The sequence below is a fragment of the Streptomyces sp. NPDC006372 genome (assembly GCF_040612515.1).
GTDB lineage: Bacteria > Actinomycetota > Actinomycetes > Streptomycetales > Streptomycetaceae > Streptomyces.
In genome coordinates this window covers 1-56651 of record NZ_JBEXQJ010000026.1, presented here as the reverse complement: position 1 = coordinate 56651, position 56651 = coordinate 1, and the positions used below count along the sequence as shown (strand labels likewise).

At 73.3% G+C, this 56651-nt stretch carries 54 protein-coding genes and 1 riboswitch; of the genes, 24 read left to right on the top strand and 30 right to left on the bottom strand.

Features of this window, described 5'->3' with window-relative positions; translation table 11 throughout:
* Positions 1-15 precede the first annotated feature (15 nt).
* Positions 16-588 (top strand): XRE family transcriptional regulator, encoded by a 573-nt coding sequence (locus ABZ016_RS30420; RefSeq protein WP_356919907.1) that lies wholly within the window; start codon positions 16-18, stop codon positions 586-588.
* 41 nt (positions 589-629) lie between these two features.
* Complete coding sequence (locus ABZ016_RS30415; protein ID WP_356919906.1) at positions 630-1187, top strand: YbaK/EbsC family protein; 558 nt, start codon at positions 630-632, stop codon at positions 1185-1187.
* Between the two features lie 17 nt (positions 1188-1204).
* Here ABZ016_RS30415 and ABZ016_RS30410 read toward each other — a convergent pair whose 3' ends face one another.
* Positions 1205-2380 (bottom strand): cation diffusion facilitator family transporter, encoded by a 1176-nt coding sequence (locus ABZ016_RS30410; protein WP_356919905.1) that lies wholly within the window; start codon positions 2378-2380, stop codon positions 1205-1207.
* Positions 2381-2440: 60 nt separating this feature from the next.
* On the opposite strand from ABZ016_RS30410, the gene ABZ016_RS30405 reads away from it, so the two are divergent.
* Positions 2441-2800 (top strand): metalloregulator ArsR/SmtB family transcription factor, encoded by a 360-nt coding sequence (locus tag ABZ016_RS30405; protein WP_356919904.1) that lies wholly within the window; start codon positions 2441-2443, stop codon positions 2798-2800.
* A gap of 20 nt (positions 2801-2820) precedes the next feature.
* On the opposite strand, the gene ABZ016_RS30400 is transcribed toward ABZ016_RS30405, so the two are convergent.
* Complete coding sequence (locus ABZ016_RS30400) at positions 2821-4044, bottom strand: 4-hydroxybenzoate 3-monooxygenase (protein ID WP_356919903.1); 1224 nt, start codon at positions 4042-4044, stop codon at positions 2821-2823.
* 70 nt (positions 4045-4114) lie between these two features.
* A complete protein-coding gene (locus ABZ016_RS30395) occupies positions 4115-4522 on the bottom strand; it encodes a CoA-binding protein (protein WP_356919902.1) in 408 nt (135 codons plus the stop codon).
* Between the two features lie 83 nt (positions 4523-4605).
* Positions 4606-4796, top strand: a riboswitch (cobalamin riboswitch).
* A gap of 67 nt (positions 4797-4863) precedes the next feature.
* Between ABZ016_RS30395 and ABZ016_RS30390 the strand changes: the two genes are divergently transcribed.
* The 7 genes from ABZ016_RS30390 to ABZ016_RS30360 all read left to right on the top strand — a co-directional run bounded on the left by ABZ016_RS30390 (position 4864) and on the right by ABZ016_RS30360 (position 10189).
* A complete protein-coding gene (locus tag ABZ016_RS30390) occupies positions 4864-5880 on the top strand; it encodes an ABC transporter substrate-binding protein (protein ID WP_356919901.1) in 1017 nt (338 codons plus the stop codon).
* Complete coding sequence (locus ABZ016_RS30385; RefSeq protein ID WP_356919900.1) at positions 5877-6890, top strand: iron chelate uptake ABC transporter family permease subunit; 1014 nt, start codon at positions 5877-5879, stop codon at positions 6888-6890. Before ABZ016_RS30390 ends, ABZ016_RS30385 begins: the two co-directional genes overlap by 4 nt.
* On the top strand, positions 6887-7690 hold the full coding sequence (locus ABZ016_RS30380) for an ABC transporter ATP-binding protein (protein WP_356919899.1): 804 nt from the start codon (positions 6887-6889) through the stop codon (positions 7688-7690). The genes ABZ016_RS30385 and ABZ016_RS30380 overlap by 4 nt, the downstream gene beginning before the upstream one ends.
* 58 nt (positions 7691-7748) lie before the next feature.
* On the top strand, positions 7749-8513 hold the full coding sequence (locus tag ABZ016_RS30375; protein ID WP_356919898.1) for a hypothetical protein: 765 nt from the start codon (positions 7749-7751) through the stop codon (positions 8511-8513).
* Complete coding sequence (locus tag ABZ016_RS30370; RefSeq protein WP_356919897.1) at positions 8510-9052, top strand: histidine phosphatase family protein; 543 nt, start codon at positions 8510-8512, stop codon at positions 9050-9052. Before ABZ016_RS30375 ends, ABZ016_RS30370 begins: the two co-directional genes overlap by 4 nt.
* Before the next feature lie 147 nt (positions 9053-9199).
* Complete coding sequence (locus ABZ016_RS30365; protein WP_356919896.1) at positions 9200-9484, top strand: hypothetical protein; 285 nt, start codon at positions 9200-9202, stop codon at positions 9482-9484.
* A 78-nt stretch (positions 9485-9562) separates the two neighbouring features.
* On the top strand, positions 9563-10189 hold the full coding sequence (locus tag ABZ016_RS30360; protein WP_356919895.1) for a YigZ family protein: 627 nt from the start codon (positions 9563-9565) through the stop codon (positions 10187-10189).
* Positions 10190-10327: 138 nt separating this feature from the next.
* Here ABZ016_RS30360 and ABZ016_RS30355 read toward each other — a convergent pair whose 3' ends face one another.
* The gene (locus tag ABZ016_RS30355) at positions 10328-11893 is read right to left on the bottom strand and encodes an MFS transporter (protein WP_356919894.1); all 1566 of its coding nucleotides are present in this window, start codon (positions 11891-11893) and stop codon (positions 10328-10330) included.
* A 112-nt stretch (positions 11894-12005) separates the two neighbouring features.
* On the opposite strand from ABZ016_RS30355, the gene ABZ016_RS30350 reads away from it, so the two are divergent.
* Positions 12006-12593 carry a MarR family winged helix-turn-helix transcriptional regulator gene (locus ABZ016_RS30350; RefSeq protein ID WP_356919893.1) on the top strand — a complete coding sequence of 196 codons (588 nt, stop codon included), beginning with the start codon at positions 12006-12008 and terminating at the stop codon, positions 12591-12593.
* 55 nt (positions 12594-12648) lie between these two features.
* Here the strand turns inward: ABZ016_RS30350 and ABZ016_RS30345 are convergent, their stop codons facing one another.
* The 10 genes from ABZ016_RS30345 to ABZ016_RS30300 form a co-directional block, all read right to left on the bottom strand.
* Positions 12649-13464 (bottom strand): SDR family oxidoreductase, encoded by an 816-nt coding sequence (locus ABZ016_RS30345; protein ID WP_356919892.1) that lies wholly within the window; start codon positions 13462-13464, stop codon positions 12649-12651.
* 48 nt (positions 13465-13512) lie between these two features.
* Positions 13513-14505, bottom strand: coding sequence for an aldo/keto reductase family protein (locus ABZ016_RS30340; protein ID WP_356919891.1), 993 nt, complete (start codon positions 14503-14505; stop codon positions 13513-13515).
* Positions 14506-14615: 110 nt separating this feature from the next.
* Positions 14616-15803 (bottom strand): 3-deoxy-7-phosphoheptulonate synthase, encoded by a 1188-nt coding sequence (locus ABZ016_RS30335; protein ID WP_356919890.1) that lies wholly within the window; start codon positions 15801-15803, stop codon positions 14616-14618.
* Positions 15804-15863: 60 nt separating this feature from the next.
* Entirely contained in the window at positions 15864-17489 is a 1626-nt protein-coding gene (locus ABZ016_RS30330) for an aromatic amino acid ammonia-lyase (protein WP_356919889.1), read from the bottom strand.
* A gap of 48 nt (positions 17490-17537) precedes the next feature.
* Positions 17538-19058 (bottom strand): amidase family protein, encoded by a 1521-nt coding sequence (locus ABZ016_RS30325; protein ID WP_356919888.1) that lies wholly within the window; start codon positions 19056-19058, stop codon positions 17538-17540.
* Positions 19051-20070, bottom strand: a complete 1020-nt coding sequence (locus ABZ016_RS30320; protein WP_356919887.1) for an acyl-CoA synthetase — start codon at positions 20068-20070, stop codon at positions 19051-19053. The genes ABZ016_RS30325 and ABZ016_RS30320 overlap by 8 nt, the downstream gene beginning before the upstream one ends.
* 2 nt (positions 20071-20072) lie before the next feature.
* Positions 20073-20372, bottom strand: a complete 300-nt coding sequence (locus ABZ016_RS30315) for an acyl carrier protein (protein ID WP_356919886.1) — start codon at positions 20370-20372, stop codon at positions 20073-20075.
* Positions 20373-20446: 74 nt separating this feature from the next.
* Positions 20447-20875 (bottom strand): hypothetical protein, encoded by a 429-nt coding sequence (locus tag ABZ016_RS30310; RefSeq protein WP_356919885.1) that lies wholly within the window; start codon positions 20873-20875, stop codon positions 20447-20449.
* A 61-nt stretch (positions 20876-20936) separates the two neighbouring features.
* The gene (locus ABZ016_RS30305) at positions 20937-22709 is read right to left on the bottom strand and encodes a prenyltransferase/squalene oxidase repeat-containing protein (protein ID WP_356919884.1); all 1773 of its coding nucleotides are present in this window, start codon (positions 22707-22709) and stop codon (positions 20937-20939) included.
* Positions 22706-23836, bottom strand: a complete 1131-nt coding sequence (locus tag ABZ016_RS30300) for a phenylacetate--CoA ligase family protein (RefSeq protein ID WP_356919883.1) — start codon at positions 23834-23836, stop codon at positions 22706-22708. Before ABZ016_RS30300 ends, ABZ016_RS30305 begins: the two co-directional genes overlap by 4 nt.
* A gap of 682 nt (positions 23837-24518) precedes the next feature.
* Between ABZ016_RS30300 and asnB the strand changes: the two genes are divergently transcribed.
* The 5 genes from asnB to ABZ016_RS30275 all read left to right on the top strand — a co-directional run bounded on the left by asnB (position 24519) and on the right by ABZ016_RS30275 (position 32219).
* Positions 24519-26372 (top strand): asparagine synthase (glutamine-hydrolyzing), encoded by a 1854-nt coding sequence (gene asnB, locus ABZ016_RS30295; protein WP_356919882.1) that lies wholly within the window; start codon positions 24519-24521, stop codon positions 26370-26372.
* 184 nt (positions 26373-26556) lie between these two features.
* Positions 26557-27720 (top strand): exonuclease SbcCD subunit D, encoded by a 1164-nt coding sequence (locus ABZ016_RS30290; protein ID WP_356919881.1) that lies wholly within the window; start codon positions 26557-26559, stop codon positions 27718-27720.
* On the top strand, positions 27717-30710 hold the full coding sequence (locus tag ABZ016_RS30285; protein ID WP_356919880.1) for an SMC family ATPase: 2994 nt from the start codon (positions 27717-27719) through the stop codon (positions 30708-30710). Before ABZ016_RS30290 ends, ABZ016_RS30285 begins: the two co-directional genes overlap by 4 nt.
* Positions 30711-30774: 64 nt before the next feature.
* Positions 30775-31293 (top strand): immunity 21 family protein, encoded by a 519-nt coding sequence (locus ABZ016_RS30280; RefSeq protein ID WP_356919879.1) that lies wholly within the window; start codon positions 30775-30777, stop codon positions 31291-31293.
* Between the two features lie 80 nt (positions 31294-31373).
* Entirely contained in the window at positions 31374-32219 is an 846-nt protein-coding gene (locus ABZ016_RS30275) for an SDR family oxidoreductase (protein WP_356919878.1), read from the top strand.
* A gap of 4 nt (positions 32220-32223) precedes the next feature.
* Here ABZ016_RS30275 and ABZ016_RS30270 read toward each other — a convergent pair whose 3' ends face one another.
* Together ABZ016_RS30270 and ABZ016_RS30265 are read right to left on the bottom strand one after the other, a co-directional pair.
* Positions 32224-33915, bottom strand: a complete 1692-nt coding sequence (locus tag ABZ016_RS30270; protein WP_356919877.1) for a DUF885 domain-containing protein — start codon at positions 33913-33915, stop codon at positions 32224-32226.
* Positions 33916-33947: 32 nt separating this feature from the next.
* Positions 33948-34439, bottom strand: coding sequence for an Lrp/AsnC family transcriptional regulator (locus ABZ016_RS30265; protein ID WP_356919876.1), 492 nt, complete (start codon positions 34437-34439; stop codon positions 33948-33950).
* Positions 34440-34498: 59 nt separating this feature from the next.
* On the opposite strand from ABZ016_RS30265, the gene ABZ016_RS30260 reads away from it, so the two are divergent.
* Complete coding sequence (locus ABZ016_RS30260) at positions 34499-35719, top strand: PLP-dependent transferase (RefSeq protein ID WP_356919875.1); 1221 nt, start codon at positions 34499-34501, stop codon at positions 35717-35719.
* Between the two features lie 9 nt (positions 35720-35728).
* On the opposite strand, the gene ABZ016_RS30255 is transcribed toward ABZ016_RS30260, so the two are convergent.
* From ABZ016_RS30255 to ABZ016_RS30235, 5 genes are all read right to left on the bottom strand, one after another.
* Entirely contained in the window at positions 35729-36985 is a 1257-nt protein-coding gene (locus ABZ016_RS30255) for a GNAT family N-acetyltransferase (protein ID WP_356919874.1), read from the bottom strand.
* 122 nt (positions 36986-37107) lie between these two features.
* Positions 37108-38670, bottom strand: coding sequence for an alkaline phosphatase D family protein (locus tag ABZ016_RS30250; RefSeq protein ID WP_356919873.1), 1563 nt, complete (start codon positions 38668-38670; stop codon positions 37108-37110).
* 138 nt (positions 38671-38808) lie between these two features.
* On the bottom strand, positions 38809-40230 hold the full coding sequence (locus tag ABZ016_RS30245) for a PLP-dependent aminotransferase family protein (RefSeq protein WP_356919872.1): 1422 nt from the start codon (positions 40228-40230) through the stop codon (positions 38809-38811).
* Between the two features lie 62 nt (positions 40231-40292).
* Positions 40293-41123: an alpha/beta fold hydrolase gene (locus tag ABZ016_RS30240; RefSeq protein ID WP_356919871.1), complete on the bottom strand. Its 831-nt coding sequence runs from the start codon at positions 41121-41123 to the stop codon at positions 40293-40295.
* 109 nt (positions 41124-41232) lie between these two features.
* On the bottom strand, positions 41233-41886 hold the full coding sequence (locus tag ABZ016_RS30235; RefSeq protein WP_356919971.1) for an NAD(P)-binding domain-containing protein: 654 nt from the start codon (positions 41884-41886) through the stop codon (positions 41233-41235).
* Between the two features lie 110 nt (positions 41887-41996).
* Here ABZ016_RS30235 and ABZ016_RS30230 point away from each other — a divergent pair, with 110 nt between their 5' ends.
* Complete coding sequence (locus ABZ016_RS30230) at positions 41997-42881, top strand: RNA polymerase sigma-70 factor (protein WP_356919870.1); 885 nt, start codon at positions 41997-41999, stop codon at positions 42879-42881.
* A 181-nt stretch (positions 42882-43062) separates the two neighbouring features.
* Positions 43063-43824, top strand: coding sequence for a GntR family transcriptional regulator (locus ABZ016_RS30225; RefSeq protein WP_356919869.1), 762 nt, complete (start codon positions 43063-43065; stop codon positions 43822-43824).
* A gap of 93 nt (positions 43825-43917) precedes the next feature.
* Here ABZ016_RS30225 and ABZ016_RS30220 read toward each other — a convergent pair whose 3' ends face one another.
* The 3 genes from ABZ016_RS30220 to ABZ016_RS30210 form a co-directional block, all read right to left on the bottom strand.
* On the bottom strand, positions 43918-45060 hold the full coding sequence (locus ABZ016_RS30220; protein WP_356919868.1) for an ROK family transcriptional regulator: 1143 nt from the start codon (positions 45058-45060) through the stop codon (positions 43918-43920).
* An 88-nt stretch (positions 45061-45148) separates the two neighbouring features.
* On the bottom strand, positions 45149-45811 hold the full coding sequence (locus ABZ016_RS30215; RefSeq protein WP_345665845.1) for a response regulator transcription factor: 663 nt from the start codon (positions 45809-45811) through the stop codon (positions 45149-45151).
* A 14-nt stretch (positions 45812-45825) separates the two neighbouring features.
* Positions 45826-46995: a histidine kinase gene (locus ABZ016_RS30210; RefSeq protein ID WP_356919867.1), complete on the bottom strand. Its 1170-nt coding sequence runs from the start codon at positions 46993-46995 to the stop codon at positions 45826-45828.
* A gap of 108 nt (positions 46996-47103) precedes the next feature.
* On the opposite strand from ABZ016_RS30210, the gene ABZ016_RS30205 reads away from it, so the two are divergent.
* From ABZ016_RS30205 to ABZ016_RS30195, 3 genes are read left to right on the top strand one after another with little or no spacing between them, the layout of a single operon-like run.
* Positions 47104-48024: an ATP-binding cassette domain-containing protein gene (locus tag ABZ016_RS30205; RefSeq protein WP_356919866.1), complete on the top strand. Its 921-nt coding sequence runs from the start codon at positions 47104-47106 to the stop codon at positions 48022-48024.
* 2 nt (positions 48025-48026) lie between these two features.
* Positions 48027-48755 (top strand): ABC transporter permease, encoded by a 729-nt coding sequence (locus ABZ016_RS30200; protein WP_356919865.1) that lies wholly within the window; start codon positions 48027-48029, stop codon positions 48753-48755.
* 57 nt (positions 48756-48812) lie between these two features.
* Entirely contained in the window at positions 48813-49244 is a 432-nt protein-coding gene (locus ABZ016_RS30195) for a hypothetical protein (protein WP_356919864.1), read from the top strand.
* Between the two features lie 4 nt (positions 49245-49248).
* Here ABZ016_RS30195 and mug read toward each other — a convergent pair whose 3' ends face one another.
* The 6 genes from mug to ABZ016_RS30165 form a co-directional block, all read right to left on the bottom strand.
* Positions 49249-49794, bottom strand: coding sequence for a G/U mismatch-specific DNA glycosylase (mug, locus tag ABZ016_RS30190; protein WP_356919863.1), 546 nt, complete (start codon positions 49792-49794; stop codon positions 49249-49251).
* Between the two features lie 13 nt (positions 49795-49807).
* Positions 49808-51250, bottom strand: coding sequence for an adenylosuccinate lyase (gene purB, locus ABZ016_RS30185; protein ID WP_356919862.1), 1443 nt, complete (start codon positions 51248-51250; stop codon positions 49808-49810).
* 95 nt (positions 51251-51345) lie between these two features.
* Entirely contained in the window at positions 51346-52119 is a 774-nt protein-coding gene (locus tag ABZ016_RS30180) for an SGNH/GDSL hydrolase family protein (RefSeq protein WP_356919861.1), read from the bottom strand.
* A 63-nt stretch (positions 52120-52182) separates the two neighbouring features.
* A complete protein-coding gene (locus ABZ016_RS30175) occupies positions 52183-53196 on the bottom strand; it encodes a hemolysin family protein (protein ID WP_356919860.1) in 1014 nt (337 codons plus the stop codon).
* A complete protein-coding gene (locus ABZ016_RS30170; protein WP_356919859.1) occupies positions 53193-54533 on the bottom strand; it encodes a hemolysin family protein in 1341 nt (446 codons plus the stop codon). The genes ABZ016_RS30175 and ABZ016_RS30170 overlap by 4 nt, the downstream gene beginning before the upstream one ends.
* Before the next feature lie 155 nt (positions 54534-54688).
* Positions 54689-55579, bottom strand: a complete 891-nt coding sequence (locus ABZ016_RS30165) for an MBL fold metallo-hydrolase (protein WP_356919858.1) — start codon at positions 55577-55579, stop codon at positions 54689-54691.
* Between the two features lie 98 nt (positions 55580-55677).
* Between ABZ016_RS30165 and ABZ016_RS30160 the strand changes: the two genes are divergently transcribed.
* Entirely contained in the window at positions 55678-55893 is a 216-nt protein-coding gene (locus ABZ016_RS30160; protein ID WP_356919857.1) for a hypothetical protein, read from the top strand.
* Positions 55880-56651, top strand: a 772-nt coding sequence (locus ABZ016_RS30155; RefSeq protein ID WP_356919856.1) for an amidase, incomplete at its 3' end; no start/stop codon positions are given. The genes ABZ016_RS30160 and ABZ016_RS30155, both read left to right, overlap by 14 nt.

Here is a 56651-nt window from a genome sequence, read left to right as displayed (position 1 = left end):
AATATTGGACGGAATGTGTCGGACCTCGACCTGCTGACCCAGTCCCTGGCGCGCAGTGTCAAGCACTGGCGCGCGGTGCGCGGCTTCACCCTGGACGTGCTCGCCGCCCGGGCAGGTGTCAGCCGCGGCATGCTCATCCAGATCGAGCAGGCCCGCACCAACCCCAGCCTCGGCACCGTCGTCAAGATCGGCGACGCGCTCGGCGTCAGCATCACCACGCTCCTCGACTACGAGCAGGGCCCGAAGGTCCGCATCGTCCCCGCCGAGCAGGCCGTACGGCTCTGGCACACGGAGTCCGGCAGCTACAACCGGCTGCTCGCGGGCACCGAGGCGCCCGGACCGCTGGAGATGTGGGACTGGCGCCTCATGCCCGGCGAGAGCAGCCCGTCGGACCCGCACCCCTCCGGCACCGTCGAACTCCTCCATGTCACGGCCGGGGAGCTGACGCTCACCGTCGACGGCGTGGAGCACCGCGTGCCCGCGGGCGCCAGCGTCTCGTTCGAGGCCAACATCCCGCACACGTACGGCAACGCCGGGGGCGTGCCGATGGAGATGATGATGGCCGTCTCGGTGCCGCCCGTGTCCTGAGACGCCAGGCCCGGGGCGGTCGGTGTTGTTAGCGTGCTGGCATGCGCGCACCCATCGGGCACTTCGACGACGCCCGCCCGGCTCCCGCCTGCCTCGACGAGCTCACCGGCCCGGTCGCCGACGCGGTACGCCACTGGCGGGGCAGCGTCCCCGCGGGACAGATCCTCTACGTCGACACCGACCCGGAGTGGGCAGACACCGCCGTGTTCGTGGAGCACTACGGCCGTGACCTGCTGGAGCGGTCGGCGAACTGCGTGGTCGTCGCGGGCAAGCGGGGCGGCGAGAGCACACGGGCGGCGTGCGTGGTCCTGTCCACGACCCGGGTCGACGTGAACGGAGCCGTGCGCCGCCAACTCGGCGCCCGGAAGGCCTCGTTCGCCGCGATGAACACGGCGACGGAGGAGACCGGCATGGAGTACGGCGGCATCACTCCGCTCGGGCTGCCCGGCGACTGGCCCGTGCTGGTGGACGCGGCCGTCGTCGACCTGCCGTACGTCCTGGTCGGCAGCGGCCGTCGGCGCGGCAAGCTGCTGGTCCCCGGCAAGGCGTTCGCGGAGCTGCCGGGCGCGGTGGTACTGCAAGGGCTCGGGCTCGCCTGACCCGCACCGCTCCCGGCCTACGCCACCGCGTGGTGGGCCAGCGGCAGATGCGGGTCGGCCTCGCCCGGGGCCGGTTCCGGGTCGGCGTGGACCAGCGCCGCGGTCAGGCGCGGCACGGCGTGCAGCAGGGCGTGCTCGGCGTCGACGGCGATGCGGTGGGCCTCGCGCACCGTCACGTCGCCGTCCACCACGACCGCCACCTCGGCCCGCAGCCGGTGACCGATCCAGCGCAGCCGCAGCTCCCCCACGCCGCGTACGCCCGTGACCTCGGCCAGCGCCCGCTCCGCCCGGTCCACCAGGGCCGGGTCGACCGCGTCCATCACCCGCCGGAACACCTCCCGCGCCGCGTCCCGCAGCACCAGCGCGATCGCCGCCGTGATCACCAACCCGACGATCGGGTCCGCCAGTTGCCAGCCGAGGGCCGAACCCCCGGCGCCCAGCAACACGGCCAGTGAGGTGAATCCGTCCGTGCGGGCGTGCAGTCCGTCGGCGACCAGCGCGGCCGAGCCGATCGCCCGGCCGACGCGGATGCGGTAGCGGGCCACCCACTCGTTGCCCGCGAACCCGACGAGGGCGGCCACGGCGACCGCCGGGACATGGTCGACTGGTCGTGGGTCGAGGAGGCGGTCGACCGCCGTCCAGCCCGCGAAGGCCGCGGACGCGGCGATCGTCAGCACGATCACCAGCCCCGCCAGGTCCTCGGCCCGCCCGTAGCCGTAGGTGAAGCGGCGCGTGGCCGCACGCCGGCCCAGCACGAAGGCGATCCCGAGGGGTACGGCGGTCAGCGCGTCCGCGGCGTTGTGCACGGTGTCCCCGAGCAGCGCCACTGAGCCGGAGACGACCACCACGACCGCCTGCGCGAGCGCCGTCACGCCGAGCACCGCGAGCGAGACCCAGAGCGCCCGCATGCCGCGGGCCGAGGACTCCAGCGCGGGATCCACCTTGTCGGCCGTCTCGTGGGAGTGCGGGGTGAGGAGGTGGGAGAGGCGGTGGGAGAGACGGCGGCGGAGACCGGTGGGGGAGTGGCCGTGCTCGTGTCCCCCGTGCCGGTGACCGCCGTGGTCGTACCCGTGGTCGCCGGGCCCGTGTCCGTGGCCCGCGTGCTCGTGGCCATGGCCCTCGCGCCCGTACCCGTGATGCCCGTGCCCGTGTCCGTGTCCGTCTCCGTGCGGGTGGTCGTGCCGGTCGCTCACGTGGATCCCCTTCCGGTGCCGGAGTGGACGTGCTCACGCCCATGGCGCCATTATGTGCGTATGAGCGCACGCATGCACCTGTCACCTGCGGACGATGCGCATCCGCGCACCCCGGGCGAGGAGCAGTTCGCGCTCGCCGCCGAACTCCTCGCCCTGCTCGGCGACCGCACCCGCCTCACCCTGCTGCATGCTCTGACCAGGGCGGAGGCCGATGTCACGACACTCACGGAGGTGTGCGGCGCGGCGCGGCCGGCCGTCAGCCAGCACCTGGCGCGCCTGCGCCTCGCGGGTCTGGTGAACACGCGGAAGGAGGGCCGCCGGGTGATCTACTCACTCCGCGACGGCCATCTGCGCCGGCTCGTGGACGAGGCCCTGAACGTGGCCGACCACCGGCTCACCGACCGGCCCGTCCACGACTGAGCCGGTACGGTGCGGCCGAGTCAGTACCGCGCGGCCGTCCCGAGGTACTTCTCGGCGAAGGCGGCGGCCGCCACCGGCGATGAGAACAGACGGCGCAGCCGGGCGAGCGACGTGCCCGCGCGGAACGGGTCGCCCGACGCCGCACCGTGGAACACCTCGGACAGCCACTGCGAGAACTCCTGGTAGTCCCACACCCGGCGCAGGCACGCCTGCGCATAGCCGCCGAGGCCGCTGTCGTCCCCGCCCGTGAGGCGGGCCACCAGGGCGTCGCCGAGCAGGAAGGCGTCGTGCAGGGCCAGGTTCATCCCCTTGGCGGCGATGGGCGCGACCAGATGGGCCGCGTCACCGGCCAGGTACAGCCGGCCGTGCACCATCGGCTCGACCACGTAGTCGTGCATGTCCAGCACGCGCTTCTCGATCAGCCGGCCCTCCGCCAGCGGCGGCACACCGGTCGCTCCGAGTCGCTCCTGGAGCTCGGCCCAGACGCGCTCGTGCGGCCAGTTCTCCGGGTCGTCGCCCGGCGGGCACTGAAGGTAGTAGCGGGTCACCTCCGGGCTGCGCGGCATCTGCCCGGCGAACCCGTTGGCGTGGCAGCCGAACAGCACGCAGTCGGCGGACGGCGGTGCCTCGGCGAGCAGGGCCAGCCAGCCGATCCCGTAGTCGTGCCGTGCGACACGGATCCGCTCCGGCGGCAGCGAGGCCCGGGTCACCCCACGGGCCCCGTCGCAGCCCGCCACGAAGTCGCAGTGCACGACCTGCCGTTCACCCGACTCCGGGCAGGTGTACGACACCGAGGGCCGGTCGCTGTCGATGTCGTGCACGCGCACGTCCCGGACCCCGAACCGGACCTGCCCGTCCCGCACGTCGGCGTACTCACGCACCAGGTCGGTCACCAGCAACGGCTGCGGGTAGACGAAGTGATGACTGCCCGTCAACTCGCCGAAGGGAAACCGGAACCGCTCGTTCTCGAACCGGAACTCGCACGCGGTGTGCAGCTCCGCGCGGTCCAGCAGGTTCCGGGCCAGGCCCCGCTTCTCCAGGCCGCGCACGGCCCACTCCTCGATGACACCGGCCCGGGGCCGCTGTTCGACGAACTCCCGGGTCTCGGTCTCCAGCACCAGGCAGTCCACCGAAGCGGCCCGCAGGATGTTGCCGACGGTCAGACCGGCGGGCCCCGCACCCACGACAACGACGGGGAAACATTGCGGGGCACCGGAGTTCGGAGGTGGGGAGGCGTGGATCATGCGCTCATTATGGAGGCACGCCCCGCACGCCACCCGGGGCGGTGGGCCGGCGCCCCGGGGACGGCCACGGTCACCCGAGTCGCGGGATCTCGATCGCCGGGCAGCGGTCCATCACCATCTCCAGGCCCGCCGCGCGGGTCCGGTCGTACGCCTCCGCGTCGACGACACCGAGCTGGAACCACACCGCCCGCGCGCCCTTGGCGACCGCCTCGTCCGCGACCGCACCGGCGAGGTCGCTGTTCACGAACACGTCCACGACGTCCACGTCGAAGGGGATGTCCGCGAGACTCGCGTACCCCCGCTCGCCGTGCACCGTCTCCGCCTTGGGGTGCACGGGCACGACCCGCTTGCCGAACCGCTGGAGCACGGCGGCGACGCCGTACGCCGCGCGTGCCTGGTTCGAGGACAGGCCCACCACGGCCCAGGTGTCGCCGAGATCGGTGAGGATCCTGCGGACCGTTGCCTCGTCGCCGTACATCGGCGGCCTCCTGAGAACGTCACGTATGAGCTGCTCTGTCGGCACAACGACCCAGGGGTGCCGGTGATTCCCCGGCACCCCCGTGATAGCTTGCCGAGGCCAGTCGAACCCATGTACGTGGGTCAGGGAATCCGGTGCGAATCCGGAACTGACGCGCAGCGGTGAGGGGGACGGGCGGGGCCTCGGCCACTGGACGGCGTGCGAGTCGTCCGGGAAGGCGTTCCGCACCGGGTGAACCCGAGTCCGAAGACCTGCTGGCGGCCCCCGCGGCCGCACGCGGCGGGGGAGCACCGTACGACCGGGCTCCGCGATCGGGCCCTCGACGACTGAGGACTGGTTCCGTGCCCCTCGCCCGACCTGCCCGTGCCGCCGTCCTGCTCGCGGCGGGCTCCCTCCTCCTGACCGGCTGCGGCGACGCGAAGCCGACCACCGAGAAGGCCGCCGTCACCCTCGGCAACTGCGGCCACGAGGTCCGCGTCCCGGCCGCGCCCGAGCATGCCGTCTCCCTCAACCAGGGCACCACCGAGATCATGCTCTCCCTCGGCCTCGCCGACCGCATGGCGGGCACGGCCACCTGGACCGACCCGGTGATGAAGGGCCTGGCGAAGGCGAACGCGAAGGTGCCGCGCATCGCCGACGACAACCCGTCGTTCGAACGGGTGCTGGACGCCGATCCCGACTTCGTCGCCGCGTCCTTCGTCTCCACCCTCGGCAAGGGCGGCGTCGCCACCCGTGAGCAGTTCGAGAAGCTCGGCGTGCCCACCTACGTCTCCCCGTCCGACTGCGCCGGGAAGGACAACTCGGCCGGCGGCGACGGCGCGCGCGGCAAGGCGCTGGGCATCGACACGATCTACCGCGAAGTACGGGACCTGGCGACCGTGTTCGGGGTGAGAGAACGCGGCGACGAACTCGTGGCCTCCCTCCAGCGGCGGATGCGGAAGGCCACCCAGGGCGTCGACGCCTCCGGCGTCACCCTCCTGTACTGGTTCGCCAACTCCGAGTCGCCCTACATGGCGGGCTGCTGCGGAGCCCCCGGCATCATCACCCGTGCCCTCGGTGCGAAGAACGTCTTCGACGACACGCACGAGGAGTGGCCGCAGATCAACTGGGAGACGGTCGCCGACCGCGATCCGGACGTCCTCGTCATCGGCGACCTCACGCGCAAGTCGCAGACCGCGGAGTCGGCCGCGAAGAAGATCGCCTTCCTGGAGTCCAACCCCGTCACCAGGAACATGGACGCGGTCCGGCACAAGCGGTACGTGCTGCTCAGCGGGCAGGCCATGAACCCGGCCATCCGCACGGTCGAGGGCGTGGAACAGGTCTCCGCCGGACTGCGTGAGTTCGGGCTCGTGAAGTGACCGTTCGCGCACTGTCCCTCGGCGCCGGCGGGATCTTCCTGCTGGCCGTCTCCCTGGCCCTGGCGATCACCGTCGGCCCGGCCGACATCCGGGTCGCCGACGTGTGGTCCGTGGTCGCCGCCCACCTGGGGCTCGGCGGCTCCGACCTGACACCGATCCGGGACGGCATCGTCTGGCAACTGCGGCTGCCGCGCACCCTGCTCGCGGCCGTGTGCGGCGCGGGGCTGGCCGTGTGCGGGGCGGTGATGCAGTCGCTGCTGCGCAACCCGCTGGCCGACCCGTTCGTGCTCGGCGTGTCCTCGGGCGCCTCCACCGGCGCGGTCCTGGTCGTCGTCCTGGGCGTGGGCGGCGGTGCCGTCTCGCTGTCCGCGGGCGCGTTCCTCGGCGCCCTGGTCTCCTTCGCGCTGGTGCTGCTGCTCAGCCACTCCCTGGGCGGCACCACCGACCGGGTCGTCCTGGCGGGTGTCGCCGCCATGCAGCTCTTCTCCGCGCTCACCTCCTTCGTCGTGCTGACCTCCGCCGACGCCGAGACGACCCGCGGGGTGCTGTTCTGGCTGCTCGGATCGCTCAGCGGCGCGGGCTGGACCGACGTGTGGCTGTGCCTGGCCGTGCTGGCCGTGACGCTGGTGGTGTGCCTGTCCTACGCCCGTACCCTCGACGCCTTCGCCTTCGGGCAGGACGCGGCGGCCGCCCTCGGGGTGTCCGTGGCCCGCACCCGGCTGGTCCTGCTGTGCGTCACGGCCCTGCTCACGGCCGCGCTGGTCAGCTCGGCGGGGGCGATCGGCTTCGTCGGACTGGTCCTGCCGCACGCCGCCCGCGCCCTGGCCGGCCCCGGCCACGCGCGGCTGCTCCCGGTCACCGCCCTCGCCGGCGCGGTGTTCCTGGTGTGGGTGGACACCCTGGCCCGCACGGCCCTCGATCCGCAGGAGGTACCGGTGGGAGTCGTGACGTCGCTGATCGGGGTGCCGGCGTTCGTGGCGGTGCTCTACCGGACGCGGAGGGTGCGATGAGCGACACGGTCCAGCGGGCCTCCTCGACGACCGGGCTCCGGGCCGACCGGGTCAGCCGTCGCGCCGACGGGCGCCTCATCCTCGACGGCGTCGTCCTCGCTCCGGACACCGGCTCCACCGTCGGCGTCCTCGGCCCGAACGGCTCCGGCAAGTCCACGCTGCTGCGGCTGCTGGCCGGGCTGCTCACGCCGACCGCCGGGGTCGTCACCCTCGACGGCACCCCGCTGGGCGAGCTGCCCCGCCGTACCGTCGCCCGCCGCCTCGCGGTGGTCGAGCAACAGGTCGACACGCAGGTCGAGTTGACGGTCGTGGACGTGGTCCGGCTGGGCCGGGTGCCGCACCGCCGCGCCTGGACGCCCGGCACGGCGGACGACGAGCGGGCGGTGCGCGCCGCCCTGGAGCGCACCGGCCTCGCCGACCGGGCCGGCCAGCCCTGGCACACCCTCTCGGGCGGTGAACGCCAGCGGGTCCAGATCGCCCGCGCGCTCGCCCAGGAGCCGTGCGAACTCCTCCTCGACGAGCCCACCAACCACCTCGACATCCACCACCAGCTCGACCTGCTCGCGCTGGTCACCGGCCTGCCGGTCACCACCGTCGTCGCCCTGCACGACCTCAACCTCGCGGCGATGTACTGCGACCGGGTCGTCGTCCTGAGCGCGGGCCGGGTCGTGGCGTCCGGCGCCCCCGGTGACGTCCTCACGGAGGAGCTCCTCGCCGAGGTGTACGGCGTCCGGGCCGCCGTCAGCCGTGAAGGCCCCGAACACCGGCCCCACGTACGCTTCCTGGGCACACTGACATGAGTGGAGGGCGTGTCATCGGTGCGGAGAATCTCGCCACGGTGGCCGGAAAGTGCCGGACATGCCTGCATGTGCGCGCCCACCCGCCTACGCTCGCCTCGTGCTGCGCATCACCGACGCCCGTACCGGCGAGCCCGTCGACGCCGCCCCCGCCCGCCGGGGCCTGACCCGTGTCGAGGTGCACGCGTCCGGCTTCGACACGACGAACCTGCGGGTGCTGCTCGTCGCGGACGTGCTCGTCCGGACCCTGGAACTCGGCGGCACACCCGTGTGGGCCCTGCTGACCGGCGGCCGGCGACAGGCGGAGCTGCGAGCGGGCGCCACGGCGCTCGGCATCCGGCCGTTCGAGGACAGTCCCGACGTGAGCGCCGGGCTGGGCGAGGCCCAGGTGATCCATGTGGCCGGCGAGGGCGACGCGACGACCGACGGGGTGCGGATCGACGTCGCCCCGGCTCACCCCGAGAACCCGGGCACATCGGACGGCACCGACCCCGCGGTCCTGCGCCTCGCCCTGCTCACCCGTCACCACGACACACCCGTCCGGCTGGAGGAGGCCGTCCTCGACGAGGCCCGCGGCACCCTCGCCCGCTGGCGCGGTGCGGTCGCCCGCTGGGCGCGGCAGCCCTCGCGACCCGTCCCCGACGAGGTGCGCGGGCGGCTGCGGGACGCCTGGGAGGACGACCTGGACGTCCCGCGCGTGCTGGACGTGCTGCGCCGGGTGGAGACCGAGCCGGACCTGCCGGACGGCGCGCGTTTCGAGACGTTCGCCTACGCCGACCGGCTCCTCGGCCTCGACCTCACCCGCGACCTGGGAGCCCCGTCGTGATCGACCGCACCGCGGCGCGCCCGCTGCGCCGCCTGGCCGTGCTGCGGCACGCCAAGTCCGCCTGGCCCGTGGACGTCGCCGACCACGAGCGCCCACTGGCCCCGCGTGGCCGCCGGGACGCCCCCGCCGCCGGGCGGGCCCTGGCCGAGGCCGACTGCCTGCCGGACCTCGCCCTGTGCTCCACCGCCGAACGCGCCCGCCGGACCTGGGACCTGGCCGCCGCCCAGTGGGGCACACCGCCGCCGGTCCGGTACGACCGGCGCCTGTACGCCGCGAACCCCGCCGGTCTGCTGGCCGTCGTGCACGAGGTGTCCGCCGAGGTGGAGACCTTGCTGCTGATCGGCCACAACCCCGGAGTGGAGGAGCTGGTCCTGGCACTCGCCGGTGACGGTCTCGACGACACCCTGGAACGGGTCCGCACGAAGTTCCCCACCTCGGCGATCGCCGTCCTGTCCTGGCACGGCCCGACCTGGCGCGACCTCGTCCCGGGCAGTGCGCTGCTCACGTCCGTGACCGTGGCCCGGGGCGCGAAGATGTAGCCCGGTTCAGCTCACGGGTGGGGGCCTTTCCGGTGATTTGCGCCGGGCTCGCGCTGGGCGCGGGTGCCGTGGCGGGTACGCCGTCTGCGAAGAACGGCCTTCAACGAGGCCTTCAGGACCGGCCTTGCGATCCATGAGGAGCGAGCCATGCACGCAGTGATTCGGCGGTACGAAGGGGTGACCGACCCGGCTGAGGCGGGACGCCGGGTGAACGAGGGGTTCGTGCCGCTCCTCCAGCAGGTCCCGGGCTTCGTGGCCTACTACTGGGTCGACGCCGGTGGCGGGGTGATGGTGTCGACCAGCGTCTTCCAGGACCGGGCCGGCGCCGAGGAGTCGACCCAGCGGGCAGGGGGATTCGTACGGGACCGTCTCGCCGAGCTGCTGCCCAATCCGCCCCAGGTCACCGCCGGTGAGGTCGTGGCCCAGGCGTAGCGGAGGTCTCGTCGGAGCCGGCTGACCGGGGGGCGACGCGGGGGCGGACCCCCTCGACCACCGGATTAGGCTGGCCGGATGCAGGACGAATACCGCACGGTCGCCGGCGCGGGCGTGCACGAGACCGAGGTCAACCGCTCCCGCTTCCTGTGCACCCTCGCCCCGGCGGCGACCGAGCGGGAGGCGCAGGACTTCATCGCCGCGGTCCGCAAGGAACACGCGGACGCCAACCACAACTGCTGGGCCTACGTCATCGGTGCCGACGCCTCCGTCCAGAAGGCGAGCGACGACGGCGAACCCGGCGGCACCGCCGGCGTCCCCATGCTCCAGATGCTGCTGCGCCGCGACATGCGGTACGTCGTCGCCGTCGTCACCCGCTACTTCGGCGGGGTCAAACTCGGGGCCGGCGGACTCATCCGGGCATACGGCGGAGCGGTCGGCGAGGCGCTGGACACCCTCGGTACCCGCACGCGCCGCAGGTTCCGGCTCGCCACGGTCACCGTCGACCACCAGCGGGCCGGCAAGCTCGAGAACGACCTGCGCACCACCGGCCGAGAGGTGCGGGATGTGCGCTACGGGGAGGCGGTCACCCTCGAGATCGCCCTCCCGGACACCGACGTGCCCGCGTTCCGGACGTGGCTCGCCGACGCGACGGCAGGAACGGCCGCCTTCGAGCCGGGCGGGGAGACCTACGGCGACGCCTGACACACGGTCATGGCCGGTGCGCAGCCCGCCCGTGCTGGGGCGGGCCATCGAGTCGTCACCCGCAAGGACGCGAGGCTCTGCCCCTCGGCAGGATCAGGCCGAGGGGCAGAGGCAGGGGACTCCCGGTGTGCGCGGCGGTTATCGGGCCGTGCCGACGTCGGCGGGCTCGGGCCGCTCTTCGGTGCCCGGGGCGGGCGCACCCGTCGCGGGGTCCGGGGTCGCGGGGGCGCGGCCCAGGCGGAGGGCGAGCAGTGCGGTGCCCACGGCGAGGGCCGCGAGGACGTACGCGGTGAGGTCGAAGGCGTCGGCGAACTCGGACATGCCGGTGCCCGGACCGGGCTCCTGGGGATTGGTCCCCAGGAACGCGCGGTACAAGGCCCCGATGATCGCCACGCCGAACGCCATGCCCGCCTGGGTGACGGTGTTGAGCACACCCGATCCGGCGCCCGCGTCGTCCGGGTGCACCCGGGACAGGACGGTGTCCACCAGGGGGGCGACGACCAGACCCTGCCCGAATCCGGAGACGCCCATCACCGCCGCGAGCCCGATCGCCTGGCTCGTGCCGGTCAGCCCGGTGACCGCGGGCACCGCGACCAGCCCGGCCGCCATGACCAGGCCGCCCGCCACCGACACCCCGATGCCGAACCGCGCGGCGAGCCCGCGGCAGGCCGCCGAGGCGGCGATGAACCCGAGGCCGAGCGGCACGAAGACCATGCTCGCCGCCAGCGGTGTCAGCCGGAGGCCCGACTGGAGGTGGTAGGTGAGCACCAGGAACAGCCCGGCGTTGCCGGAGAAGAACAGCAGCACCGTGCCCATGCTGAGCGGGAAGCCCTTGGCCCGCAGCAGCCGGCTCGGCAGCAGCGGGTCGTTGCCCCGGGACTCCGTCCGCCGCTCCCAGCGCAGGAAGGCCCAGGTGCCGGCCGCGCTCAGGGCGAAACAGCCGTACGTCCACCACGGCCAGCCGTGCTCACCGCCGAGGATCAGCGGGATGAGCACCAGCGGCAGCAGCACGGCCGTGAAGACGACACCGAGGAGGTCCAGGCGCGGCACGTCCGCGCTGCGGCTCTCCGTGACGGCGGGCACGGCCGCGCACAGGATCGCCGCGCCGATCGGCACGTTGATCAGGAAGATCATGCGCCACCCGAGACCGGCCACGTCGAGGTCGAGCAGCAGACCGCCGCCGACGAGACCGGCGATGACCCCCGCACCGATGGAGGCACCGTAGGCGCCGACGGCCCGGGCCCGGTCGCGTTCGTGCACGAAGACGGCCCGGATGAGGGAGAGCACCTGCGGGGTCATCACCGCGGCCGACAGGCCCTGCAGCACCCGGGCCGCGATCAGCGTCGCCGGGCTGGGCGCGAGCGCGCACAGCAGGGAGGTCAGGGTGAAGGTGGCCACCCCGTACTGGAAGGTGCGCCTGCGGCCGATCCGGTCGCCGAGCCGCCCGCCGGTTACCATGCCCGCTGCGTAGGCGATCACGTAACCGTCGATCACGAACTGGAGTTGGCCGAACCCGGCGTTCAGGTCCGCCTGGATGCCCGGAGCCGCGACGTTCACGATGAACATGTCGATCTGGCTCATGAACATCGCGAGCAGGACCACGGTGAGACCCGCCCAGTCCCGCCCGGTGGCGCGGGTGGGGCCGGTAGTGGTGGAGGCCCCGGCTCCGGCCTTCGGACTCGCTTTCGTTGTCACTGTGCGCATATCACCACTCGTTGTCGAACGTGCGCTGGTCGAGGGGGTGCGCCGAAGCACCGATGTTTGTTTAGCGCTAAATTCAGATCTAAATGTATCAGGCGAGTGGAGGGCAGGCCTCATGAGGTCATCGGAACGAAGCGATCGCCGGCCGGCACAGGACGACCCGGCGGACGCCATCGCGGCCGCCTGGAGCCGTGAGCGGCCCCAGACTCCGGTGGGCTCCATCGGCGTGGTCACGAGGATCTGGCAACTCGCCAAGCACTTCGGCGACGACCGCCGGCGGGTGCTCGCCGAGGCCGGGGTCGACCCCGCCACCCTGGACCTGCTCAGCGTGCTGCGGCGCAGCGGGCCCCCCTACACCATGAGCACCCGGGACCTCGCCGGGCACTCCCTGGTCACCGCGGGCGCCATCTCACAGCGGGTCGCACGCGCCGAGCGCGACAACCTCGTCACCCGCCGCCCCGCCCCCGGGCGCAGCCGCGCGGTCCTCGTCGAACTGACCCCGGCCGGGCACGAGTTGGTGGAACGCACCGTGGACCGGGTGCTGGCCCGCGAGGCGCAGCTGCTGGAGCGCCTCGGGCCGGAGCGGCGTGAAGCGCTCGCCGAGCTGCTGCGCGAACTGCTCGACGACGTACAGGACGAGCTGAAGGTGCAGGGGGTCTCCCACGTGGGGCACGAGGGCCTGGACCAGCCCGGCCACGGCTGAGCCCGGCCGGTGATCCGGCCGGGCTCTCCCCCCGGGGAACGGAACCGGCTCCGGCTCAGTAGCCGTACGCGCTCGGCGCGTTCTGCCCGCCGTCCACCGGGACGTTCGCGCCGTTGACGGCCCGTGCCCGGTCCGAGAGCAGGAAGGCGATCACCTCGGCGACGTCCCGCGGGTCGACCAGGCGGCCGCCGGGGAACTCCTTCTCGAACTCGCGGTAGGCCCGCGGGTCCTCGTCCCGGAGCCTCGCCCAGCCCTTGCCCTCGATGAGCATGGAGCCGGGCGAGACACTGTTGACCCGGACCCCGCGCGGCCCCAGCTCACGGGCCAGGGACGCGGCCATGTGAATCTGCGCCGCCTTGGCCGCCGCGTACTGCGCGGGCGGGGCCGGCTTCCAGCCGGAGATCGAGGAGACCAGCACGGCGCCGCCCCCCGTCGCGGCCAGGTGATCGGCGGCCTCGCGCAGCGCGATCGCCGGGTGTGTGACGTTGAGCCGGTACGTCTGGTCCCAGTCGTACGGTTCCGTGGCGCGCAGGTCGGCGCCCCGTACCCCGCCGGCGACCGTCACGAGGCCGTCCACCCGGCCGAGCCGGGCGGCCGACTCGTGCACGAACGCCGCGAGGGCCAAGTCGTCGAGCACGTCCAGCCGCCGGATGTGCGGGGTGCGCCCGTGCCGGGCGCGCACCTCCTCGGCCACCGCGTCCAGCGAGGCGGGGTCGCGACCGCACACGGCGAGATCGCACCCCTGTGCGGCGAGCCGGAGCGTGGTCGCCCGGCCCAGCCCGCGGCTGCCGCCGGTGACGATCACCGCCCGCCCGGCCGGGCCGGGCGCGCCGGACTCCCGTACGCCGTCCCTGCCGTCCGTGTCGTCCACGCCGTCATGCTCCTCTCCTCGTCCGTTTCCCCGTTCCCCCTGAGGTGCTCAGCCCGTCCTCGCCGGGTCCCGCACGACGTACGCCGAGAGGATCTCGTCGATGCGGTCGAGCACGGACTGCTCCAGACGCACGCCGGAGGCCGCCGCGTTCTCCTTGACCTGCTCGGGGCGGCTCGCGCCGATGATGGCCGCCGAGACGGACGGGTTCTGCAGGACCCATGCGACCGCCAGCTGGCTCATCGTCAGTCCGAGGTCGGAGGCGACCGGGCCCAGCTCCTGGACGGCCCGCAGGGCCCCCTCGTCGTTCATCCAGTGGCCGACGAGCATGTCGACGAAGCCCTTGCCGGCCTCGGCGCTCGCCCGGGAGCCCGCGGGCGCCGCAGCGCCGGGCAGGTACTTGCCGCTCAGGATGCCCTGCGCCAGGGGCGACCAGACGACCTGGCCGAGCCCCTCCCGCTCGCACGCGGGCACGACCTGCGACTCGATGACCCGCCACAGCATGGAGTACTGCGGCTGACTGGCGACCAGCGGGACGCGCAGCTCCCGGGCCAGGCCCGCGGCGCGGCTGATCTGCTCGGAGGTCCACTCGCTCACCCCGACGTACAGGACCTTGCCCGAGCGGACCAGGTCCGCGAAGGCGAGCATGGTCTCCTCGAGCGGCACGTCCGGGTCGGGACGGTGGGCGTAGTAGATGTCGACATAGTCGGTGCCCAGGCGGCGCAGCGAGCCCTCGCAGCCCTCGATGACGTGCTTGCGGGACAGGCCACGGTCGTTGGGGCCCGGGCCCACCGGGTGGCAGACCTTGGTGGCGAGCACCAGGCCCTCGCGGCGCTGACCGGCGAGCGCCTTGCCGAGCACGGTCTCGGCCCGGGTCTCGGCATACACGTCGGCGGTGTCGAAGGTGGTGATGCCCGCGTCGAGCGCGGCCCGCACGCAGGCGTGGGCCGCCTCCTCGTCGATCTGGGCACCGTGGGTGATCCAGTTGCCGTAGGCGATCTCGCTGATCACGAGGCCGCTCCGGCCGAGCCGGCGGAACTCCATGTGCTGTGTCCCCTTCTCTGTTCAGCTTCTCGTACATTCGTTTTCGGGTGTCGTGGGGCATCCCGGCGGCGCGCGTGCGGGCGTCGTGCCGGGCCGGCCGGGCCGCCGCCTCACAGCAGGGCCGCCGTGCGGGTCACCACCTCGCGGGCCTGGCGCGGACTGAGCCGCGGGTCGCAGGCCGACTCGTAGCGGGGAAGCGGGGTGGCCGACGCCAGTTCCTCGGCCGTGTCGACGCACTCGGTGACCGGGCCGTGGGCCGTCTCCAGCATCAGACCGGCCGGACGCAGGCCGTGCGCGTGCAGCGTCGACACGAATCCCTCGATCTCCGCCATCACGTCGGCGACCGCCCGGCTCTTCTGCCCGGCGCCGTTGACCCGGGTGTTGCCGTGCATCGGGTCGCAGATCCAGGCCACACCGGCGGCCTCGTCGCCGAGCGCCCTCAGCACGGCGGTCAGGCCCGGGGCGATGTGATCCCGCCCCATGCGCACGATCAGGGAGAGCCTGCCGGGACGGCTCCGGTCGCCGAGCAGCCGCACCAGGGTGCGCACCTCCTCGGGCGGCGCCCCGGGGCCGATCTTCACGCCGACGGGGTTGCTGATCGCGGCGGCGAACTGCACGTGCTGGTGGTCGGGTTGACGGGTCCGGTCGCCGACCCACAGGAAGTGCCCGGAGGAGCCGTAGCGGCCCCCGTCCGCGTCGGGGCGCACCAGGGCCTGCTCGTACTCCAGGAGCAGCGCCTCGTGCCCGGCGTACGTGCGCTGCGGCGCCGACCGCCCGGCCAGGCCCATGTCCCTCTCCAGCAGGGTGCTCAGGGTGATGCCGGCGTTCCGGTGGGCCAGCAGCAGCCGGGAGGGGAGCGCGATCCGTGCGGCCAGGGTGGGCTCCGGGGCGTTGACCGCGTCCCCGCGGTAGACGGGCAGCACCGTGCCGTCGGACAGCGTCTCGGTCGGCTTCGAGCGCGGCTTCGCGTACTGCCCGGCGATCCGCCCCATCCGGACGGCGGGCAGACCACTGGCGTCGGTGAACTCGTCGGCGAGCGCGTGCAGTTCGTCCGCCTTGGCAAGGACGGTCTCGGGGTTGGCGTCGGCGAACCGCTCGGCGCACTCACCGGCCTGGAGTACGAAGGCCTCGCCGCGGGCGGCCTGTCCGAGTTCGGCGGTGAGGTCGGCGCAGGCCGTGGCGTCGACCAGCGGAGGCTTGGCCTCCAGCGAGAGCAGGACCTCCTTGAGCTCGTCGAGCGAGGCCCATTCGGGCTGTTGCAGGGCACGGGCCGGCAACAGCAGGCGCGTGGCGGTCATGGTCTTCCTCCATGGGCGGGGCGGGTTCGGGCACTTGAGCCGGATTCGGCGGGCGCCGCGTCACACGACGGCAGCGGCGTCGGCTTCTGTGCGGATGTCATCGAGGCCCGCACCGGCGTCACGGTGTGGGCCGGGGCTGGTGACGGAGGCCGGCAGATGGCGGGCCCGGGCCAGTTCGGCCGCCCGGGCGATCTCTCCGGCGAGCGGACGGTCCTGGTCCAGGGGCGGGAACTCCTCCCGCAGGCGCCGCCACAGCGGCCGCTCCTCCGGGTCCTGGTGCGCGTTCAGGTGCGCGAGCTGGTTGACCGCGAGGAGCAGCGAGCCGAGGATCCACCAGGCCCGTTCGGTCATCTCGGCGACGGCGTTGGCGCTGTTGAGGGCGAGCGGCACCTGGTCCTGGTTGTGCAGATTGGTCGGTACGGCGGTGAACGACGCCGGATGACCCAGCTGGCGCAGCCGGCCCAGATGCGAACTCGCCGCGATCTGCACACCGGCGAAGCCGCTCCCGGCACCCGGCCGTGGCGTCAGCAGCGGGGGCAGGCCGCCGTTGGCCGCCGGGTCCAGCACCAGGGCGAGCTGTCGCTCCAGCAGATAGGCCACCTGGTGCACGCAGGAGGCGTGTGTCTCGCTGCCGAACATCACTGGCGCGGCGTGGAAGTTGCCGCCGTGCAGCAGGGTGCCGTCCACCAGGACGGGGTTGTCGCTGCACCCCTCGGCCTCGTCGACCAGGACCGAACCCTGGAGGTCCAGCTGGTCCAGCACGGCTCCCAGGACCTGCGGGGCGCACCGCAGCGAATAGCGTTCCTGGAGCGGGCGGTCCGGGCCGGGGGCCGTGCCCGTACCGGCGCCCGAGGCGGCGCGTTCCGCCCGGATCCACGCGGCGGCCGTCCGCTGCCCGGGCTGGTTGCGGACCCCCTGAAGGGCGTCCTCGTAGGGCTCGCCCGAGGCACCGAGCAGCGCGGCCGTTCGGCCGGTGACCTCAGCGGCGGCCCGGGTGAGCGCACCGAGGTCCCGGTGCGTGTGCAGAGCGCGGGCCAGACACGCGCTGCTGCCGTTGACGAAGGCGAGCGCCGACCGCGCCTCCCAGAGGACGGGCGGCAGTCCCAGGGCGGCCAGCACGGCCGACGCGTCCTCGCGCCGCCAACCACCCTCGGCGTCCCGGCGCCAGGCCTGGCCGCCGCCCGCGCTCTGCGCGGCGAACGCCAGGGCGGCGTGCGCCAGCGGCACCAGGTCACCGCTGGCGCTCAGGCTGCCCTCGCTCGGCACCACGGGGACGAAGCCCGCGTTCAGCAGACCGGCGAGCCGCCGCCACGTCTCCGGTGCGACACCGGAGTGGCCGAGCGCCATGCCGCGCAGCCGGAGCCGGACCATGGTGCGGGTCACGTCCGGCGGCAGTGGTTCGCCCTGCCCGGTCGCCAGGTGCGAGATGAGGCCGAGCCCCTGACGGGCCGGGTCGGGGTCCGCGGGATGGTCGACCAGCGGGCCGAAGCCATGGGTGACCCCGTAGACCCGCCGGGAGCCGTCCAGGCCGGTCAGGGTGCGGCGGGCCGCCGCCATACGGGCCTCCTCGGCGGCCGTCAGTTCCAGTGGCGCGGTACCGCGGTCCAGCAGGTCCGCCACCAGCGTGTCGGGTGAACGGCTGTCGTCGGGAGAACGGCTGTCGTCGGATGAGCGGGGGAGGGACATCGGTACCTTCCGTCGTCCTGGCGTCGGCGGGTGTGCTGGCGCACCGCTCTAGCCGGGCGCGAAGCCGAGCGGACCGACCGCCTCCTCCAGCAGACCGGCCAGCCGGATCAGCAGCGGTTCGTGGTCGCGGCGGGCGATGAGCTGCACGCACAGCGGCGCGCCGCGCTCGTCCCGGTCGACCGGCATGGTGAGCGCGGGCAGCCCGGCGAAGCTGGCGAGCGGCGTGTAGGCCACGCGCAGGTCGTAGTCGGGGTCCCCCGGCGCCGGGATGGTCGACACCCGGGCGCCGGCGGTGGCGAGGTCCGGCGGCGCGGCCGGGTCCAGGGGCAGCAGCCAGGCGTCCACGCCCGCGGCGTCGAAGTCGCCCTCGACCGTGGCGCGGGTGTGCGCCAGGCGCTCCAGGATCCAGGCGTAGCGGTCGTCCTGGACCTTCGCCCCGACCTCCAGGGCCCCTCGGGTGGTCTCGTGCAGATCGGCGGGCACCCAGGGCCGCCACAGCTGGTAGGCGTCCCAGGCCTGACGCGCGCACAGCTCCCAGGCGGGTCCGCGCAGTGCCCACAGGTCGTCGACCCGTACCTGGCCCAGCCGCTGGCCGCTCACCTCCAGGAACCCGCAGGCCGCGTCCAGGGCCCGGCGCATGACGGGGCCGCAGGTGCCCTCGGGCCCGTCCACGTTCGCGACGACGCCGATCCGGTACGGACCTTCGCCGGCCGGACGCTGTGCGCCGAGCCGGTCCAGCCCGAGGAGCGGCCACAGGTACGCCAGGTCCGCCGCGCTGCGGGTGGCCCAGCCGAGGGCGTCCATGGGCGGGGAGAGCGGGAAGACACCCTCCAGCAGCGAGGTCCGCTGGGTCATCCGCAGGCCCACCGTCCCGCACTGCCCTGCGGGCCAGCGCACCGAGCCGAGCACGTCGGTGCCGAGGCCGAGGTCGCAGATGCCGGCGGCGACGGAGACGGCCGTGCCGGTGCTGGACCCGCCCGGGTCGATCCGCGGCGCGTACGGGTTGACGCACTCCGACCCCACCCCGATGTTGAGCTCGGTGGTGACGACCTTGGCGGTCACGGCCGCGAGAGCGCCCGGCAGGGCGGCGATCGCGGGGTTCGAGACCCGGGCGTGGTGGCGGTGGCCGCGCAGACCCAGCCTGGTGGGGAAACCGGCCACGTCCACGGTGTCCTTCACGCCCACGCGCACCGGCGGGGCGTCCGGGCCGAGCGGGGCGCGCTGGACGCAGGCCCGGTAGCGGGCGTCCGCCAGGTCGGACCAGGCGGCCTCCGCGGTACGCCACTCCTCGGCGTCCAGCGTGCCCCGGGTCCGGGCCGCCACCCGCTCCGGCAACGGCAACGCCATCGGTGCGCCGGGCACCGGCGCCTCGGGCGCGACGGTCCAGCGGGCCTGCCGCGCGTAGCCGGTGATGGCCTCCTGCGGGGTGGGGGCGTCCTGCGGTGCGGGAGCGGTGGTGGCGCCGGGCACCGTGGCGGTGGTGGAGCCGCCCCGCGATGGGGCGGTGGTGGTGGCGTCCTGCGATGGGGCGGTGGTGGTGGCGTCCTGCGGTGTGAGGGCGTCAGACATGCTCGGCCTCCTGGGCGGGGCGGGCGGCGGCGATGAGCTCGGTGGTGAGGACCTTGCCGGTGGCGCTGCGCGGGATACGGGGGACGCGGTGCACGGCCCGCGGCGCGGGCAGCCCGGAGGGCAGCCGGCCCAGCCGCCGGCGCAGGGCCACCGGGTCGACCGTTTCGGGCCCGGCGTAGAACACCTCGTAGTGCTCGCCGCGGACCGGGTCGCTGACGGGCGCGCAGACGAGGTCCAGGCCCGGGCAGCGGTCGCGGGCCATGTCCTCCACGTGGGCCAGGTCGCAGCGCACGCCGTTCACCTTCACCAGCCGGGACGCGCGCCCCAGGTGGTGAAAGGTGCGCGGGCCCACCGGGGCCACGAGGTCCGGCATCTCCCAGTCGTCCGGGGGCGCTTCGGCGCCGGAGGGGCGGGCCAGCCGCGGACTGCCGACCCGCAGTCGCCGGGCCGCTCCGTCGGCGTCGGCACGGGTGCCGGGCAGCACCTCCACGTCGGGCAGCAGACGCCAGGGCACAGCGTCGGTGTGCTCGCCGGCGATCGGGCGGTGGGCGACGGCCCCGGTCTCGGTGGAGCCGAGGAGTTCGTGCGCCCGGAACCCGGTGTCGGCGAGGCGTCCGGCGACCAGGTGGGCCGCCGGTGTGGCCGGGCCCGTGCTGTGCAGGGCCGTGACCCTGCCGTGTCGTGCCAGGGCCGGGGCGTGCCGGGCGAGGAGCTGCCAGGTGGAGGGCAGGCAGACCAGGAGAGTGGGAACCCCGTCCTCGAGCCGCGGCACGCTGAGCGGCTGGTCCCAGAGGCCGGTCACCGGGATGTCCCGGAGCCGGGGCAGCTCGTGTCCGTACAGCCGGCCGTAGAGGTGGCCCGGGGGAGCGTAGGACACGATGCGGCCGAACCGGGCGGAACCCAGCACCGCGTCGTGCACCAGCTCCGCCTCTGCCCGCAACTGGGCCTCGGTGCGCAGCCAGGTCACCGGCGGGCCGGTGCTGCCGGAGGTGGCGAAGGCGATGTCGGGCATGGTCAGGTCCCGAGCCCGAGGGCCGCCGAGTCCTCCAGGCGCTCGTGGGTGAAGCGCACCATCCGCTCCACGCTGGAGAACCAGAAGCGGACGTCGTCGGCGACGAAGTCCACCTCGATCCCGAACTCGCCCTCGACGGCGGAGATGCACTCCATGGCGGTGAGGCTGTCGTAACGCTCGCCGAGCGCCTTCTGGAGATCGGCGTCGGAGGGCACGTCGGTGAAGGCGTCGCCGATGCGGGTGGCGAGGACGGACCGGGTGCGGTCGTGGATCTCTTCGGTGGAGGGCACGCTCGTGGTCATGGTCGTACTCCTTGCCGGTGAAAACAGGGGGAACAGGTGGAACAGGTGGCCCGATGAGGGGCGGGGGGATGCGCTCAGCCGGCCGTGGCCGGTGCCGGTCCCACGGCCGTGCCGTCGGCCCGGCTCAGACCGTCGCCCGCGCCGAGGTAGACATCGGCGGGGGACGTGGGGCGGAACTCCAGGTAGCAGAACGGAGTCCGGGCGTCGGCGCCCAGCGCCTCGGTGATGCAGCGGGCGAGCCCGTCGCGGAAGGCGTCGTCACGGTCGGGACCCACACAGCACGTCACCGACGCGTGGCGCGGGCCGCTGCCGTCGGTCTCGTACGGCAGGGCCTCGACGGGCATCCCGCCCGAGAAGACGGTGCTCTCCTCGGTGGGTTCGAATCGGACGACGACGTGACCGGCCTGGACGCCCTGGGCGGTGAGCCAGCGGGTGACGCGCAGCGCGACGGCGCGGCGCCGGGGCACGGGGAGTTCGGGGGTACGGATGGTGATGGTGGGCACGAGGCCTCCGGTACGGCGGTTCGGGACTCGGCGGTTCAGTTCGGCGGTCCGGCGCGGCGATTCAGGACAGGGCGAGGGCCGGGAGCTCGCCCGGGCCCGTGGCCAGGCGGCGGGCGAGGAGGGTGCCGAGGCTGTCGGCGAGCGGCCCTCCGCCGCCGGGGGCCAGCGGGCTCCACGCGGTGCCGTCGGCGCCGCGCACCCGGTCGACGAAGGCGGAGACGTGCCCGGTGTCGAGGGCGAGTCCGGCCCGGTCGGCCGCCAGCACCGCCTCGTAGGTGGAGAGCAGGTCGGGGACCCGGTTGCCTTCGCCCGCGTGGCCGCCGCCGCGTACGCGATGGCGGGCGAGCAGGACGTCGACGGCCTCGCGGGCCTCGGCCGGGGAGGCGAGCTCCGGGCCGAGGAGCAGCCGGACGCGCTGGGCCTGGAGCGCGGGGCGCAGACCCGGCCCCGCGCCGGGCACGTTGCCGTGCGCGAACGGCTCCCCGTCGGGGATGCGGCAGGACTCGACGAACGAGAGGACGCCGGCGAGGTCCAGACCGAGTCCGTCCGGTCCGCCGAGCAGGGCCGCCGTCTCCACCGCCGCGGCCGTGGACACCAGGTCGGACCCGCGTCCTTCCCAGTAGCCGAATCCGCCGTCGGCGTTCTGGAGGCCGGCCAGCCAGTCGGCGATCCGGCGCCGGGCCGCCGGGTCCTCGGCGAACGCCCCGGCCGCCAGCGCCCACAGGGTGCAGCGCACCTCGCTGCCCCGGCCCGGCATGTACATCACGCCGCCCTCGTTGGGCAGTTGGCAGCCCTCCAGCCAGCGCACCTCGTCCGGCCGCGGGGACGCCGGGCCTGCGGAGAGGACGGCGGCGGCGGTGGACAGGGCGTCCGCCGCGTCCCCGGGTTCCCGGTAGGTGTAGCCGCCGCCCGGGCTGGCCAGTTCGGCGATACGGGCGGTGACGGCGTCGGCGACGGGGGCGAGCGGCGCGCCGAGCGCCCTGAGCGTGCCGACGGCGCAGAAGGAGGCCCACACGTCCTCGACGTCGTACCCCTCCCAGCGCACGAAGGCGCCGGAGGGGCCGCGCAGGCCCATGACCCAGTCGTGGCAGCCTCCGGGATCACGCGGAGCCCGGCCGAGCGCCGCGAGCGCGCCCACGGCCCGGTACGTGGCCCACAGGCAGGGCACCTCGGCGGCGGGCGCGAAACGGAAGCCGCCCTCCTCGCCCTGGCGGGCGCGCAGCCAGGAGACGATTGCCTCCTCGTCCCAGGGCGGGGCGCCCGCGGCACCGTTGCCGGTGGCGGCCCGCCAGGCCATCACCCCGTAGTAGCAGGCCCGTACGTCGGCCTTGCCGCGCCGGGCGTCCTCGGGGGACCAGCTCAGGCCGCCCCCGGCGCACTGGAGTCCGCTCAGCCAGTCCAGCAGGCGGGCGCGGTCGGGCACCGGGCCGCCGCACAGCTCGACGGCCGTGCGGGCGGAGAAGTGGGTGGCCCACACGTCCGGTGCCTGACCCGGGAGCATCGCGTAGGCGTCGCCCGACCAGGTGCGCTCCAGCCAGCGGGCCGTGTCCTCGGTGCCGGGCACCGGGCGGCCCATGTCGCGCAGCCCCTGGGTGCAGTAGAAGGTGGCCCAGGCGTCGGAGAGCATGCCCCGGCTCCAGGCGTAGCCGCCGTCGGCGTTGCGCCGGCCGGACAGGTAGGCGGCGGTGCCGTCCGGGTCGGTGACGCTGTCCGTGCGGTCCAGCCAGGCCAGGGTTCGCACGGCGGCGTAGGTGCACCACAGGTCGGGTTCGCCGCCGGACACGCCCCGGCCCTGCGGCGCGCGGGGGGCCGTCTTCGGCACGGTGGTGGTCATCGCGCGACCTCCACTTCCCGGATGTTGGACCGTTTCCAGCTCTTCTGCGAGGCACCGCTCTTGGTGTTGGCGGGCAGGGAGTTGACGAACACCACGCCGTCCCAGCGCAGCCCGAGCAGTTCCTCGGACCGGGCCTGGACGCGCCGGCACTCCTCGGGCTCGCCGTCCCGCCCGGTGCCGATTCCGCGCTCCAGGAGCAGCCGGGCGTAGGTGCCCTCGCTGTCGACCTCCAGCAGATAGCCGGTGGCGTCGGTCACGCCGTAGACGACCTCCTCCACGGCACGCACGGACAGCGGGGTGCCGCGCACCCGCAGCCCGTCGCTCGCCCGGCCGTGGACGGTGATCCGGGGCGCGGCGCTGCCGCACGGGCAGTCCGTCCCGACGGTCACCTCGTCGCCCGTGTCGAGCCGCAGCAGGGGCCGGGCGTGTGCGTTGAGGGGGGTGACGACGAGCCGCCCCTGGTCGTGCCCGCCCCGGTCGTGCAGCGGGACGACTCCCTCGGGAGTGGCCAGTTCGAAGTAGGTGGCGGCGGGCAGCAGATGCTGGCGGCCGTGCGCGCAGGCGGCGGCCAGCGTGCCGGTCTCCGTGCTGCCGTAACTTGCGTCGTGGGCCTCGGCGTTCCACCACCTGCCCAGCCGGTTGCGGAACGGCTCGGTGTTGACCTCGCCGAGCAGCATCAGCCGGTCGACCGAGGCGCTCAGATCATCCAACTCCCCGCGCTGCGCCAGCAGTCGGGTGAACTGCAGGGCGACACCGGGGGCCACGAAGACCGTGGTGGGACGGTAGGTCCGCCACATGGCCTCCAGCCGGTCCCAGCCGGAGATGCCGGTGGCGAACGGGTAGGCCCGGATGTGGGCGAGGTCCAGGTACTCGCAGACCCCGGCGACCAGATCCGCCACCGGAACGATGTCGGACGGCAGCAGGATCACCACGCGCTCGTCCGCTCCGAGCAGCGGACGCCACGCCTCGGCCACCGAGACGGTGTTCCAGATGGTGTCCTCGGCCAGGCGCGGGGTGGGCGTGGGCTGCCCCGTCGTGCCGGTGGTCTCGTAGTACTTCGAGGCCTCGGTGGGGGTGACGGCCGCGTAGTGCAGGGGCTGCGCCTTCAGGGACTCACGCGGCGTCACGGGCAGGTCCCGGAATCGCTCGGGGGAGAACTCCCCGATACCGTCCCGTCCCTCGCCAGGGCCGTAGGCCCTTGTTCCGTGCGCGCGCCGCCAGGCCGCCGAAAGCTTTCTCGCGTAGAAGTCGCCGGCCGGGATGCGTCCTTCATTCTCTCGAATCTCGGACTGTGCCTCACGCAGTAATGCCTGGCGTTTGTCGGTGTGCAGGATCACACGAACCTCGCTCATTTATCGCTTGTCGCTTGCGCACAGCCGGGAGGGGGAGGGGCTGTGCGTGCTCCCGTGACATCGGCGTCGACGGGCCGCCCTGCGGGAGCCGGGAGGCCACAGCTCAGGGCTTGGCAGAGGGGCCAGGAGCCCGACTCACAGCGAACGTATAGCACTAAAGGTCGGCGGTGCAACCGGCCCGGGGGGCCTCAACAAGCCATGTGCGACTGAAAATCGACGGACCTGATGACGCGTCAATGCCGCTACCGATCGGTACGTTGCTCGAGTCGGTTTTCCGGCTTAGTCTCTACGGCGCCGGTGTGAATCCGGAGTCTTTTCGAAGTCGCGGTTAAGTGATCTTAAACAGCGGGTTTCGCGCTCATTGAAGCGCCTGCCGCACGCCGTTTTCCACGGCCGTCCGCGACCCTCATCCGAATCCGTGAGCACGCATTTCCACACCCTCACTTGGAGCATTCTCATGTGCGGAATCGCAGGCTGGGCCGACGTCGGAGGCGACCTGACGCGGGAGGTGGACAGCGTCGAACCGATGGTGCGGACCATGGCCTGCCGCGGGCCTGACGCCGCCGGAATCCACACCGGCGCACACGCCGTCCTCGGACATCGCCGACTGGCCATCATCGACATCGAGGGCGGCAGGCAGCCCATGGCCGCGCCCGCGGAGCCGGACCGGCCCGCCGGGGAGAAGCCGGCCGTGGTGCTCAGCTACAGCGGCGAGGTGTACAACTTCCGCGAACTCCGGGAGGAGCTCCGTGGGTTCGGTCACACCTTCCGCACCCGCTCGGACACCGAAGTCGTCCTGCACGCCTACCTCCAATGGGGCCAGGACTTCGTCAGGCGCCTCAACGGCATGTTCGCCTTCGCGCTGTGGGACGAGCGGGCCCGGCGTCTCCTGCTGGTGCGTGACCGGCTCGGCATCAAGCCCCTCTACGTCGGACGGCTCGCGGACGGCGTCCTGTTCGGCTCCGAACCCAAGGCGATCCTCGCCCACCCGCGCTTCCGGGCCCGGCTCGACAGTCAGGGACTCGCCGACCTCCTCGGCCTGATGAAGTCGCCGGGCGTCACCCCCTACCGCGACATCGAGGAGGTGCCGCCGGGCTGCGTGGCCGTCTACGACGCCGGCGGGCTGCGTGTCGAGCGGTACTGGAGCCTGGAGCGGCAGCCGCACGAGGACGACGCCGGCACCACGGCCGACACCGTGCGTGCCCTGCTGGAGGACACCGTCTCCCGCCAGATGGTCACCGACGTACCGCTGTGCACCCTGCTCTCCGGCGGACTGGACTCCACCGTCCTCACCGCGCTGGCCGCCCGGGTGCAGTCCGAGGCCGGGGAGCCCCCCGTGCGGTCCTTCGCGGTGGACTTCACCGGCAGCGAGGCCGATTTCAGGGCCAGCGACTTCCGGCCGGAGCGCGACTCCCCCTACGCCCTCGAAGCCGCACGGCACATCGGCACCGACCACCGGCTCATCGAACTGTCCGCTCACGAGCTCACCCGGGACGTCAACCGGGACGCGGTCCTGCGCGCCCACGACCTGCCGTACACCTTCGGTGACGTGGACACCTCGCTGCACCTGCTGTTCCGCGGGATACGCGAGCATTCCACGGTCGCCCTGTCCGGCGAGTCGGCCGACGAGGTCTTCGGCGGCTACGCCTGGTTCCACGACCCCGCCGTCGTCCGGGCGGAGGCGTTCCCCTGGCTCAGCCGTATGCAGCTCATCACTCCCGAGCTGCTCTCCCCGGCCTTCCGCACGGCCACCCGCTTCGAGCAGTACCGGGCGGACCGCTACCGGGAGGCCCTCGCCGAGGTCCGGCACCTGCCCGGCGACTCCCCGTCGGAGCGCCGCATGCGCGAGATCAGCCACCTGCACCTCACCCGCTGGCTGCCCGCCCTGCTCGACCGCAAGGACCGGCTCAGCATGGCCGCCGGCCTCGAGGTCCGCGTGCCCTTCTGCGACCACCGGCTGGTCGAGTACGTGCACAACACGCCCTGGAATCTCAAGACGCCCGACGGCGACCCCAAGGGCCTCCTCAAGCGCGCCACCCGCGACATCGTGCCCAGGTCCGTGCTGGAACGGCGCAAGAGCCCCTACCCGACCACCGCCGACCAGCTCTACGAGAAGGACCTGCGGGCCCGGACCCAGGCACTGCTCGCCGACCGCTCCTCGCCCGCCTTCGACGTGGTCGACATCACCGAACTCACCCGGCTGCTCGACCTCCCACAGGGCCACTTCCACACCCAACTGCACCGCAACGGCCTGGAGACCGCCCTGTACCTCGACCGGTGGATGAGGGAGTACGACATCGCACCGGAGTGACCCGATCCACCCGCGATCACGGACAATTCCGGTGTTTCGGCATCGCTTGTGAGTGGTCTGCCGAGGTTCGTGGTGGATCAGGTGCCCGCACGCGTTAGCGTGGTGGGTGCTGAGAGCGAGCCGCACCGGCTCGCCCGGGTCGTGGAGCGGTTGCAGGGGGAGACATGCAGGTCGGAGCAGGGTCTTGAGACTGCTGCACACGTCCGACTGGCATCTCGGCCGGTCGTTCCACCGGGTGAACATGCTCGGCGCCCAGGCCGAGTTCATCGACCACCTCGTCGCGACCGTGCGGGAGCGGGACGTGGACGCGGTGGTCGTCTCCGGGGACGTCTATGACCGTGCGGTGCCGCCGCTCGCCGCGGTCGAACTCTTCGACGACGCCCTGCACCGGCTCGCCGCCCTCGGCGTGCCGACGGTGATGATCTCCGGGAACCACGACTCGGCCCGCCGGCTGGGCGTCGGGGCGGGCCTGATCGGACGGGCCGGGATCCACCTGCGGACCGAGCCCTCCGCGGCCGGCACCCCGGTGGTCCTGGCCGACACCCGCGCAGACGTCGCCTTCTACGGGCTGCCGTACCTCGAACCGGCGCTGGTGAAGGACGAGTTCGGCGTGGAGAAGGCCGGGCACGAGGCCGTACTGGCCGCCGCCATGGACCGGGTCCGCGCCGACCTCGCCACGCGCGCGCCCGGCACCCGCTCCGTCGTCCTCGCGCACGCCTTCGTCACCGGCGGCGAACCCAGCGACAGCGAACGGGACATCACCGTCGGCGGCGTGGCCGCGGTGCCCGCCGGCGTGTTCGACGGCGTCGACTACGTGGCGCTCGGTCATCTGCACGGCTGCCAGACCCTCACCGACCGCGTCCGCTACTCCGGCTCCCCGCTGCCCTACTCCTTCTCCGAGGCCACCCACCGCAAGAGCATGTGGCTCGTCGACCTGGCCGCCGACGGCACCGTCGACGCCGAGCGCCTCGACTGCCCGGTGCCACGCCCCCTGGCCCGGATCCGGGGCCCGCTGGAGGACCTGCTCGCCGACCCGGAACTCGCGCGGCACGAGGACGCCTGGGTGGAGGCGACCCTCACCGACCCGGTCCGCCCGGCCGACCCCATGGCCCGGCTCACCGAGCGCTTCCCGCACACCCTCAGCCTCGTCTTCGACCCCGACCGGGCCGAGGACGACCCCGAGGTGTCCTACGCCCGGCGCCTGGCCGGCCGCACCGACCAGCAGATCGCGGAGGACTTCGTCGCCCATGTGCGCGGCGCCGGACCCGACGCCCGCGAACAGGACGTGCTGCGGGACGCGTTCGACGCGGTGCGGACCGACGAGACCGTACGGGAGGTGGCCCGGTGAGGCTCCACCGGCTCGCGGTCACCGCCTTCGGCCCCTTCGGAGGCACCCAGACCGTCGACTTCGACGAGCTGTCCACGGCCGGGCTGTTCCTGCTGCACGGGCCGACCGGCGCGGGCAAGACCTCCGTCCTCGACGCCGTGTGCTACGCCCTGTACGGCTCGGTGCCGGGCGCCCGGCAGGGCGGCGGACAGGGCGTCACCCTGCGCAGCGACCACGCCGCGCCCGGGACCCGCACCGAGGTCGCCCTCGAACTGACCGTCGCCGGACGCCGCCTGGAGATCACCCGCCAGCCGCCCTGGGAGCGCCCCAAAAAACGAGGCACCGGCACCACCCTGGACAAGGCCCAGACCTGGCTTCGCGAGTACGACCCCACCGCCGGGGCATGGAAGGACCTCAGCCGCTCCCACCAGGAGGTCGGCGAGGAGATCACCCAGCTCCTCGGCATGAGCCGGGAACAGTTCTGCCAGGTCGTCCTGCTGCCGCAGGGCGACTTCGCCCGGTTCCTGCGCGCCGACGCGGAGGCCCGCGGCAAACTGCTCGGCCGGCTGTTCGACACCCGCCGCTTCGCCGACGTCGAGAAGCGCCTCGCCGAGCGCCGCCGTGCCACCGAGGCCCGGGTACGGGACGGGGACGCCGAACTGCTGGCCGACGCGCACCGCATGCAGCAGGCCGCGGGTGACGCCATGGAACTGCCGGAGCTGACCCCGGGCGAACCCGGCCTCGCCGAGGCGGTCCTGGGCGCGGCGGCCGTCGCCCGCAGCACCGCCCGCGAACAGCTCACCGTCGCCGAGCGCACGCTCACCGCCGCCGAGTCCGCCCAGGCCGCCGCCGACCGCACCCTCGACGACGTACGCGAACTCGCCCGGCTCCAGCAGCGGCACGCGCAGGCGCGGGAACGGGCGGCGCGTCTGGAGGAGAGCGCCGAGGCATACCGGGAGGCGCAGGCGCGCATGGAGCGCTCCCGCAAGGCCGAGGCGGTCGCGCCCGCCCTCGACCTGCGGGAGTCGGCCGAGGCCGAGCACCGACGGGCCGCCGCCGCCGAGACACGCGCGCGAGCCCTGCTGCCCGAGAGCTTCGCCGACGCGGGCGCGGCCGGACTCGCCGCCGCCGCCCGCCGCACCGCCGAGGAACTGGGCGGACTGGACTCGGCCCGCCGCGCCGAACGGCGACTCGCCGAACTCCTCGACGAGCGCACCGGCCTGGACCGCCAGGAGCGCGCCGACGCGGACGTCCTCCAGGAGGCGGAGGCCTGGCTCGACGGCTGGGAGGAGAACCGCACCGCCCTCCAGGACCGCGTCGACTCCGCGCAGCGCGCCGCCGCCCTCGCCGAACAGCTCGCCGAACGGCGCGAGGCCGCGCGGCAGCGGCTGAAGGCGGCCCGGCTGCGCGACCGGCTCGCCGAGGAGACCCACCAAGCCGTCGACCGGGTCCACGAGGCGCGGGACACGACGCTGCGCGCCAAGCAGCACTGGCTCGACCTCAAGGAACAGCGCCTGACCGGCATCGCCGCCGAACTCGCCGAGAACCTCGCCGCCGGCGAGCCCTGCGCCGTCTGCGGCGCCACCGAACACCCCGCCCCCGCCCGCAAGATCGCCGGGCACGTCGACCGTGCGGCGGAGGAAGACGCCCTGGCCGCCCACCAGCGTGCCGACGAACAGCGCGCCGAAGCCGAGCGGCGCCTGAGTGCCGCCCGGGAGGCACTGGCCGCCGCGACCGCCGAGGCCGGCGACACCCCCACCGACCGACTCACCCACGAGGCGGACGAGTTGGAGCGGCAGTACGCGCGTGCCCGCGACAGCGCCGCCGAACTGCACTCCGCGCAGGAGCGGCTGCGGCAGGCTGGGCACGAGCACGAACAGCGCATCGCCGCCCGGCAGGAGGCCGCCGTGCGCACCGCCGCCCGGGTCGGCCACCGGGAGCGCCTGGAGCGCGAACGCGCCGCCCTGGAGGAGGAGCTGGACCGGGCGCGCGGCACCCTGGACAGCGTCGCCGCACGGGCCGCGCAGCTGGAGCGCCGCGCCGCCCTGCTCACGGACGCCGCCGACACCGCCCGCGTCGCCGACGACACCGCACAGCGACTCAAGGACGCCGACGCCCGGCTCGCCGACGCCGCCTTCCGCGCCGGTTTCGACACCCCGCAGGACGCGGCCGCCGCCCTCCTCGACCCTGACGCGCACCGCGAGCTGCAACGCCGGCTGGACGCCTGGCAGACCGAGGAGGCCGCCGTACGGGCCGTGCTCGCCGAGGCCGGCACCGCGACCGCGGCCCGGCAGCAGCCCGCCGACCTGGTGACCGCGGAGCAGGCCGCCTGGGCCGCGGACCGGCGGACCCGCGACGCCGCCTCCGCACACGACGCCGCCGCCCGGCGCTGCGCGGAACTGGACCGCCTGTCCGCCCGGGCCACCGCAGCCGTGCGCCGGCTGGCGCCGCTGCGCGAGGAGTACGACCGGGTCGCCCGCATGGCCGGCCTCACCGCCGGCACCTCGGCCGACAACGAACGCCGGATGCGTCTGGAGTCGTACGTGCTCGCGGCCCGGCTGGAACAGGTCGCCGCCGCGGCGACCGTACGGCTGCGGCGCATGTCCTCCGGCCGCTACACCCTCGTCCACTCCGACGACCGCACGGGACGCGGCCGCAGCGGACTCGGGCTGCACGTCGTCGACGCCTGGACGGGCCGCGAGCGGGACACGGCGACGCTCTCGGGCGGCGAGACGTTCTTCGCCTCCCTCGCCCTCGCCCTCGGCCTCGCGGACGTCGTCACGGACGAGGCGGGCGGGGTGCGGCTGGACACCCTCTTCATCGACGAGGGCTTCGGCAGCCTCGACGACCAGACGCTCGACGAGGTCCTCGACGTCCTGGACTCCCTGCGCGAACGCGACCGCAGCGTCGGCATCGTCAGCCATGTGGCCGACCTGCGGCGGCGGATCCACGCGCAACTCGAGGTCGTCAAGGGCAGGTCGGGATCGGTGCTGCGGCAGCGCGGCGCGTGAGGGTTGTCGGAAGGTCCTAACCCGCCACCTGATGTGACGAGTTGGCATTGTAGGTTCTTGCCCCATGGTGCGATACGCGGAGCCGGGCGCTGTGGAGTGGGTCGAGTCGGGCGGCGGGCCGCTGATAGCGGTTCCCGAGACGGTCCTGCCGTTCTGGGCGGGCGCCGACGGCGAGGAGACGGCGTCGGACTACGACCGGGCCTGCGAGGTGGACGGACACGTCGGACTGCTGCCGGTCGGCGACTGCACGGCGCTGGTGCTGGGCGACGAGCCGGCGTCCACGGCTTACCTGCCCGGCCAGGGTGTCTTCGTCCGGTGGTGCGCGGCCGACTCCGAGGACGAACTGCTGGCGAGCGTCCCACCGGCCATCGCCGCCGCCGAGTGGGAGCCGGAGGTGCACTGGGAGGTGCCGGGCACGGTCCTGCTGTTCGACGCGGCGTGGCCCGGCGCCGAGCCTTCGGGTTCCGACCATGTGCGGGTCCACCTGGAGCCGGGCAGATACGCGGTGCGCGCGGCAAGGGTCCAGCCAGGGCCCGAGACCTGGCTCGGCCTGGTCCAACTCCGCCTCGTGTCACCGCGGTAGCCACCGGGCCTCAGGGGCGCGGGCAAACTGCGCGACCAGCCACACACCACCCACCCCCGCACGACGGCAAGGACGAACCCGTGCCACGTCTTTCCCACCCCACCCCCGCACAACTGCGCCGCGACCCCCTGCCGTTGCGCGGCCGCACCGCCCTGGTCACCGGTGCCAGCCGGCGTAGCGGTATCGGGCACGCCGTCGCCCGGCGGCTCGCCGCCTACGGGGCGAGTGTGTATCTGCACCACCATGTCCCGCACGACGCGCGAAAGCCGTGGGGCGCCGACCGGCCCGAGGACGTCGTCGAGTCTGTGCGGGGCGCGCTCGGCGATCCTGAGGCCACCGTCGTCGCGGGGCCCGGGGATCTGGCCGATCCGGATGTGCCCGGCGAACTCGTCACGCGGGCCGCCGACGCGCTCGGCGGACGGCTCGACATCCTCGTCGCCAATCACGCGCACAGCGGGTTCGACGGGGGCCTGGACGAGATCGACACCGCCATGCTCGACACGCACTGGGCGGTCGACACCCGCTCCGTGATCCTGCTGGTCCAGGCCTACACACGCCTGCGGTCGGCACTGCCCCCGCGCTGCCCCGGCGGGCGCGTGATGATGATGACCTCCGGCCAGGACATCGCGGGCGGCATGCCCGGGGAACTCGCCTACGCCCTGCAGAAGGGCGCCCTCGCCTCCGTCACCCGCTCCCTGGCGACCACGCTCACCGAGCACGCGGTCACCGTGAACACCGTCAACCCCGGGCCTGTCGACACGGACTACATGACCGGCGAGGACTACGACGCCGTCGCCGCCCGCTTCCCCTCCGGACGGTGGGGAATGCCCGACGACCCGGCCCGCCTCATCGCGTGGCTCGCCACGGACGAGGCGGAGTGGGTCACCGGTCAGGTCATCGACTCCGAGGGGGGCTTCCGCCGGTAGCCGCCTACAACTGCGAGAGTTCGTCCACCAGGTCGTCCAGGCCCAGCGAGCCCTGCGACAGGGCCGCCATGTGCCACGCCTTCGGGTCGAAGGCGTCACCGTGGCGGGCCCGGGCCTTCTCACGGCCCAGCAGCCAGGCCCGCTCTCCGAGCTTGTAGCCGATGGCCTGCCCCGGCATGGACAGATAGCGGGTCAGCTCGCTCTCCACGAAGTCCGCGGGACGGCTGCTGTGCGAGCCGAAGAACTCCTGCGCCAGCTCGGGCGTCCAGCGCTCGCCGGGGTGGAAGGGCGAGTCGTCGGGGATCGTCAGCTCCAGGTGCATGCCGATGTCGATGATCACCCGCACCGCACGCATCATCTGCGCGTCCAGGTAGCCCAGCCGGCGCTCCGCGTCCGTCAGGAAGCCCAGTTCGTCCATCAGCCGCTCCGCGTACAGGGCCCAGCCCTCGGCGTTGGCGCTCACCATGCCGACTCCGGCCTGGTAGCGGGAGAGGTCCTGCGCCACGTGCTTCCACTGGGCCAGCTGGAGGTGGTGGCCGGGCACACCCTCGTGGTACCAGGTCGACACCAGGTCGTAGACCGGGAAACGCGTCTTGCCCATGGTCGGCAGCCAGGTGCAGCCCGGGCGCGAGAAGTCGTCCGACGGCTCGGTGTAGTACGGGGCGGCGGCGCTGCCCGGCGGGGCGATGCGCGACTCCACCCGGCGGACGCGCTCGGCCAGGTCGAAGTGGGTGCCGTCGAGCGCGTCGATCGCCTCGTCCATCAGGGACTGCAGCCACTGCCGCACCTCGTCGACGCCCTCGATGTGCGTGCCGTGCTCGTCCAGGTGCGCCAGCGCCACCCACGGCGTGGCGGCGCCCGGCAGGATCTTCTCGGCCTCCGCCTTCATCTCGCCGAGCAGCCGGTGGTACTCGGACCAGCCGTACGCGTACGCCTCGTCCAGATCGAGGTCCGTGCCGTTGAAGTAGCGCACCCAGCGCGCGTACCGCTCCCGGCCCACCACGTCAGGGGCGTGCTCGACCGCCGGCGCGTACACGTCCCGCATCCAGTCGCGCAGCCGTGCGACGGCCTCGGTGGCCGCACGGGCCGCCGTGTCCAGTTCGGACCGCAGGGCGTCGGGGCCGGCGGCCGCGAAGGTCTCGAACCAGCCGAGACCCTGCCCGTCGGTGTCCGCCCACTCACCGAGCTGCCGTACGAACGTGGCCGTGGCGCGCGGTCCGCCGTACAGCTTCCGCTCCAGGCCGAGGGCCAGGGACTCCCGGTAGCCCTCCAGCGCGGTGGGGACCGCGCGCAGCCGTTCGGTGATCGCGGCCCAGTCGTCCTCCGTCTGCGCGGGCGTCACGGTGAACACCTGCCGCACCGCATGCGCGATCGAGCTCAGGTTGCTCACGGAACGCAGGCTCTCGTCGGCCTCGTGCACGGCGAGTTCGGCGGTGAGCCGCTCGCGCAGCAGCCGTGCGCAACGGCGCTCGACGTCACTGTCCGCGCCGGGCCGCCGCTCCGCCTCGTCCAGCCGCGCCAGCGTGCGGCGCGCCAGCTCCGCGAGCGCCTCCTGGCCCGCGGGTGAGGTGTCGGGCAGCCTGCTCGAACTCTCCCGCACGCCCAGGAACGTGCCGGTGATCGGGTCGAGGGCGACGAGCTCGTCGACGTAGGTGTCGGCGACCTCTCGGGGCAGCGGGCTCTTGATCTCAGACATGCCGACCATCCTGGTACGCGGGACAGCGCACGTCATCCGGATTGAGCCGAGGGCGTAGGCGGCAGCAGCGGACCGCACTCCCACTGCTGGAAGATCAGCCGGGTCTCCACCCGGGCGACCTCCCGGTGCGCGGTGAACTCGTCCAGCACGAGCCGCTGGAGGTCGGCCATGTCGGCGACCGCGACATGCACGAGATAGTCGTCCGGCCCGGTCAGATGGAACACGGTCCGTGACTCCGGCAGGGCCCGGATCCGTTCCACGAACGGCCCGACCAGTTCCCGCCGGTGCGGCCTGACCTGCACCGACAGCAGCGCCTCCAGCCCGCGCCCCAGCTTGGCCGGATCCAGCTCCAGACGGTGCCCGAGGATCACACCCGAGCGGCGCAGCCGGGCCACCCGGTCCAGACAGGTCGACGGCGCCACCCCGACCTGCGCGGCGAGGTCCCGGTACGTCGTCCGGGCGTCGTTCTGCAACAACCGCAGCAGGTGGAGATCCACCGGGTCCAGTACGACGGATTCGCTCATGGGCCGAACATAACACGGTGTTCCGACCCCTGGACCCGTTCGGTGTTCACCCTTCCGTCATGGACACAGCGAGACTGGGCGCCCACGACGACATACGCACCGCACCGCGAGCACTCGCCACCGAGGCCGTGCACGCCGGCCGGGACGACCTCGCCCGGCAGGGACTGCACGCCCCGCCGATCGACCTGTCCACCACCTACCCGTCGTACGACAGCCGCGGCGAGGCCGCCCGTATCGACGCGTTCGCCACCACCGGCGCGGAACCGGACGGGCCGCCCGTGTACGGGCGTCTCGGCAATCCGACCGTCGCCCGCTTCGAGACCGCGCTGGCCCGCCTGGAGGGCACCGAGGCGGCGGTCGCGTTCGCCAGCGGCATGGCGGCGCTGAGCGCGGTGCTGCTCGTACGGGCCTCGATGGGCCTGCGCCACATCGTGGCCGTACGGCCCCTCTACGGGTGCAGCGACCACCTGCTCACCGCCGGGCTGCTGGGCTCGGAGGTGACCTGGACCGACCCGGCCGGGATCACCGACGCGCTGCGCCCGGACACCGGCCTGGTGATGGTGGAGTCCCCGGCCAACCCGACCCTCGCCGAGGTCGACCTGCGGGCAGTGGCGCACGCCTGCGGTTCCGTGCCCCTCCTCGTGGACAACACCTTCGCGACACCCGTCCTCCAGCGCCCCGCCGAACAGGGCGCCCGGCTCGTGCTGCACAGCGCCACCAAGTACCTCGGCGGGCACGGGGACGTACTCGCGGGCGTCGTCGCCTGCGACGAGGAGTTCGCGGGACGGCTGCGGCAGGTGCGGTTCGCCACGGGCGGCGTGCTGCACCCGCTGGCCGGCTACCTCCTGCTGCGTGGCCTGTCCACCCTCCCCGTCCGGGTACGGGCCGCCTCCGCCACGGCCGCCGAACTCGCCCGCCGCCTCACCGCCGACCCGCGGGTCGCCCGCGTGCACTACCCGCGCATCGGCGGCGCGATGGTCTCCTTCGAGGTGCAGGGCGACCCGCACGAGGTCATCGCCGCGGTCCGCCTGATCACCCCGGCCGTCAGCCTCGGCAGCGTCGACACCCTCATCCAGCACCCGGCGTCCATCAGCCACCGCATCGTGGACGCGGACGACCGCAGGGAGGCCGGGGTGAGCGACCGATTGCTGCGCATGTCGGTGGGCTTGGAGGACGTGGAGGACCTGTGGTCGGACCTGAACGCAGCCTTGGGACGACGCCCCTTCAGGGGCGCGGGGAACTGCGCGACCGACCACAACGAACCCGCACCCGCACGCTGACCATTACCCCTACGGCGCTGAGGCGTTCCCCAACTCACTCGGCAGCCGCTCCGGGGCGGACTTGTCCAGCCGCGCAGTGATCACCAGCGTCCCCTCCTCGACCTGATAGTCGAGGGGGAGACCCAGCCCCCGCATCGCCGCGACCATCCCCGTGTTGGACGACTGCGTCACGGCGTACACACTCGAGCACCCCGCCTCGCCGGCCATCCCCACGAGCCTGTGGAGCAACTCCGCCCCGACACCCCGCCGCTGCCAGGCGTCCTCGACGATCAGCGCGACCTCCGTCTCGTCCCCGTCCCACAGCAGATGACCGAGACCGACGAGCCGCCCGGAAGCCGTCTGCACGGCGAGCGTGCGGCCGTACCGCGGACTGAGCAAGTGGTTGAGATACCGGTCGGCGTCACCGACCGGCCCGTGGTAGCGAAGCTTCAGCGTGCGGTCCGAGCACCGCTCGTGCATCGCCCGCGCGGCCTCCAGATCACGCGCGTCGGCCCGCCGCACGGCGAGATCACGCCCCTCGGCGAGCGTGAGCACGTCCCGGCCGCGCGGCACGCGCGGCCCGAGCCGGGCGTCCAGTTCCACCAGGGCCCTGGCCCGGGCGAACTCGGTCGGCGTGAACGGCAGGTACGGCCGCTCCACGGTGATCACTCCGCCTTCCGGGGCGCGCAGTCGCATCACCGTGTCGTCGAGGGCCCCCTCCACCGGCACACCGTCGGCCGCCCGGTCGCCGCCGGCCGGCGCGGGCAGCGAACGGATCGTGCACCGGCCCAGCAACTGTCGGAGCGCCAGGGGGAGTTCAGCGGCGTCCAGGGCGGTGCGGGCGGCGAGTCCCAGGACCCGGGTCGGCGCGTCCACCAGGTCGTGGGCGTCGGCCCGCTCGATCCAGGTGTCGGTGCCGCCGGCCGCCCGGACCGCCGTGGCGATCCCGGACGCCGGGAGTTCACCCGGGGCCCGCAGCAGGAACTCGTCCACCGTGCCCGCGGCCAGCGGATGGGCCTGGAGGCTGAGGATGTCGACCCGCTGCTCGGCGAGGGCCGTGCACAGGGTCGCCAGGGACCCCGGCTCGTCCTTCACCGTCGTCCGCATCCGCCACAGCGTGCTCGCCCCCGGCACCTGCTCCGGTGCCGGGGACCCGGTATCACCCGCCGGCGGCGCGTGTTCGTGGCGTCGTGTTCGCCATGCCTGGACCGCGCCCGTGATCCGCTTCCACGGGCCGGCGGGGAGGCAGTGGTTCAGGTCCGTCACATCAGTCACTTCTCGCGTCATGCGCCCACTGTGACCGAACGGTGTTGCGTGATCACAAACGCCCTGTGACTGGCGGGTAAAAGAGTTGGCTTCCCCTCTTTATCGAGCCTTCAAACGTTGTGCCGCGTACCTTACTTCGGGTCTCACTGGCCGACCAGGCCCGGCTGGAGCACCTTGGTGAACAGCACGGTGCCGTCCTGTTCCCGCAGACGGACCGTCAGTTCGCCGCTGCCGCCGTCGATGGCCACCTCGCCGAAGAACTGGTAGCCACCGGCGGGCGAGACGTTCGCGGTGGTCGGGGCCTTCACGAACACCCGGTCCGGGCCGAACGTGCCGTCGAGGGCGTTCGCCGGGAAGGCACCGGCGTTCAGCGGGCCCGAGACGAACTCCCAGAAGGGCTCGAAGTCGGTGAAGGCCGCCCGTGACGGCTGGTAGTGCTGCGCCGAGGTGTGGTGCACATCGGCCGTCAGCCACACCGTGCCCGTGATCCGCCGGTGCTTGACGAACCGCAGCAGCTCGGCGATCTGGAGCTCACGTCCCAGCGGCTTGCCGGGGTCGCCCTGCGCGACGGCCTCGATGTTCGGCGCGTCCGGGACGACCAGTCCGAGCGGCATGTCGGAGGCGATCACCTTCCACACCGCCCGGGAGCGGGCCAGCTCGCGCTTGAGCCACTCCAGCTGCTCGCGCCCGAGGATGCCCTGCGGGTCGGTGGGCTGGTCGTCCGGCGAGTTGGCGTTGCGGTAGGTACGCATGTCCAGGACGAAGACGTCCAGCAGCGGACCGTGGTGCTGGACCCGGTAGACACGGCCGTCGGGGCGGCGCAGCGTGGAGATCGGGAAGTACTCCGAGAACGCCTGGCGGGCCCGGGCGGCGAGCACGTCGACGCGCTTCTCGGTGTACCGGGCGTCGGTGAGGATCTCGCCCGGGTACCAGTTGTTGGTGACCTCGTGGTCGTCCCACTGGATGATCGACGGGATCCGGGCGTTGAAGGCGCGCAGGTTCTCGTCCAGCAGGTTGTAGCGGAAGTTGCCGCGGAACTCCGTCAGGGTCTCGGCGACCTTCGACTTCTCCTCGGTGGTGATGTTCCGCCAGGTGCGCCCGTCGGGCAGGGCGACCGTCTCGGTGATGGGGCCGTCGGCGTAGATGTTGTCGCCGCTGCACAGGAAGAAGTCCGGGTCGAGTGCGGCCATCGCGTCGTAGATCCGGTAGCCGCCGAACTCCGGGTTGATGCCCCAGCCCTGCCCGGCCAGATCGCCGGACCAGACGAACCGCACGCCGTCGCGGCGCTTGACGGACGCGGTGCGGAAGCTGCCGGTGACCGGCTCGCCGGTGCGGCGCGGGTCGTCCGGGTCGGCGAGCAGCACCCGGTAGTGGATCTGCTCGCCGGAGGGCAGGCCGCGCAGCCGCGTCGTACCGGTGAAGTCCGTGCCCGGGCCCAGCAGCGGGCCGTGCCATCTGCGCGGGTTGCGGAACGACTCGGTCGCCGATGTCTCCACGACCATCCGGGCCGGCCGGTCGGACCGCACCCACACCAGACCGGAGTCGGAGGTCACGTCGCCCGCCTGGACACCCCATCCCGCACTCGGGCGCCCCGACCGGGCGAAGGCCGGCGCCGCGCCGAGTGCGGTGGGCAGGGACAGGGCCGCCGACGCGACGAGCGAGCCACGCAGGACGCTACGGCGCCCGGGGAAAGGACGGTGTGACATGGATACGCCTCCGAGGGACGGGATCCGGCCAGGTGTGCACAGCCACAACTACTGGCACGCCGCAGCGCACACGCGAACCCCAAGTGAACAACTGACCGCGGGGGAGGGGAACCGGCGACGCGCGCGAGCTCGGCGGAGTCACCCCGTGGCGGCCTCCGCCATCAGGCGTATGCCCTCGTGGATCCGGGCGGGCGGCACATGGGCGTAGCCCAGCACCAGCCGCGTCTTCTTCGTGCCGGCGGCCCCGGCCCGCGTGTGGGCGTACGCCGACAGGGGGCGTACCGCCACTCCGGCCGCTGTCACGTGCTCCAGGAAACGCTCCTCGGGGCCGTACCGCTCGGGGAGGGTGGCGATCACGTGCAGGCCCGCGGCGATCCCGGAGACCTCGGAGCCGGGGAAGTGCTCGTCGAGGGCGGCGGCGAGGGCATCCCGGCGTTCGCGGTAGGCGCGCTGGCAGCGGCGCAGCTGGCGGTCGTAGTCGCCGCGTTCCAGGAAGCGAGCGAACAGGGCCTGGTCGAGGGCCGGGTGTCCGAGGTCCATGGTGCGCTTGCGCTCGACGATCTCCTCCGCCCAGGACCCGGGCACCAGCAGCCAGCCCAGCCGCAGTCCCGGTGCGAGGGACTTGCTGACCGAGCCGGTGTAGGCGACGTGATCCGGGTCCAGGCCCTGGAGCGCGCCGACCGGGGCGCGGTCGTAGCGGAAGTCGCCGTCGTAGTCGTCCTCCAGGACGATGCCGTCCACGTCCCGTGCCCAGTCGAGCAGGTCCGCGCGCCGCCGCGCCGAGTAGGCGATCCCGGTGGGGAACTGATGGACCGGTGTCGCCACCACGGCCCGGACGCCCGACGCCCGCAGCGGCTCCAGGGCGATGCCCTCACCGTCCACGGGCACCGGTACGGCGGTGACGCCGGCCGAGGCGTACAGCGCGTCGTGCTGGGGACTGCCCGGGTCCTCCACACCGACCGTGCGCACACCGCGCGCGTGCAGCGCGAAACCGAGCAGCGTCGTCGCCTGCGCCACTCCCGAGACGATGACGATCCGCTCCGGGTCGGCCACCACGCCCCGCCGCCGGGTGAGCAGTTCGGCCAGCGCGGTGCGCAGCCGGGGCAGCCCGCGCGGATCGGGGTAGCCCAGCTCCTGGTGCGGCAGCTCCGCCAGCACACCGCGCTGCGCCGCCGCCCACGCCGAGCGCGGGAACAGCGACAGATCCGGCGTCCCGGGCACGAAGTCCGCCCGCGCACCGGGCAGGCGGGGAGCGAGGTCCCGTGCCCGTGGCCGGACGGACCGTACCGCCGCGCCCACCCATGTCCCGGCGCCCTGGCCGCTGCGCAGATACCCTTCCGCCGTCAGCTGCTCGTACGCCTCCGTGACGAGCCCGCGCGACACCCCCAGGTCCGCCGCGAGATCCCGGCTCGACGGCAACCGCGTGCCCGGCGCCAGCCTGCCCGAACGCACCGCCTCGCGCAGTGCCGCCTGGAGCGCCCGGCCACGGGTGCGGGCCGGAGCCGAAGCGGCGGGGAGCAGCAGTTCCCAGGCGGCGGACGCGGGGCCGTTGCGGTTCATGCGGTCAGTCTGCCCGAGGGGCGGGGTTTCCCGAGGAGGTTCGAGGGCCGCGACCGGGCGCGTCAGCGGCTGCCGTCGAGGACGACCCGGGCGACCAGGGCCGGGTCGTCGTTCATCGGGACGTGGCCGCAGCCGGGCAGACGCACCAGCCGGGCACGAGGAATGACGCCCTTGGCCCGCACGCCCTGGCGGGGGATGAGCAGCCGGTCCCGGTTGCCCCACGCCACGGTGACCGGCGTGCCCACGATGTCCTCGGTGAACCGCACGGTCCGGCCCGAGCGGAGGGTCTCGGAGAATCCCTGGGCCCGGGCCAGCGCGAGCGTCTCGGCGATCACGGCCTCGGGCGAACGGCGGCCCGGGCGGGCGTAGATGGTGCTCGTCAGCAGGGTGCGGCCGATCGCCGGGCGGGCCAGCCGTTCCACCACGGGCAGCGGCATGCGCTGGGCGATCTGCCGCATCGTCGCCAGCACCGCGAAGGCGTAGCGGCGCTCGGCCTCGTTCCAGAACCCGGCGGGCGACAGGGCGGTGACGGAGCGGACGAGCTGGGCACGGGCGAGCTCCAGGGCCAGCAGACCGCCCAGCGAGTTGCCGGCCACGTGCGGCCGTTCGATCGCCAGTGCCTCGCACAGTGCCGCGAGGACGGTGTTCATCGTCGGCAGGTCGTGCGCCATGCCGTCCGGGAGCGCCGGCGACTCGCCGCATCCGGGCAGGTCCACGGCGATCACGTCCCGCTCGGCCGTCAGTGCCGGGAGCACCGGGTCCCACACCTGCCGGTGGTGGCCGATGCCGTGCAGCAGGAGCAGCGGTTCGCCGCTGCCCTCGCGCGTGTAGGAAAGGGTCACGTTCTGCTCGCCTCGCGCGGAGGCGACCTTGAAGGAGACGGTGGCGGGCATGGGGGTGCTCCTCGGCTGAACTCGCTGACGGACGCTGTAGACAGCTTGTCAGCAATTGCTACCGACGGGTAGCCCCGAGTCGCGCCCACCTTCCCGTCGCTCGCCCGGCTCAAGGGGCCCGGCGCAGCTCCAGATTGAAGTCCGCGTGCCCGAACTTCTGCATCAGGCCCATCCAGAGCGGGAGCCACATCTCCACATGGCGGGCCGCCCGGATGCCCCCGAGGTCGAGCACTCGTGCGGCCGGCCAGCCGAACTCCCCGAGCAGGGCCGTCACCTGTTCCTTGGCGCGCGCGTCGTCCCCGCAGACGAACACGTTGTGCTCGCCCGGCACCCGCGCGGGGTCGACCATCACCTGACACTTGACGGTATTCAGCGTCTTCACCACGCGCGCGTTCGGGAAAGCGCGCTGGATCTGCTCGCCCACGCTGTCCGACTCCACGGGGGACAGCCGCAGCTCGCCCTCCTCGAACGCCAGCGGGTTGGAGACGTCCACCAGGACCTTCCCGTCGAGGTCCTCCGGCCTCACCGCCTCCAGCGCGGCGAGCGCCACCCGCCCGCCGACCGCGTTCACCACGACCTCGCCGAACGCCGCCGCCTCCGCGAACGTCCCCGCGCTCGCCCCGGTGCCCGCGGCGGCGGCCCACTCCGCGGCGGCCGGGTTGTCCCTCGTCCGCGAGCCGAGCCGCACCTCGTGCCCCAGCTCCACCAGCTTGCCGCCGAGCGTGCGCCCGACCACGCCCGTGCCCAGAACCGCGTACCGCATCGCCACCTCCGGTGCCGTGCCGCCGATCGCCGGCGTCCTGCCGGCCATTCTGTCCGGCACCGGACGATACCGCCTGGACAGCGCCGCACCCGTGGGCTGGGATGGAGTACGTGACCACCGAGACCGCGACCGACGTCTTCGAAGCGCACCGCCCCGTTCTGATGGGCGTCGCCTACCGCATGCTCGGCCGGGTGGCCGACGCGGAGGACGTGGTCCAGGAGGCCTGGTTGCGCTGGTCGGGCGGGGATCGCGGCGAGGTGCGCGAACCGCGCGGGTACCTCGTCCGGATCACCACCCGGCTCGCCATCGACCGGCTGCGCCAGATCAAGGCACGCGGGGAGACGTACGTGGGGCCCTGGCTGCCCGAGCCCTACGTCACGGACTTCGGCGACACCGTGCCGGACACCGCCGAACGGGCCGTGCTCGCCGACTCCGTCTCGCTCGCCGTCCTCGTCGTGCTGGAGTCGCTGTCGCCCCTGGAGCGGGCCGTGTTCGTGCTCCGCGAGGCCTTCGGCTTCCCGTACGCCGACATCGCCGCCATGCTCGACCGCGGTGAGCCGGCGGTGCGCCAGCTGGCCGGGCGGGCCCGCAAACACGTCGAGGAGCGGCGGCCTCGCTACGAGGTCGATCCCGCCCAGCGCCGTGACCTCACCGAACGGTTCCTCGCCGCCGCGGCGGACGGCGACCTCGAAGGGCTGATGGCGCTGCTCGCCCCCGACGTCCGTCTTGTCGGGGACAGCGGCGGCAAGTCGCGGGCGCCGCTGCGGGTGCTGCGGACCGCGGACAAGGTGGGCCGTTTCCTCGTCGGTGCCGCGCGGAAGGGCGTCCCGGACTACTCCGTGCGTTTCCTGGAGCTCAACGGCGGCCCGGCCGTGCTGGTCCTGTCCGGCGGCAAGCCCGACGCCGTCTTCCAGCTCGACATCTCCGACGGCCGCGTCCAGGCCGTCTACGTCGTCCGCAACCCCGACAAGCTGGGGTCGCTGGCCGCCCGGTAGACGGAGCCGCCACAGCCCGTACGCCACCGTCCGTACGCCCCGGATGAACGGCCCGTGAACGTTCCCGGGCATTGGTCTTGACCAAGGATCAGGGCCGCCCTATGGTCGCAGAGAAGTGAAAGAACCTTTAAAAAACAAGGGCGCTAAAACGCTGCCGACCACGGCGATCGCGGAGGACAGGGTGGGGACCACGCAGCTGGAATCGGTGCCGGAACCTAAGTATTGGCACCTCAAGACCGTGCTCAGCGAAGCGCTCGACTCGGAGTTCTCGGTGGGGGAGATCCTGCCCAACGAGCGTGATCTCGCGGCCCGCTTCGGCGTCGCCCGCGCCACGCTCCGCCAGGCTCTGGAGCAGTTGGAACTGGAAGGCAGGCTGCAGCGCCGCCGCGGTGTCGGCACGACCGTCGCGCCGCCCCGCATGGGCGTCTCCCTCGGCGCCGGACCGCACACCTGGACGGGTGGACCCGAGGATGCCTGGCAGCCGGTCGACTGCACGGCGGCCGTACCGCCCGCGGCCGTCGCCGACGCGCTGGAGACCGGCCCCGACGAGTCCGTGCACATCGTGCGTCGCTCCCGCGTCTCGCAGGGCCGGCCGGTGGCCGCCGAACTGCTGTACATCCCGCAGACCTCGGTGCCCGAACTCTCCGCGATCGACGCGCCCTCAGGAGCGGCACGGGCGCGTGCGGTGCTGCGGGAGTTGCGGCGTGTGGAGCTGGAGCGGCAGGAGAACGCGGTGGAGCTCGGCTCCGCCGGGGCGGATGACGCGAAGGAGCTGGATCGGCTGCCCGGCGCACCGGTTCTTGTCGTCACGGCTCGGTTCGTGTCCGCGGGGCGGACCGCCGCGCTCTCGGTTGCGACGTATCGCGCTGACACGTGCCGGTTGACCTTCGGTGACTCGGGTGGGGTGGAGATTCACACCGGGCCTGAGCAGCGGGCGTCCTGACCGTCGCGTTTCGGGGGGTGCGGTGAGTGGCGGGCTGCGGGTGCGTTGTGGCTTGTCGCGCAGTTCCCCGCGCCCCCGAGGAGGGCGTTGCCGTCAGGGGCGTTCCACCGTGAAGAGTTGTTCCTCCACGTGGTCCAGGGCGAGGCGCAGGGCGCCGGTCGTCACCGCCGCGTCGCCCAGGCGGGAGAGGGCGACCTGCGGGGGGCGCAGGCAGTAGCGGGCGAGTTCGTGGCGGAGGGGGTCCAGGACGCCGTCCAGGCCCGCCGCCCAGCCGCCGATCACGACCAGCTCCGGGTCGAGGGCGAGGACCAGGGCCGCCACGTCGTGGACCAGGCGCTGGAGGAAGCGGTCCACGGCGGCGCGAGCCCGCTGGTCGCCCTCCCGGGCCTGCGCGAAGACCTCGGCGACCGCCTGCTCGTCCAGCGGGTGGAGGGGCTCGTCCGTGGTGGAGAGGAGCGTCTCGGGCGTCGCCTCCCGGCCCAGCAGGTGCAGCGCGCCGATCTCGCCTGCCGCCCCGCCGTAGCCCCGGTGCAGCCGGCCTCCGATCAGCGCACCGGCGCCGGGACTGAGCCCCGCCAGCACGAACACCACGTCGTCCGACTCGGAGGCCGCGCCCTTCCAGTGCTCGGCGACGGCCGCCGCGTTCGCGTCGTTCTCGACCAGGACCGGGCACCTGAAGGACCGGCTCAGCCGCTCGCCCAGCCGCAGCCCCGTCCACCCCGGCAGCGCGGTGCCGAGCCGTACCGTGCCGTCCGCCTCGACGATCCCCGGTGTCGCCACACCCACCGCCCGCAGCGAGCCGCGGGCGACACCGGCCCGGCGCAGCAGCTCGGCGACGACCCCGCGCAACCGTTCCAGGCGCTCGTCGGCCCCTGCCGTCTCGGCCACCTCCCTGGCCTGCGAGCCGATCACCCGCCCGTCCAGGTCGGCCAGGAGCGCGGCCACCCGGTGCGCCCCGATCTCCAGCCCCAGCAGATGCCCGGCCTCCGCACGGAACCGGAACCTCCGCGCCGGCCGCCCCTGCCGTCGCGCGGACCCCTCCTCGGCCGCCTTCTCGACGACGAGACCGGCCTTGACGAGTCCCTCGACCACACCCTCGACGGTCGGGCGGGACAGTCCCGTCACCCGGGTGATCTCGGTCAGCGTCGCGCAGTCCGTGGCACGCAGCGCGTGCAGCACCACCGCGGAGTTGATCCTTCGCAGCAGCGAGGGATCCCCGCCGGTCAGCCGCCCCACCGTCCGTCCTCCCAGCTCGTGCGCGTGTTGGCCGGATCGTACTCGGCGCGCCGGGCCGCGGCGAGGGGCAGGCGCCCGGGCCCGCCGGTCACCCCGGCGCCACGAACCCGGACTCGTACGCCGCGATCACCGCCTGGGTGCGATCCCGCGCTCCCAGCTTCGCCAGCACGGCGCTCACATGCGACTTGACCGTCTCCGTCCCGACGACGAGCCGGGCGGCGATCTCCGCGTTCGACAGCCCCCGCGCCATGAGCCGCAGCACCTCGGCCTCCCGCTCGGTCAGCTGCGCCCGCTCCATCGCCGCCCGCGCGGCCCGGTTCCCGCCCTCGTCCCCGTACTCGGCGGCGAGCTGCCGCACCGAGGCCGGGAACAGCAACGAATCACCCTCGGCGATCAGCCGCACCGCGTGCACGATCTCGGCCGGCCGGGCCCGCTTCAGCAGAAACCCGTCCGCCCCCGCCCGCAGCGCCTCGTACACGTACTCGTCGTTCTCGAACGTCGTCACCACGAGGATCCGCGGCGGATCGTCGACCGTCCGCAGCAACGCCCGGGTGGCCTCGATACCGTCCAGCAGCGGCATCCGTACGTCCATGGCGACCACGTCCGGCCTCAGCTGCCGCACCAGCGGGATCACGGCCGCCCCGTCCGCGGCCTCCCCGACCACCTCGATGTCGGGCTGTGCCTCCAGCACGGCCCGCAGACCCGCGCGTACCAGGGGTTCGTCGTCGACGAGGAGAACAGTGACCGGCATCCGGCCAGCGTAGATCAACTCAGCGGAAGCTCGACGTGAACCTGCCACTCCCCCTCGTCCGGGCCGGTCGAGGCCCGCCCGCCGAGCAGGGCCGCGCGCTCGCGTATGCCACGCAGGCCGCTGCCGCGTCCGGGGCCGGATATCGCCGCGGTCAGCGGGTTGCGTATCGCGAGGACGAGGGTGTCGCCGGTGACCTGGACGCGTACGTGCGCCGGGACCGCCCCCGCGTGCCGCAGCACATTGGTCAGCGCCTCCTGGAGGATCCGGTAGCCCTCCCGGGACACCGGCCCCGGCACGGTTTCAACGGGCCCGCTCACCTCGGCCTCGACCTTCGCACCGGAGGCCCGCGCCGACTCCAGCAGCCGGTCCGCGTCCGCCAGGGTCGGTCTGCCGCTCACCGGCTTCTGCGACTCGCGCAGGACGCCGAGCACCCGCTCCAGGTCCTCCAGCGCGGCCCGGCCGGTCTCCTCGATGGCGACCAGCGCCCGGTCCGTGAACTCCGGGTCACCGGCCGCCCGTGCGGCGCCCGCCTGCACCACGGCGACCGTGAGCGCGTGCCCGATGGAGTCGTGCAACTCGCGGGCGATACGCGTGCGTTCCAGCAGCTGTTCGGTGCGCTCCTCCAGCGCGGCCATCCGCTCGGCGGGCGACGGCCCGAGGAGCCGCTTGGCCAGCGCGGTGATGAGGCGGCCCGACCACACCACGACGACGGCGCACAGAATCAACGGCACGGGAGCGACCACGGCGTGCCACCAGCGGTTCTCCTCGACGGTCACGAATCCGTCAGCCCAGGGCCCGAGACCGAGCCCGGTCGTCAGCAAGTCGATCGCAAGAAGGGGCAACTGGAGGGAGAGGTGGGCCACGGTCCAGCCGAACACGAGCCGCGTCTCCAGCCACACCACCGTCCGCCCGCGGTCCCCCCACGTGACCGACGGGGTGGTCACGATCTCCGCGCTCTCACCCTCCTGCCGGTGGTCGAGCAGCAGCAGCCTGGCCTGGAACCCCTCCACCACCCGCGTGATGGGCACGAGGCCCGCGAGTCCGAGCAGCACGGCGGCCGTGACCTGGGTCCACCACGCCTCCTGGATGAAGATCCACAGCGACGGCCACACGATGGCCACCACCATGTGCAGCCACCGCTTGTACGTCACCGCCCGCGTGAGCGGGCGCAGCATGCGGACCATGGCGTCATCGTGCCAGCCGCCACTGACAACGAGCCTCCCCCGCACGGGGGAGAGGATCTCCACCGCCGGGGGAGGCCGGCGCCCCCCGCGGAACGCCACGCTGCTGCCATGACCAGCATCGAAGTCCAGAACCTCACCAAGGAGTACGGCAGCGCACGAGCCGTGGACGGGCTCACATTCCGTGTTCTGCCCGGCCGCGTCACCGGCTTCCTCGGCCCCAACGGAGCCGGAAAGTCCACCACCATGCGGCTGGTGCTCGGCCTCGACCGGCCGACCGCCGGTTCCGCCAAGATCGGCGGCCGCGCCTACCCGACCCTGCGTCAGCCCCTGCGCCACGTCGGCGCCCTGCTCGACGCGCAGGCCGCGCACGGCTCCCGTACCGCCCGCGACCATCTCCGCGTCCTGGCGGTGAGCAACCGCATCCCGGACCGCCGGGTGGACGAGGTGCTGGAGGAGACGGGCCTCGCCTCGGTGGCCCGGCGCCGGGTGCGGACGTACTCCCTGGGCATGCGCCAGCGACTCGGCATCGCGGCCGCCCTGCTGGGCGATCCCGAGGTGGTCATGCTCGACGAGCCGTCCAACGGCCTCGACCCGGAGGGCATCGTGTGGATCCGGCGGCTGCTGCGCCGGCTCGCGGAGGAGGGGCGCACGGTCCTGGTCTCCAGCCATCTGATGAACGAGACCGCGTCCTTCGCCGACCACCTCGTCGTCCTCGGCCGTGGCCGGCTCCTGGCCGACACCCCGATGCGCGAGTTCATCCACGCACGCGTGCGGCCCCGGGTACGGATCCGCACGACCGACCCCGTGGCGCTCAAGAGCGCCCTCTCCGGACACGGCCACGAGGCCGTGGAACACGTGGACGGGCACTGGACCGTGGACCACGCGCGCGTGGACGACATCGGCCGCATCACCTCCGCCGCGGGTGTCCCGGTCCTGGAACTCGCCGCCGAGGAGGGCACCTTGGAACAGGCCTACTTCGACCTCACCTCGGCCGAAGCCGAGTTCACCGCACTGCCGCAGGAGGCCTGACCATGGAATTCACCCCCGTCCTCCGCTCCGAGTGGCTGAAGATCCGCACGCTGCGCTCCCTCCCGGGAACGCTGCTGGCCCTGTTCGCCGCGACCACGGCGTTCTCCGCGATCGCCGGTGTCTCCGACACGTCGGACCCTGACTTCGACCCGCTGTTCATGGCCCTGTCCGGTGTCCTGCCCGGTCAGATCGCCGCCGTCTCGTTCGGGGCCATGGCCATGTCCTCGGAGTTCCGGCCGGGCGCGCTCCGGCTCTCGCTGGCCGCGGTGCCCCAGCGCGGCCGCTGGTTCGCGGCCAAAGCGGCCGTCATCGGCGTACCGGCCCTCCTGGTGGGGTGGGTGACCGCCCTCGCCGCCCTGCTCGTCGGGCGGGCGGGGCTGGGTCCGGCGGCGGACCGGCTCGGCACCGGTGAGCAGGTGCGCGGTGTCGTGGGCTGCGGCGTCTACCTCATGCTGATGGCTCTGTTCGCCGCCGGGCTCGCCGCACTGCTGCGCAGCGGCACGGCCACACTGTCCCTGCTGATCCCGTTCATCCTCGTCGTGTCGTTCGTGATCGGCGACGCCACGGGCACGGTCGCCGACTTCCTGCCCGACAAGGCGGGCCAGTTGGTCATCCGGGGGACGTACGACGGATCGTCCCTCGGGCCGTGGTCGGGGCTCGCGGTGACGGCACTCTGGACGGTCGCCGCCCTGCTGGTGGGAGCGTGGAGCCTGCGCCGGCGGGACGCCTGACCGATAACAGGGGTGATGCCCCGCCAAGTGTCAGTGGCGGCGGGTTTACTGGACCCCATGAACATCGCGCAGCACATCGCCGTCGTCGACGAGCTGTGCTTCCGCCCCTTTCCGGCGGAGCACGGCCCGTCGGACGTCGGCACCTCGGGCCCCGGCTACCACGTCGCGGTGTTAGAGAGCGCGGCCGAAGACGACCCCGCGACCCGGGCGGTGACGGTCGACCAGTTCGAGAAGGACCGGGACGCCGTCTACGAACTGCTCGCCTCGCGCTGGGGCGACACGCACCCCTATAACCTGCAAACCGTCCTCCTGCGCACCGAGCGGGAGGAGATACCCCGGCCGTGGGCCGAGCTGAGCGCGTGGGCCGCTGTGGCGCACCTGTGGGAGGTGGAGGGCACCGGCCGCTGGGTCGCCGTGGCGGTCGCGGACCAGGACCCCTCCCACGACGTACGGCTGCTGGCCGTGGTCACCGAGACGGACCCGCCGTGACCGGTCAGGCCTCCGCGGCCTCCCGCAGACGCCCGAACTCCTCGGCCATGGTCTCGGCCGTCCAGTGCGCGTTCAGCCCGCTCGGGTTGGGCAGCACCCACACCCGCGTGTCCCCGATGGCCCGCGACTGCGGTCCCACCCGGGCCTTCCGGTCCTCGAACGCGGCGCGGTAGGCGGTCACCCCCACCACGGCGAGCCAGCGCGGCCGCAGCCGCCCCACCTTCAGCGCGAGCAGCCGCCCGCCCTCCCGGTACTCCTCGGCACTCAGCTCGTCGGCCCGTGCGGTCGGCCGGGCCACGACATTGGTGATACCGAGCCCGTACGACAGCAACTCCCGCTGCTCCGCGGGCTTCAGCAGCCTGGGCGTGAACCCGGACCGGTGCAGCACCGGCCAGAAGCGGTTGCCGGGCCGGGCGAAGTGATGGCCCGTCGCGGCCGTCATCAGGCCGGGATTTATCCCGCAGAACAGCACCCGCAGACCGTCCGCGACCACGTCGGGCACGACCCGGTCACGAGCGGCCTCCAGTTCCTCGGGCGTGAAGCGCGCCATGGTGAGCGGCGCGTCAGAGGATCGCGCCGGGCGTGTAGCCCGCGGCCTGCGGGTGCTGCTTCACGATCTCCTCGACCCGGGCGACGACGGCTGCGACCTGGTCGCCCGCGGCACCCGTGAAGGACAGCTTGTCGGCCATGAGGGCGTCCAGCTCGGCCCGGTCGAGCGGGATGCGCGCGTCGGCGGCCAGTTTGTCCAGCAGCTCGTTGCGCTCGGCGCCCTGCTCGCGCATCGCGAGCGCGGATGCGACGGCGTTCTCCTTGATCGCCTCGTGCGCCAGCTCCCGGCCCACGCCCGCGCGCACCGCGCCCATCAGCACCTTGGTGGTGGCGAGGAACGGCAGGTACCGGTCCAGCTCACGTGCCACGACCGCCGGGAACGCGCCGAACTCGTCGAGCACCGTCAGGAACGTCTCCAGCAGACCGTCCAGCGCGAAGAAGGCGTCCGGCAGCGCGACCCGGCGCACCACCGAGCAGGACACGTCGCCCTCGTTCCACTGGTCGCCCGCCAGCTCACCGGTCATCGAGGCGTAGCCGCGCAGGATCACCATCAGGCCGTTGACGCGCTCGCAGGAGCGGGTGTTCATCTTGTGCGGCATGGCCGAGGAGCCGACCTGGCCCGGCTTGAAGCCCTCGGTGACCAGCTCGTGCCCGGCCATCAGCCGGATCGTCTTCGCCAGCGACGACGGCGCCGCCGCCAGCTGCACCAGCGTCGTCACGACCTCGTAGTCCAGCGAGCGCGGGTAGACCTGGCCGACCGAGGTGAACGCCTGCGAGAAGCCCAGGTGCCCGGCGATCCGCTGCTCCAGCTCCGCGAGCTTGGAGGCGTCCCCGCCCAGCAGGTCCAGCATGTCCTGCGCGGTGCCGACCGGGCCCTTGACGCCGCGCAGCGGGTAGCGGCCCAGCAGCTCCTCGATACGGCCGTACGCGACGAGCAGTTCGTCGGCGCCGGTGGCGAAGCGCTTGCCGAGGGTGGTGGCCTGAGCGGCCACGTTGTGCGAGCGGCCGGCCATGACCAGCTCGCCGTACTCGCCGGCGAGCTTGCCCAGCCGTGCCAGGACCGCCACCGTGCGGTCGCGCATCAGCTCCAGCGAGAGCCGGATCTGCAGCTGCTCGACGTTCTCGGTGAGGTCGCGGGAGGTCATGCCCTTGTGGACGTGCTCGTGCCCGGCGAGGTCGTTGAACTCCTCGATCCGGGCCTTCACGTCGTGCCGGGTGACCTTCTCGCGCTCGGCGATGGAGGCCAGGTCGACCTGGTCGAGGACGCGCTCGTAGTCGGCCAGCGCCGCGTCCGGCACCTCGATCCCGAGGTCCTTCTGGGCCCGCAGCACGGCGAGCCAGAGCTGCCGCTCCAGCTTCACCTTCTGCTCGGGCGACCAGAGCGTGGCGAGCTCGGCGGAGGCGTAACGTCCGGCGAGGACGTTCGGGATGCGGGGCTTGGCGGGAGCGGAAGTCACGTGGACGGATTCTACTGGCGATTCGTGCAGGCCAGCGCAACGGGTCTGTTCGTCGGAACCTACGAGAGCCCGGTCACGATCGTGCGCACCGGCCCCTAAAACTCGTACGGCAGCAGCTCGGGCCGCTTCGGCGGCAGGCCGTCGCCCGAGGAGCGGCCCGTCAGACGGCGGCCGATCCACGGCAGCAGGTGCTGCCGGGCGAACCGCGCGTCCGCCACCCGCCGCATCACCCAGCCGGGCGGCAGCGTCGCCGGCATCGGCGTGCGCCACTCGGCGTCCTCGGCCTCGTGGCCGAGCGCCTGCCACACCGCCTCCGCGACCCGGCGGTGACCCTCCGCCGTCAGGTGCAGCCGGTCCACGTCCCACAGCCGGGGGTCGCTGAGCGAGGGCGCGCCGTACAGGTCGACGACGAGCGCGCCGTGCCGCGCGGCCAGCTCGTCGACGCAGGCGAACAGCTCCTCCATGCGCGGCCGGAACCGCTCCAGGACCGGCCCCTGCCGGCCCGGGCTGCGCATCAGCACGAGCTGCTTGCACGAGGGGGCCAGCTTCTCCACGGCCTCTTCCAGGAGCCCGCGCACCCGGCCCATGTCGCACTTGGGCCGCAGTGTGTCGTTGAGCCCGCCGACCAGGGTGACGACGTCGGGGCGCATGGCCGCGGCCACGTCCACCTGCTCGTCGACGATCTGCTGGATCAGCTTGCCGCGCACCGCGAGGTTGGCGTACCGGAAGCCGGGCGTACGGGCCGCCATCCGCGCGGCGAGCAGGTCGGCCCAGCCCCGGTAGGTGCCGTCGGGCAGCAGGTCCGACATGCCCTCGGTGAAGGAGTCGCCGACCGCGACCAGGCTGCTGTAGGTGGGATTCGTCTGCATGGCGACGGAAATAGTATCCCGTGCACATACCCAGCAGTCGGTCAGCCCCGCAGGACCCGGTTCTCACGCCCTCTGACCGAACAGCTCCCGCAGCACGTCCTCCATCGTCACCAGACCGGCCAGCCGCCCGTCCGCACCGAGAACGGCCGCGAGGTGCGTACGGCTGCCCCGCATCGCCGTGAGGACGTCGTCCAGCGGGGTGTGCTCGCGCACCCGGGCGATGGACCGCATGTCCCGCAGCCGGAACGGCGCGTCCCGCCCGGCGGCGTCCAGGGCGTCCTTCACATGCAGGTAGCCGACGATGCGCCGGCCCTCGTCCACCACCGGGAAGCGGGAGAACCCGGACTCCGCCGACAGCCGCTCCAGCTCCTCCGGAGTGACGCCCACGCTGGCGTACACCACGCGTTCCAGCGGCAGCACCACATCGCGCACGGGGCGGCGGCCCAGCTCCAGCGCGTCGTGCAGCCGCTCCTGAGCGCGGTCGTCGATCAGACCGGCCTCGCTGGAGTCCTTGACGATCTGCGCTATCTCGGCGTCCGAGTAGGAGGCGGCGACCTCCTCCCGGGCCTCGACGCGCAGCAGCTTCAGCAGCGTGTTGGCGAAGGTGTTCACCGTGAAGATCACCGGGCGCAGCGCCCGGGACAGCGCCACCAGGGGCGGGCCGAGCGTCAGCGCGCTGCGCACCGGCTCCGCGAGCGCGATGTTCTTCGGCACCATCTCGCCGAGCAGCATGTGCAGATACGTCGCCAGGGACAGCGCGATCACGAAGGACACCGCGTGTCCCGCGCCCTCGGGCACGCCCACCGCGTGGAACACCGGCTCCAGCAGATGCGCGATCGCCGGCTCGGCGACCACACCCAGCACCAGCGTGCACAGCGTGATGCCGAGCTGGGCCGCCGCCATCAGCGCGGACACGTGCTCCAGGCCCCACAGCACGCTCTTGGCGCGCCGGTCACCCTGGTCGGCGTACGGCTCGATCTGGCTGCGGCGCACGGAGATCAGTGCGAACTCGGCGCCGACGAAGAAGGCGTTGACGACGAGCGTCGCCAGACCGATCAGCAGCTGGACCGCGGTCACAGCTCCACCTCCGTCTCGTCGGGCTTCTCGTCGTCGAGGGGCGCGCGCAGCCGGACGCGGGCGGCCCGGCGCCCTGCGGCGTCCAGGACCTCCATCCGCCAGCCCGCGACCTCGAGGGTGTCACCGGCGGCCGGTATCCGGCCGAGCACCGTCGCCACCAGCCCGGCGAGCGTCTCGTACGGCCCTTCCGGCGCGCGCAGCCCGATGCGCTGCAGGTGGTCCACGCGCGCGGAGCCGTCGGCGGAGTACAGGGCGTGGCCGGACTCGTCCGTGCCGGCCGCGGCGAGGTCCGGCAGCTCGTGCGGGTCGTGCTCGTCGCGCACCTCGCCGACGACCTCCTCGACGATGTCCTCCAGGGTGGCCACGCCCGCGGTGCCGCCGTACTCGTCGATCACCACGGCCATGGTGCGCTTGCCGGAGAGCCGGTCAAGGAGGCGGTCGACCGTGAGGGTCTCCGGGACGAGCAGCGGTTCGCGCATCAGCTCGGAGACGAAGATCCTGGTCCGGCGCTCCGCGGGTACCGCCAGGACGTCCTTCACGTGCGCGGTTCCGACGACCGAGTCGAGGGTGCCGCGGTAGACGGGGAACCGGGACAGGCCGGTGGCCCGGGTCGCGTTCGCCACGTCCTCCAGGGTCGCCTGCACCTCCAGGGCGACGACCTGGACCCGGGGCGTCATGACGTTCTCCGCGGTCAGATCGGCGAGGTTCAGGGTCCGCACGAACAGTTCGGCGGTGTCGGCCTCCAGGGCGCCCTCCTTGGCGGAGTGCCGGGCGAGTGCCGCCAGCTCCTGCGGCCCGCGCGCCGAGGCCAGCTCCTCGGCCGGCTCCACGCCGATCCGGCGCACGACCCGGTTCGCCGTGTTGTTCAGATGCGTGATGAAGGGCCGGAAGGCGGCACTGAACCAGCGCTGGGCGTTGCCCACGGTCTTGGCGACGGTCAGCGGCGAGGAGATCGCCCAGTTCTTGGGCACCAGTTCGCCGACGACCATCAGGAACACCGTCGACAGGGCGGTGCCGAGCACCAGCGCGAGACTGTGCGAGGCCGAACGCGAGATGCCGGCGTCCTCCAGCGGCCCGGCGATCAGCGCGGCGATCGACGGCTCGGCGAGCATGCCGACGACCAGGTTCGTGACCGTGATGCCGAGCTGGGCCCCGGAGAGCTGGAACGTCAGGTTTCGTACGGCCTTCAGCGCGCCCTGTGCGCCTCGCTCACCGCGCTCCACGGCTCGCTCCAGCTCGGCGCGCTCGACCGTGGTGAGGGAGAACTCGGCCGCCACGAAGGCACCGCAGGCGAGCGAGAGCAGGATCGCCGCCAGGAGCAGGAGTACTTCGGTCATCGGTTCACCCCCGTTCCATGCTTCTCCAGGACGGGGCGGAACGCGCGATGTCGCGCACGGGGAGGCTCGCCCATGGGCGGACGCTCACAACCTTTCATGCAGAACCGAGTGGCCATCCAAGAGTAAAGGATGGGCAAAGTCGTGCGGGCGAAGACTCACGCGGAGTCGGCGGGGACGGGCGAGAGCCGGAACGCACCCTGGTGGGTGACGACGCGGCCCGCGGTGGGCGGCGCGAAATGGGTGCCCAGGAGGAGGGTGTCCGTACCGGCGAGCGAGCCGAGCAGCCCGCGGCGCGTGACCTCGGAACGGCCGGGGTCGATGTCGACGCAGGCGCCGATGCCGGGGTGGGCGAGCTGGACGGGGTGGTGGACGCAGTCGCCGGTGATCAGTGCCGTCCGCCCGCGGCTGGTCAGTTCGACGGCGACGTGGCCGGGCGTGTGGCCGGGCGTCGGGATCAGGCGCAGGCCCGGGGTGACCTCGACGCCCTCGGCGGGGACGTCGACGAGGTCGAGCAGCCCAGCCTCCTCCACCGGCTGCACGGAGTCGCAGAACATCTGCCGGCGCGCCTCGTCCATGGCGTGCCCGGCCCAGAACTCCCGCTCGGTGCGGGAGGTCAGGTACCGGGCGTTCGGGAAGGTGGGGATCCACGCGCCGTCCACCTCCCGGGTGTTCCAGCCGACGTGGTCGGCGTGCAGGTGGGTGAGGAGCACCAGGTCCACAGAGTCCGGGGGGAATCCGGCGGCGGTGAGGCGCTCCAGGTAGTCGGTGCCGAGGTTGTGCCAGGCCGGGTTGGCGCGCTGCTTGCCGTTGCCGATGCCGGTGTCCACCAGGGCCCGCAGGCCGCCCACCGTGAACGCGAAGCTGTGGCTGTCGATGCGCAGGACACCCTCGTCGTCGGCGTAGTGGGGGCGCAGCCAGTCCTGCCCCGCGACGACGTCCGGTGTGGCGCCCGGCAGGAGCCAGGGCCCGGTGGCGGGAGGCAGGGGGATCTCGTCGACGCGGTGGACGGTGACGTCGCCCACGGTCCAGGAGGCGGATGCGGTCATGGGTCTCCCTCGCATTCTTAAGGCAATGTGTTTGCGTTAAGGCGACGGTAAGCCCTACAGTCCACTAACGCAAACATTTCGCTTTTATGGAGGGGCTCATGTCCCACGCCGGACTCACACCGCGGGAAGCGGCCCGCTCGGCCCACCGCGCCGGGCTCGTACTGCACGACGACCGCCACGCCGCGGTCGCTGCCGCCGCCGACCACATCCACTCCGTCGTCGCAGTCCTGAGGGAGCTGGACTTCGGGGATACCCCGCCCGCCCCCGCCTACCGCGCCGCAGCGGTGAAGGAGGCGCCCGATGCAGCCCTGTGAACTGACCCTGAGCGCCGCCGCCGACGCGATCCGGACGCGGCAGCTGTCCCCCGTCGAACTGGCGGACTCCGTGCTGGAGCGCGTCGAGCGGGTGGAGCCGCACCTCGGGGCCTACGTCACGGTCGGGGCGGAACACGCCCGCCGGGCCGCGCGCGAAGCCGAGGACGACATCGCCGCCGGCCGCTACCGCGGTCCGCTGCACGGCGTCCCGATGGGCCTGAAGGACCTGATCGACGTCGCCGGCCTGTCCACGTCGGCCAGTTCGCGCGTCAGGTCCGGCCATCGCGCGTCGGCCGACAGCACCGTCGCGGCACGGCTGTCGGCCGCCGGAGCCATCCTGATCGGCAAGACCCACACCCATGAGTTCGCCTACGGGCTGACCACCCCGCAGACCCGCAACGCCTGGGACCCCGGCCGGATCGCCGGCGGCTCCAGCGGCGGATCAGCGGTCACCGTCGCCGCGGGCACCGCCACCTTCGCCCTGGGTACGGACACCGGCGGATCCATCCGGGTGCCCGCCGCGCTCAACGGCGTCGTCGGCCTCAAACCGACCTACGGCCTCGTGCCGCGCCACGGCGTCACGTCCCTGTCCTGGTCGCTGGACCATGTCGGCCCGGTCACCCGTACCGTCGAGGACGCGGCCCTGGTCCTCGCCGTGGGGGGGGGGGGCGCGCCCCCCCCCCCCCCCCCCCCCCCCCCCCCCCCCCCCCCACCCCCCCCCCCCCCCCGGGAAAAGGCGGCCCCCCCGCCCCCAGCGG

Coding starts and splice junctions, on each gene's coding strand:
- ABZ016_RS30280 (WP_356919879.1), top strand. CDS start 30,775: ATGGTGCGATACGCGGAGCCGGGCGCTGTGGAGTGGGTCGAGTCGGGC.
- ABZ016_RS30350 (WP_356919893.1), top strand. CDS start 12,006: ATGAGGTCATCGGAACGAAGCGATCGCCGGCCGGCACAGGACGACCCG.
- ABZ016_RS30395 (WP_356919902.1), bottom strand. CDS start 4,522: ATGTACGGCGACGAGGCAACGGTCCGCAGGATCCTCACCGATCTCGGC.
- ABZ016_RS30260 (WP_356919875.1), top strand. CDS start 34,499: ATGGACACAGCGAGACTGGGCGCCCACGACGACATACGCACCGCACCG.
- ABZ016_RS30315 (WP_356919886.1), bottom strand. CDS start 20,372: ATGACCACGAGCGTGCCCTCCACCGAAGAGATCCACGACCGCACCCGG.
- ABZ016_RS30205 (WP_356919866.1), top strand. CDS start 47,104: ATGACCAGCATCGAAGTCCAGAACCTCACCAAGGAGTACGGCAGCGCA.
- ABZ016_RS30170 (WP_356919859.1), bottom strand. CDS start 54,533: ATGACCGAAGTACTCCTGCTCCTGGCGGCGATCCTGCTCTCGCTCGCC.
- ABZ016_RS30250 (WP_356919873.1), bottom strand. CDS start 38,670: ATGTCACACCGTCCTTTCCCCGGGCGCCGTAGCGTCCTGCGTGGCTCG.
- ABZ016_RS30335 (WP_356919890.1), bottom strand. CDS start 15,803: ATGACCGCCACGCGCCTGCTGTTGCCGGCCCGTGCCCTGCAACAGCCC.
- ABZ016_RS30200 (WP_356919865.1), top strand. CDS start 48,027: ATGGAATTCACCCCCGTCCTCCGCTCCGAGTGGCTGAAGATCCGCACG.
- ABZ016_RS30195 (WP_356919864.1), top strand. CDS start 48,813: ATGAACATCGCGCAGCACATCGCCGTCGTCGACGAGCTGTGCTTCCGC.
- asnB (WP_356919882.1), top strand. CDS start 24,519: ATGTGCGGAATCGCAGGCTGGGCCGACGTCGGAGGCGACCTGACGCGG.
- ABZ016_RS30340 (WP_356919891.1), bottom strand. CDS start 14,505: ATGGAGTTCCGCCGGCTCGGCCGGAGCGGCCTCGTGATCAGCGAGATC.
- ABZ016_RS30265 (WP_356919876.1), bottom strand. CDS start 34,439: ATGAGCGAATCCGTCGTACTGGACCCGGTGGATCTCCACCTGCTGCGG.
- ABZ016_RS30360 (WP_356919895.1), top strand. CDS start 9,563: ATGCAGGACGAATACCGCACGGTCGCCGGCGCGGGCGTGCACGAGACC.
- ABZ016_RS30180 (WP_356919861.1), bottom strand. CDS start 52,119: ATGCAGACGAATCCCACCTACAGCAGCCTGGTCGCGGTCGGCGACTCC.
- ABZ016_RS30355 (WP_356919894.1), bottom strand. CDS start 11,893: ATGCGCACAGTGACAACGAAAGCGAGTCCGAAGGCCGGAGCCGGGGCC.
- ABZ016_RS30375 (WP_356919898.1), top strand. CDS start 7,749: ATGCCTGCATGTGCGCGCCCACCCGCCTACGCTCGCCTCGTGCTGCGC.
- ABZ016_RS30330 (WP_356919889.1), bottom strand. CDS start 17,489: ATGTCCCTCCCCCGCTCATCCGACGACAGCCGTTCTCCCGACGACAGC.
- ABZ016_RS30160 (WP_356919857.1), top strand. CDS start 55,678: ATGTCCCACGCCGGACTCACACCGCGGGAAGCGGCCCGCTCGGCCCAC.
- ABZ016_RS30165 (WP_356919858.1), bottom strand. CDS start 55,579: ATGACCGCATCCGCCTCCTGGACCGTGGGCGACGTCACCGTCCACCGC.
- ABZ016_RS30405 (WP_356919904.1), top strand. CDS start 2,441: ATGAGCGCACGCATGCACCTGTCACCTGCGGACGATGCGCATCCGCGC.
- ABZ016_RS30255 (WP_356919874.1), bottom strand. CDS start 36,985: ATGACGCGAGAAGTGACTGATGTGACGGACCTGAACCACTGCCTCCCC.
- ABZ016_RS30400 (WP_356919903.1), bottom strand. CDS start 4,044: ATGATCCACGCCTCCCCACCTCCGAACTCCGGTGCCCCGCAATGTTTC.
- ABZ016_RS30380 (WP_356919899.1), top strand. CDS start 6,887: ATGAGCGACACGGTCCAGCGGGCCTCCTCGACGACCGGGCTCCGGGCC.
- ABZ016_RS30320 (WP_356919887.1), bottom strand. CDS start 20,070: ATGCCCGACATCGCCTTCGCCACCTCCGGCAGCACCGGCCCGCCGGTG.
- ABZ016_RS30415 (WP_356919906.1), top strand. CDS start 630: ATGCGCGCACCCATCGGGCACTTCGACGACGCCCGCCCGGCTCCCGCC.
- ABZ016_RS30235 (WP_356919971.1), bottom strand. CDS start 41,886: ATGCGGTACGCGGTTCTGGGCACGGGCGTGGTCGGGCGCACGCTCGGC.
- ABZ016_RS30305 (WP_356919884.1), bottom strand. CDS start 22,709: ATGACCACCACCGTGCCGAAGACGGCCCCCCGCGCGCCGCAGGGCCGG.
- ABZ016_RS30245 (WP_356919872.1), bottom strand. CDS start 40,230: ATGAACCGCAACGGCCCCGCGTCCGCCGCCTGGGAACTGCTGCTCCCC.
- ABZ016_RS30215 (WP_345665845.1), bottom strand. CDS start 45,811: ATGCCGGTCACTGTTCTCCTCGTCGACGACGAACCCCTGGTACGCGCG.
- mug (WP_356919863.1), bottom strand. CDS start 49,794: ATGGCGCGCTTCACGCCCGAGGAACTGGAGGCCGCTCGTGACCGGGTC.
- ABZ016_RS30325 (WP_356919888.1), bottom strand. CDS start 19,058: ATGTCTGACGCCCTCACACCGCAGGACGCCACCACCACCGCCCCATCG.
- ABZ016_RS30210 (WP_356919867.1), bottom strand. CDS start 46,995: ATGGTCCGCATGCTGCGCCCGCTCACGCGGGCGGTGACGTACAAGCGG.
- ABZ016_RS30365 (WP_356919896.1), top strand. CDS start 9,200: ATGCACGCAGTGATTCGGCGGTACGAAGGGGTGACCGACCCGGCTGAG.
- ABZ016_RS30240 (WP_356919871.1), bottom strand. CDS start 41,123: ATGCCCGCCACCGTCTCCTTCAAGGTCGCCTCCGCGCGAGGCGAGCAG.
- ABZ016_RS30270 (WP_356919877.1), bottom strand. CDS start 33,915: ATGTCTGAGATCAAGAGCCCGCTGCCCCGAGAGGTCGCCGACACCTAC.